This is a genomic window from Longimicrobiales bacterium (assembly GCA_029245345.1).
GTDB lineage: Bacteria > Gemmatimonadota > Gemmatimonadetes > Longimicrobiales > Gaopeijiaceae > CALFPJ01.
In genome coordinates this window covers 57,672-115,342 of sequence record JAQWPM010000007.1, presented here as the reverse complement: position 1 = coordinate 115,342, position 57,671 = coordinate 57,672, and the positions used below count along the sequence as shown (strand labels likewise).

At 61.3% G+C, this 57,671-nt stretch carries 51 protein-coding genes (2 of these 51 cut by a window edge); 35 read left to right on the top strand and 16 right to left on the bottom strand.

Going from position 1 to position 57,671, the window contains the following annotated elements:
- The 7 genes from ftsZ to P8L30_01790 form a co-directional block, all read left to right on the top strand.
- Nucleotides 1-76, top strand: the 3' portion of a protein-coding gene (ftsZ, locus tag P8L30_01820) for a cell division protein FtsZ (GenBank protein ID MDG2238937.1). The gene continues 1,130 nt to the left of window position 1, outside the view; 76 of the gene's 1,206 nt are visible here — the last part of the coding sequence; its start codon lies off the left edge, out of view; its stop codon occupies nucleotides 74-76.
- A gap of 122 nt (nucleotides 77-198) precedes the next feature.
- Entirely contained in the window at nucleotides 199-1,512 is a 1,314-nt protein-coding gene (locus P8L30_01815; protein ID MDG2238936.1) for a peptidoglycan DD-metalloendopeptidase family protein, read from the top strand.
- Nucleotides 1,509-3,410, top strand: coding sequence for a hypothetical protein (locus P8L30_01810; protein ID MDG2238935.1), 1,902 nt, complete (start codon nucleotides 1,509-1,511; stop codon nucleotides 3,408-3,410). Before P8L30_01815 ends, P8L30_01810 begins: the two co-directional genes overlap by 4 nt.
- Nucleotides 3,407-4,330, top strand: coding sequence for a signal recognition particle-docking protein FtsY (gene ftsY, locus P8L30_01805; protein ID MDG2238934.1), 924 nt, complete (start codon nucleotides 3,407-3,409; stop codon nucleotides 4,328-4,330). The genes P8L30_01810 and ftsY overlap by 4 nt, the downstream gene beginning before the upstream one ends.
- 7 nt (nucleotides 4,331-4,337) lie before the next feature.
- Nucleotides 4,338-6,419, top strand: a complete 2,082-nt coding sequence (gene recG / locus P8L30_01800) for an ATP-dependent DNA helicase RecG (GenBank protein ID MDG2238933.1) — start codon at nucleotides 4,338-4,340, stop codon at nucleotides 6,417-6,419.
- Between the two features lie 136 nt (nucleotides 6,420-6,555).
- Complete coding sequence (gene asnS / locus P8L30_01795; protein MDG2238932.1) at nucleotides 6,556-7,842, top strand: asparagine--tRNA ligase; 1,287 nt, start codon at nucleotides 6,556-6,558, stop codon at nucleotides 7,840-7,842.
- 16 nt (nucleotides 7,843-7,858) lie between these two features.
- On the top strand, nucleotides 7,859-8,932 hold the full coding sequence (locus tag P8L30_01790) for a D-2-hydroxyacid dehydrogenase (GenBank protein MDG2238931.1): 1,074 nt from the start codon (nucleotides 7,859-7,861) through the stop codon (nucleotides 8,930-8,932).
- Here P8L30_01790 and mazG read toward each other — a convergent pair.
- A complete protein-coding gene (mazG, locus tag P8L30_01785; protein ID MDG2238930.1) occupies nucleotides 8,929-9,735 on the bottom strand; it encodes a nucleoside triphosphate pyrophosphohydrolase in 807 nt (268 codons plus the stop codon). The two genes, P8L30_01790 and mazG, sit on opposite strands and share 4 nt — an antisense overlap.
- An 88-nt stretch (nucleotides 9,736-9,823) precedes the next feature.
- Between mazG and alr the strand changes: the two genes are divergently transcribed.
- The 10 genes from alr (at nucleotide 9,824) to P8L30_01735 (ending at nucleotide 23,652) form a co-directional block, all read left to right on the top strand.
- A complete protein-coding gene (gene alr, locus P8L30_01780) occupies nucleotides 9,824-10,918 on the top strand; it encodes an alanine racemase (protein MDG2238929.1) in 1,095 nt (364 codons plus the stop codon).
- Complete coding sequence (locus P8L30_01775) at nucleotides 10,911-11,318, top strand: cytidine deaminase (GenBank protein MDG2238928.1); 408 nt, start codon at nucleotides 10,911-10,913, stop codon at nucleotides 11,316-11,318. Before alr ends, P8L30_01775 begins: the two co-directional genes overlap by 8 nt.
- A complete protein-coding gene (locus P8L30_01770) occupies nucleotides 11,315-12,637 on the top strand; it encodes a hypothetical protein (protein ID MDG2238927.1) in 1,323 nt (440 codons plus the stop codon). The genes P8L30_01775 and P8L30_01770 overlap by 4 nt, the downstream gene beginning before the upstream one ends.
- Nucleotides 12,634-13,800 (top strand): hypothetical protein, encoded by a 1,167-nt coding sequence (locus P8L30_01765; protein ID MDG2238926.1) that lies wholly within the window; start codon nucleotides 12,634-12,636, stop codon nucleotides 13,798-13,800. Before P8L30_01770 ends, P8L30_01765 begins: the two co-directional genes overlap by 4 nt.
- Before the next feature lie 18 nt (nucleotides 13,801-13,818).
- The gene (locus P8L30_01760; GenBank protein ID MDG2238925.1) at nucleotides 13,819-15,132 is read left to right on the top strand and encodes a MiaB/RimO family radical SAM methylthiotransferase; all 1,314 of its coding nucleotides are present in this window, start codon (nucleotides 13,819-13,821) and stop codon (nucleotides 15,130-15,132) included.
- Nucleotides 15,129-16,520 (top strand): tRNA (N6-isopentenyl adenosine(37)-C2)-methylthiotransferase MiaB, encoded by a 1,392-nt coding sequence (gene miaB / locus P8L30_01755; GenBank protein ID MDG2238924.1) that lies wholly within the window; start codon nucleotides 15,129-15,131, stop codon nucleotides 16,518-16,520. Before P8L30_01760 ends, miaB begins: the two co-directional genes overlap by 4 nt.
- Entirely contained in the window at nucleotides 16,517-16,840 is a 324-nt protein-coding gene (locus tag P8L30_01750; protein ID MDG2238923.1) for a hypothetical protein, read from the top strand. Before miaB ends, P8L30_01750 begins: the two co-directional genes overlap by 4 nt.
- Nucleotides 16,841-16,862: 22 nt before the next feature.
- Nucleotides 16,863-19,085 (top strand): DNA internalization-related competence protein ComEC/Rec2, encoded by a 2,223-nt coding sequence (locus tag P8L30_01745; GenBank protein MDG2238922.1) that lies wholly within the window; start codon nucleotides 16,863-16,865, stop codon nucleotides 19,083-19,085.
- Between the two features lie 118 nt (nucleotides 19,086-19,203).
- On the top strand, nucleotides 19,204-20,205 hold the full coding sequence (gene fbp, locus P8L30_01740) for a class 1 fructose-bisphosphatase (GenBank protein ID MDG2238921.1): 1,002 nt from the start codon (nucleotides 19,204-19,206) through the stop codon (nucleotides 20,203-20,205).
- A gap of 168 nt (nucleotides 20,206-20,373) precedes the next feature.
- Entirely contained in the window at nucleotides 20,374-23,652 is a 3,279-nt protein-coding gene (locus P8L30_01735; protein ID MDG2238920.1) for an SdrD B-like domain-containing protein, read from the top strand.
- Nucleotides 23,653-24,201: 549 nt separating this feature from the next.
- Here the strand turns inward: P8L30_01735 and add are convergent.
- From add to truA, 12 genes are read right to left on the bottom strand one after another with little or no spacing between them, the layout of a single operon-like run.
- Nucleotides 24,202-25,233 carry an adenosine deaminase gene (gene add / locus P8L30_01730; protein ID MDG2238919.1) on the bottom strand — a complete coding sequence of 344 codons (1,032 nt, stop codon included), beginning with the start codon at nucleotides 25,231-25,233 and terminating at the stop codon, nucleotides 24,202-24,204.
- Complete coding sequence (gene purF / locus P8L30_01725; GenBank protein ID MDG2238918.1) at nucleotides 25,230-26,693, bottom strand: amidophosphoribosyltransferase; 1,464 nt, start codon at nucleotides 26,691-26,693, stop codon at nucleotides 25,230-25,232. Before purF ends, add begins: the two co-directional genes overlap by 4 nt.
- A gap of 3 nt (nucleotides 26,694-26,696) precedes the next feature.
- Complete coding sequence (gene purL / locus P8L30_01720) at nucleotides 26,697-28,997, bottom strand: phosphoribosylformylglycinamidine synthase subunit PurL (GenBank protein ID MDG2238917.1); 2,301 nt, start codon at nucleotides 28,995-28,997, stop codon at nucleotides 26,697-26,699.
- A 36-nt stretch (nucleotides 28,998-29,033) separates the two neighbouring features.
- Nucleotides 29,034-29,732, bottom strand: a complete 699-nt coding sequence (purQ, locus tag P8L30_01715) for a phosphoribosylformylglycinamidine synthase subunit PurQ (protein MDG2238916.1) — start codon at nucleotides 29,730-29,732, stop codon at nucleotides 29,034-29,036.
- Complete coding sequence (purS, locus tag P8L30_01710) at nucleotides 29,729-30,001, bottom strand: phosphoribosylformylglycinamidine synthase subunit PurS (protein ID MDG2238915.1); 273 nt, start codon at nucleotides 29,999-30,001, stop codon at nucleotides 29,729-29,731. Before purS ends, purQ begins: the two co-directional genes overlap by 4 nt.
- The gene (gene pssA, locus P8L30_01705) at nucleotides 29,998-30,894 is read right to left on the bottom strand and encodes a CDP-diacylglycerol--serine O-phosphatidyltransferase (GenBank protein MDG2238914.1); all 897 of its coding nucleotides are present in this window, start codon (nucleotides 30,892-30,894) and stop codon (nucleotides 29,998-30,000) included. Before pssA ends, purS begins: the two co-directional genes overlap by 4 nt.
- Nucleotides 30,891-31,556, bottom strand: coding sequence for a phosphatidylserine decarboxylase family protein (locus P8L30_01700; GenBank protein MDG2238913.1), 666 nt, complete (start codon nucleotides 31,554-31,556; stop codon nucleotides 30,891-30,893). The genes pssA and P8L30_01700 overlap by 4 nt, the downstream gene beginning before the upstream one ends.
- Nucleotides 31,553-32,500 (bottom strand): phosphoribosylaminoimidazolesuccinocarboxamide synthase, encoded by a 948-nt coding sequence (locus tag P8L30_01695; protein ID MDG2238912.1) that lies wholly within the window; start codon nucleotides 32,498-32,500, stop codon nucleotides 31,553-31,555. Before P8L30_01695 ends, P8L30_01700 begins: the two co-directional genes overlap by 4 nt.
- Entirely contained in the window at nucleotides 32,493-33,935 is a 1,443-nt protein-coding gene (gene purB / locus P8L30_01690; protein ID MDG2238911.1) for an adenylosuccinate lyase, read from the bottom strand. The genes P8L30_01695 and purB overlap by 8 nt, the downstream gene beginning before the upstream one ends.
- A 2-nt stretch (nucleotides 33,936-33,937) precedes the next feature.
- Nucleotides 33,938-35,410, bottom strand: coding sequence for a trypsin-like peptidase domain-containing protein (locus P8L30_01685; protein MDG2238910.1), 1,473 nt, complete (start codon nucleotides 35,408-35,410; stop codon nucleotides 33,938-33,940).
- 30 nt (nucleotides 35,411-35,440) lie between these two features.
- Nucleotides 35,441-36,097: a fructose-6-phosphate aldolase gene (gene fsa, locus P8L30_01680; protein MDG2238909.1), complete on the bottom strand. Its 657-nt coding sequence runs from the start codon at nucleotides 36,095-36,097 to the stop codon at nucleotides 35,441-35,443.
- Nucleotides 36,094-36,909, bottom strand: a complete 816-nt coding sequence (truA, locus tag P8L30_01675; protein MDG2238908.1) for a tRNA pseudouridine(38-40) synthase TruA — start codon at nucleotides 36,907-36,909, stop codon at nucleotides 36,094-36,096. Before truA ends, fsa begins: the two co-directional genes overlap by 4 nt.
- 126 nt (nucleotides 36,910-37,035) lie before the next feature.
- On the opposite strand from truA, the gene trpD reads away from it, so the two are divergent.
- Nucleotides 37,036-38,076 (top strand): anthranilate phosphoribosyltransferase, encoded by a 1,041-nt coding sequence (trpD, locus tag P8L30_01670; GenBank protein ID MDG2238907.1) that lies wholly within the window; start codon nucleotides 37,036-37,038, stop codon nucleotides 38,074-38,076.
- A 25-nt stretch (nucleotides 38,077-38,101) separates the two neighbouring features.
- On the opposite strand, the gene lexA is transcribed toward trpD, so the two are convergent.
- Nucleotides 38,102-38,710 (bottom strand): transcriptional repressor LexA, encoded by a 609-nt coding sequence (gene lexA / locus P8L30_01665; protein ID MDG2238906.1) that lies wholly within the window; start codon nucleotides 38,708-38,710, stop codon nucleotides 38,102-38,104.
- A 58-nt stretch (nucleotides 38,711-38,768) separates the two neighbouring features.
- Between lexA and trpC the strand changes: the two genes are divergently transcribed.
- The 5 genes from trpC to trpA are packed head-to-tail and all read left to right on the top strand — an operon-like array spanning nucleotide 38,769 to nucleotide 42,467.
- On the top strand, nucleotides 38,769-39,587 hold the full coding sequence (gene trpC, locus P8L30_01660; protein MDG2238905.1) for an indole-3-glycerol phosphate synthase TrpC: 819 nt from the start codon (nucleotides 38,769-38,771) through the stop codon (nucleotides 39,585-39,587).
- Nucleotides 39,588-40,256, top strand: a complete 669-nt coding sequence (locus P8L30_01655) for a phosphoribosylanthranilate isomerase (GenBank protein ID MDG2238904.1) — start codon at nucleotides 39,588-39,590, stop codon at nucleotides 40,254-40,256.
- A 2-nt stretch (nucleotides 40,257-40,258) separates the two neighbouring features.
- On the top strand, nucleotides 40,259-41,461 hold the full coding sequence (trpB, locus tag P8L30_01650) for a tryptophan synthase subunit beta (GenBank protein ID MDG2238903.1): 1,203 nt from the start codon (nucleotides 40,259-40,261) through the stop codon (nucleotides 41,459-41,461).
- Between the two features lie 20 nt (nucleotides 41,462-41,481).
- The gene (locus P8L30_01645; protein MDG2238902.1) at nucleotides 41,482-41,694 is read left to right on the top strand and encodes a hypothetical protein; all 213 of its coding nucleotides are present in this window, start codon (nucleotides 41,482-41,484) and stop codon (nucleotides 41,692-41,694) included.
- On the top strand, nucleotides 41,691-42,467 hold the full coding sequence (trpA, locus tag P8L30_01640; GenBank protein MDG2238901.1) for a tryptophan synthase subunit alpha: 777 nt from the start codon (nucleotides 41,691-41,693) through the stop codon (nucleotides 42,465-42,467). Before P8L30_01645 ends, trpA begins: the two co-directional genes overlap by 4 nt.
- A 5-nt stretch (nucleotides 42,468-42,472) precedes the next feature.
- Here trpA and P8L30_01635 read toward each other — a convergent pair whose 3' ends face one another.
- Nucleotides 42,473-44,116: an NFACT RNA binding domain-containing protein gene (locus P8L30_01635; protein MDG2238900.1), complete on the bottom strand. Its 1,644-nt coding sequence runs from the start codon at nucleotides 44,114-44,116 to the stop codon at nucleotides 42,473-42,475.
- 84 nt (nucleotides 44,117-44,200) lie between these two features.
- Here P8L30_01635 and P8L30_01630 point away from each other — a divergent pair, with 84 nt between their 5' ends.
- The 3 genes from P8L30_01630 to lepB are packed head-to-tail and all read left to right on the top strand — an operon-like array spanning nucleotide 44,201 to nucleotide 46,048.
- On the top strand, nucleotides 44,201-44,791 hold the full coding sequence (locus P8L30_01630) for a hypothetical protein (GenBank protein ID MDG2238899.1): 591 nt from the start codon (nucleotides 44,201-44,203) through the stop codon (nucleotides 44,789-44,791).
- A complete protein-coding gene (locus tag P8L30_01625) occupies nucleotides 44,781-45,260 on the top strand; it encodes a LytR C-terminal domain-containing protein (GenBank protein MDG2238898.1) in 480 nt (159 codons plus the stop codon). Before P8L30_01630 ends, P8L30_01625 begins: the two co-directional genes overlap by 11 nt.
- Entirely contained in the window at nucleotides 45,248-46,048 is an 801-nt protein-coding gene (lepB, locus tag P8L30_01620) for a signal peptidase I (protein ID MDG2238897.1), read from the top strand. Before P8L30_01625 ends, lepB begins: the two co-directional genes overlap by 13 nt.
- Here lepB and rlmN read toward each other — a convergent pair.
- Complete coding sequence (gene rlmN, locus P8L30_01615) at nucleotides 46,004-47,128, bottom strand: 23S rRNA (adenine(2503)-C(2))-methyltransferase RlmN (GenBank protein MDG2238896.1); 1,125 nt, start codon at nucleotides 47,126-47,128, stop codon at nucleotides 46,004-46,006. The two genes, lepB and rlmN, sit on opposite strands and share 45 nt — an antisense overlap.
- A 102-nt stretch (nucleotides 47,129-47,230) precedes the next feature.
- Between rlmN and P8L30_01610 the strand changes: the two genes are divergently transcribed.
- From P8L30_01610 to P8L30_01570, 9 genes are all read left to right on the top strand, one after another.
- On the top strand, nucleotides 47,231-47,605 hold the full coding sequence (locus P8L30_01610; GenBank protein MDG2238895.1) for a VanZ family protein: 375 nt from the start codon (nucleotides 47,231-47,233) through the stop codon (nucleotides 47,603-47,605).
- Nucleotides 47,606-47,613: 8 nt separating this feature from the next.
- Nucleotides 47,614-49,398, top strand: coding sequence for an aspartate--tRNA ligase (gene aspS / locus P8L30_01605; protein ID MDG2238894.1), 1,785 nt, complete (start codon nucleotides 47,614-47,616; stop codon nucleotides 49,396-49,398).
- A 17-nt stretch (nucleotides 49,399-49,415) separates the two neighbouring features.
- Complete coding sequence (locus tag P8L30_01600) at nucleotides 49,416-50,399, top strand: PhoH family protein (GenBank protein MDG2238893.1); 984 nt, start codon at nucleotides 49,416-49,418, stop codon at nucleotides 50,397-50,399.
- Nucleotides 50,396-52,705, top strand: a complete 2,310-nt coding sequence (locus tag P8L30_01595; GenBank protein MDG2238892.1) for an HDIG domain-containing protein — start codon at nucleotides 50,396-50,398, stop codon at nucleotides 52,703-52,705. Before P8L30_01600 ends, P8L30_01595 begins: the two co-directional genes overlap by 4 nt.
- Before the next feature lie 3 nt (nucleotides 52,706-52,708).
- Nucleotides 52,709-53,134 carry an rRNA maturation RNase YbeY gene (gene ybeY / locus P8L30_01590; GenBank protein ID MDG2238891.1) on the top strand — a complete coding sequence of 142 codons (426 nt, stop codon included), beginning with the start codon at nucleotides 52,709-52,711 and terminating at the stop codon, nucleotides 53,132-53,134.
- 121 nt (nucleotides 53,135-53,255) lie between these two features.
- The gene (gene mgtE / locus P8L30_01585) at nucleotides 53,256-54,608 is read left to right on the top strand and encodes a magnesium transporter (GenBank protein ID MDG2238890.1); all 1,353 of its coding nucleotides are present in this window, start codon (nucleotides 53,256-53,258) and stop codon (nucleotides 54,606-54,608) included.
- Nucleotides 54,605-56,266 (top strand): AarF/UbiB family protein, encoded by a 1,662-nt coding sequence (locus P8L30_01580; protein ID MDG2238889.1) that lies wholly within the window; start codon nucleotides 54,605-54,607, stop codon nucleotides 56,264-56,266. The genes mgtE and P8L30_01580 overlap by 4 nt, the downstream gene beginning before the upstream one ends.
- 16 nt (nucleotides 56,267-56,282) lie before the next feature.
- Nucleotides 56,283-57,323 carry a methylmalonyl Co-A mutase-associated GTPase MeaB gene (gene meaB, locus P8L30_01575; protein ID MDG2238888.1) on the top strand — a complete coding sequence of 347 codons (1,041 nt, stop codon included), beginning with the start codon at nucleotides 56,283-56,285 and terminating at the stop codon, nucleotides 57,321-57,323.
- Between the two features lie 98 nt (nucleotides 57,324-57,421).
- Nucleotides 57,422-57,671, top strand: the 5' portion of a protein-coding gene (locus P8L30_01570) for a methylmalonyl-CoA mutase family protein (GenBank protein MDG2238887.1). It continues 1,472 nt past the right edge of the window; only the first 250 of its 1,722 coding nucleotides appear in the window; its start codon is at nucleotides 57,422-57,424; the stop codon falls past the right edge of the window.

Below are 57,671 nucleotides of genomic sequence, written 5' to 3'. Positions count from 1 at the left end.
TCCAGAGCGGACCGTGTCTCGCGATCAGCTCGTTGAGCTGGACATTCCGACGTTCATCCGTCGCCAAATGGACTGACCGGATTCCCTAGCCCGGTTATGTTCTGAGGCGATGGACCGCCCGGCGGAGACGTCCGCCGGGCGGTTGTAGCGTCTTTATTTGATGAAGTCGGAAGCGCAGAGCAGGGGATAACTGATTCAGTGAGCATCCGTCACGCGACATTGAAGCGTCTCGTGATCGCGGCGATCGCCGTGGTCACGTCGTCGTGTACGGTAGATAGTGCCCCTGATGTGGGCATGATCGATCCGGTTTATGCCGAGCCTGCCGAGGACATCAGGATCTTGGCGTTGGGCCGTGGCCAAACCATCGGACAACTGCTGGACGGCGCTGTCTCTTACAACGAACAAGCGTCGCTCCTTCTGGCCTTCCGGGAGCATGCGAGCCCTAGACGCATGCGCCCTGGGACGGAGATCACACTCCGATACCGTCCTGAGGACGAGTGGCTGAGAGGCGTTGACGTCCAGATCAACCGAGATGAGTCGGTACGCCTGACCCGAGACGAGGTTGGCTGGTCGTCAGGTCTCATCACCACACCCGTGTATGTAGATACAGTGTTCGCGTCGGGCTCGATCGAGACCGTCTTGTGGACCGCCGTTGTTGGTAATCCGGCGCTGGCCAGTATGCCTGCGGGTGACAGGAATCGGCTCATCGACCATTTGGACCGTGTCTTCCAGTGGCAGATCGACTTCTCGAGTCAGATCAGGGTCGGCGACACATACCGATTCGCGTTTGAGCGAGAGGTGCGGCCGGACGGGTCCATGCGGGCGGGGCGCCTGCTGTCGGCTGAACTGGTGAACAGTGGTGAACCCTACTACGCGGTGTGGTTCGACCCCAACGGAGACGGAGACGGGTCGTACTTCGATCTCGAGGGTAACTCGGTGCGACGTGCCTTTCTGTTGAAGCCGCTCTCGTACCGTCGTATCTCGGGTCGTTTCAGCAGCTCGCGGTTGCACCCGATTCTGAAGACTTGGCGGGCCCATCGCGGGATCGACTACGCCGCCGACGCGGGTACGCCGATTATGGCCACTTCTGACGGCGTCGTTGTGCACCGGGGACCCAAGGGCTCCTTCGGAAACACGGTTGAGATCCGTCATCCCAATGGGTTTATCACCCGATACGCACATCTGAGTAATTTCCGATCTGGAGTGAGCCTCGGTACACGGGTCCACCAGACGGATATCATCGGGTACGTAGGTATGACAGGCAGTGCGACCGGGAATCATCTCCACTACGAGATGCTTCGCGGCGGACAGCAGATGGACCCCTTGTCGGTGGATCTACCCGCGGGGGATCCGGTGCCGTCTGAAGACAGAGTGCTCTGGCTTGGCCATATGGCGACGCGGGTGGCCCTTCTCGAGTCGATTCCGGGAGCGGGGCCGGTCCGTACAGCGTCGGCCGACTCCGAGGATCCCTCGGATGACGACCACGGGGGAGCATCGCCGTTCCGACAGTGATTCAGGTTCTCTCTTTCCTCGCGCTCGCGGTTGTCGTGGCGGGCTACGCCTTTTGGGTCTATAGCCGGGCCGAGCTCCCCGTTCGCGGCAGCCGGTGGATGGCGACTGTGCGTGCCTCAGTATTGGTCCTCATTCTTGCCCTGCTTTTTGACCCCCGTCTTCCCGGCACGAATCAGCCCGGGCTTTCCCCCCATTGGGTCGTGCTGGATGCCTCGCTGAGCATGTCTGCCGGCCCACAGGGCCGAACCCCGTGGGACCTGGCTCAGGTCAGAGCGCAGCAGCTGGTAGACGATGGATGGACGCTCGTTTCACTTGGCGGTGCCGCGGACCCGACCGGAGCCGGCCCGTCGGGTTCCGAGACGCGCTTGGCGCCGGTGCTCGAACGTGCGGCCGAATCGGGAGCCCGGGATGTGATCGTGCTATCCGATCTGAGGATCGAGGACGTGCCGAGCGTACGCGCGGCCCTAGAATCCCTGCCGCTGCAGGTAGAGTTCGAAGCCATGGGCGACGCGATCTCCAATGTCGGCGTATCCTCCTTCGACGTCCCGGATGCGCCGCGTCCCGGGGAAGAGGTTGTGGCCGACGTCGAGGTGCACGGCCACGGAAACGACAGCGTGACGGTTGATGTCTTCGCCAACGGAGCGCAGGTCGGATCGGAGCGCGTGATCTTGCCGGCCCCAGGGCTTCGCCGAACGGTCCCGGTTGGGATCACAGTGCCGGGAGAAGGAGGGCGCGTTCGCTACAGTGCGCGTGTGAGCGCCAGCACGGACGACTTCCAATCCGATGACGAAGCGATCGCATACGCATCTGTTGGATACGAAGAGGACGCCCTCGTCCTGGTCTCGCTCTCGCCCAACTGGGAGCCACGGTTTTTGTTGCCGGTGCTGGAGGATGTCACGGGTCTTCCTACGCTTGGTTATCTCCGCGTGGGTCCCGATCGCTTCTTGCCGCTCGGCCGAGCGTTGGAGCGCGCCGCGCCCGTAGACTCGTCTGTAGTTGCACAGGCCGTTCGCGACGCTGAGTTGGTGGTCGTGCACGGGCTCGGAGGCTCGGAGGACCCTTGGGTGACTTCGCTGGCGCAGCGTCCGGGGCGCACCGTGATTATTCCGAACGACGCCATCGCAGCTGAACTCGTAGGCGTAAGTGCTGCTGCACCAAGGTCGGGCGAGTGGTACGCGTCAGGAGATGTACCCTCGTCGCCGCTGTCCGGTGAGTTGGCGGGAGCTTCGCTCTTGGGGCTGCCCCCCCTGAGCGACGTAATAGTCCCAGACGTTCGCTCGCGTATCAGTGCACCTTTGGAGTTGCAGTTTCGCGGGACAGGTGCTCCGGAAGCTGCCCTCCATTTGATGGACCGAGTGGACGGCCGCCGCGTTGTGATGCTCGCGTCGGGCTTTTGGCGGTGGGCCATGCGTGAGGGTGATGGACATGATGCCTATCGGCGCCTTTGGTCTGGTGTCGCGGGCTGGCTTCTGGAAGATGACGACGTCGCGCCGCCGGAACCGCGTCCGACAGCCTGGGTCTTCAACAGAGGAGACGCGGTCCGCTTCAGCGTTCCAGGGGATACCGTCGCGTACCGGGTGGTCGTGCCGGAGGCGCGTGTGGACACCGTCCTTACGGGCGGAATGACCGTGTTTGGTGAGTTTCCGCCGGGCGAGTACTCCTACCGGGTGGATGACAGCGCCGGAGACGTAGTCAGCCAGGGGCGTTTCGACGTGTCGGCTGCTACGGCGGAACTGGTGCCTCCTCCTGCGACCTTCGATTCTGTTGCAGTCATGGCCGCTTCTGCGGCACCTGGTGATGTGGGCCGTCCGTTGCGGACGTTCGCCTGGCCGTATCTGCTGATCCTGATGCTCCTGTGCGGAGAATGGGTCTTTAGGCGACGGAGTGGGCTGAGGTGACCCGGCTCTTTAAGAAGAAGCTCGAGCGCAAGAAGGGCATCTGGAAGCGCGTCGTGGATTTAGCCCTCACAGATGTGCGGGTGGCAGCGGGTGGAATCGACAACGACTCCCTTGAGAGTTTGGAAGAGCGGCTCATTGCGGCCGATTTTGGTGTTCCGGCGACGCTGCGGCTCGTCGACCGCGCGGAAGAAGCCCTCCGTCGAGGGAAGGCACGTGGCTCCTCGGGCGTGAACGCCACGCTTCGCGAAGAGATCGCGGCCATTGTGGACGGCGGTGAAGACGCCCACCTAAGAGCGGCGGAGAGCGGCCCTACGGTCTACCTCATGGTCGGGGTGAACGGAGTCGGCAAGACGACCTCGGTGGCCAAGCTGGCCAACCATCTGGTGCGAGACGGCCGCTCGGTCATGGTTGCTGCAGCGGATACCTTCCGCGCCGGTGCCGTCGAACAATTGGCTATGTGGGCTGAGCGCATTGGAGCAGACTTCCTGAGGGGTCAGCACGGTGGCGACCCCGCGGCAGTTGTTTACGATGCCCTGGAAGCGGCCGAAGCTCGCGGAACGGACGTTCTCTTGATCGACACGGCGGGCCGGCTCCACACGAATCAGGGGTTGATGAAGGAGCTCGAGAAGATCGACCGCGTCGTGCGCCGTCGGATCGAAGGTGCGCCGCACGAGACACTCATGGTGCTCGACGCGACCGTTGGGCAAAACGCGGTGCGGCAGCTCGAGGCGTTCAGAAAATGCGTGGATGTGAGTGGGATCGTGCTTGCGAAGATGGATTCGTCCGCTCGCGGAGGGATCGTGGTCGCTCTGAAGCAGGAGTTCGGAGTACCGGTCAAGCTCGTGGGGACCGGAGAAGCGTTGGAGGATCTGCACAGCTTCGATCCGGATGCCTTCGTGGAGGGAGTTTTCGGCACATGACCCGGGCGTGAGTTACTCACAGCTCGATCGGCCTGCCCAGTTCTTGAAGGGCGTAGGGCCCAAGCGTACGGATGCGCTGGCCCGGATGGGCATCGGGACGGCCCGAGATCTCTTGTACCACGTGCCGAGGCGCTACGACGACGCTTCGACGGTCACACCGATCGGACAGCTCGAGGTGGGCGCCGATGCCACGGCTGTGGGGCGCGTGCGCTCCAAAGGTGTGATTCCCACGCGAAAAGGGCTCCGTATCTTCCAGGTCGTGCTCGAGGATGCTTCCGGCATGCTCACGATTGCGTGGCCCGGTCAGCCGTGGTTAGAGCGCAAGATCAAGGAAGGGGACGTACTCCTTGTCAGTGGCCCCGTGCGGTTTTTTCACGGAAAGCAGCTGCAGCCGCGTGAATACACGCTCCTGGCTCGGGCGGGGGAGGACCCCTCGGACGAGGGGAAGATCTTCGCCAGTTACCCTGCCAGCGAAGAGGTTCCACAGTGGGTTCTCCGCCGCATCTTCGAGGCCAATCTCGATGAGCTCTTGGGGTTTGCTGACGAGGACGAATATATGGACCCGGCGGAACGGGCCGCCTCGGGCTATCTAAGCCTCGAAGAGGCGCTTACCGCGCTCCACCGGCCGACCCGACTGAGCGATGCTGAGGCGGGGCGGCGCAGACTCGCCTACGATGAGTTGTTCATGCTCCAAATCGTTCAGGCACAGGCGCGGCGGAAGGCTGCGGAGGAATCTCCGGGCATTACCCACGTCCGTACGAACATTCTCATTCGCCCCCTGCACGACACGCTGCCCTTTGCCCTCACAGAAGCCCAGGCTGCGGTTCTCCGTGAGATCACGGACGACATGTGTTCGCCCCGCCGCATGAGCCGACTGCTCCAGGGTGACGTCGGTTCTGGAAAGACAGTGGTGGCGCTCTTCGCGATGCTGCTCGCGGTGGAGGGAGGATTCCAGGCGGCGCTCATGGCACCCACGGAGATCCTTGCCGAGCAGCATGCCAGAAAACTCGGAGAGATGTTGGCGCCGCTCGGGCTCGAGACAGTGCTTCTGGCGGGCAGTCTATCGGGGGCAAAGCGGAGGAGTGCCATAGAGGCGATTCAGGCTGGAGCGTCTATCGTCATCGGGACGCACGCTTTGATTCAAGACAGCGTGTCGTTCAAGAACCTCGGCCTCGTTGTCGTTGACGAACAGCATCGGTTCGGCGTTCGGCAGCGCATGGCGCTTAGTGAACAAGAAGGGCCGCGCCCGGACACGTTGGTCATGTCGGCGACGCCGATCCCTCGTTCGCTCGCAATGGCTCTCTATGGTGACGTCGATTTGAGTGTCTTGGACGAGTTGCCCCCGGGAAGGCTGCCCGTGAAGACCGCACTCCGGATGCCGGATCGCCGAGACGGCGTGTACTCCTTCATCGACGCTCAATTGGCAGAGGGCCGTCAGGCCTACATCGTTTACCCGCTGGTGACGGAGTCCGAGAAAGTGGATCTCCTCTCCGCGACGGAAGAGTTCGAACGCCTCAGCACCGAGGTGTTCCCCGGGCGGCGCCTGGGGCTCCTTCACGGCCAGCTGAAGTCTGCCGAAAAGGACCGCGTCATGCGTGCGTTTTTGGCAGGTGAGTTGGACCTCCTTGTATCCACGACGGTGATCGAGGTTGGCATCGACGTGGGGAACGCCACGGTAATGGTGATCGAACACGCTGAGCGGTTCGGCCTTTCCCAACTCCATCAGCTGCGCGGACGTGTCGGTCGCGGTGCCGATGAGAGCCACTGCATTTTGATCGCGGAACCGGGTGAAGGCTCCATGGAGCGGCTCAAGATCTTCCGGGACACGAGTGACGGTTTTGAAGTGGCGCGGGCGGATCTCCGCATTCGGGGCCAGGGTGACCTCTTCGGAGCCCAACAGCACGGCCGGGACCCGGTACTCCTCTTCGCGGACCTACTCACGGACGAAGAGCTCCTGGTTCACGCACAACGCGATGCCCGTGCGCTTATCGAGTCGGATGCGGACTTGTCGAACCCTGATCATGCCAAGCTCAGGTCGCTGGTCGAGGCCCGGTACCGAGATCGCATCGAGATGTTTGGCGTCGGCTAGGCGGCCGCACGTACATGCCTCCGGAGGCCAAGCTTGTGCCTACATCTAGACGCCTGACGCCATCGGGTGTTTTCTTCTCGGGCGATGGTCCGCGCCGGAAGTCCTCCGGCCCAATCAGATGAGTTCGAACGAATCCATGGTCGATATCAAGCGGCTCGGCGCTCACGTCGGGGAAAGTGTCACGGTACGAGGCTGGGTCGAGGCGACCCGGGGGCACGGAAAAGTGGCGTTCATCGTCCTTAGAGACGGTACGGGGACACTTCAGGGTGTGGTCGTGAAGAGTGTGGTGAACGAGTCCGAGTGGGAGTTATACGGCTCTCTTACCCAAGAGTGTGTCGTCGCCCTTACGGGGGAGGTCAAGGAAGATGCGCGCGCTCCGGGAGGGTACGAGCTAGGCATCTCCTCTATCGAGTTGATCTCGCCGTCGGATGAGTACCCGATCCAGCCTAAGGAACACGGCGTCGATTTTTTGCTCGACAACCGGCACCTGTGGCTTCGATCTTCCATGCAACGTGCGGGCCTCAAGGTTCGATCGGAGATCTCGCAGGCGGTACACGACTACTTTTACAAGAACGACTTCGTCCGAATCGACACCCCGATCCTCACCGGTGCCATCGGTGAACACGCAGGATCGCTCTTCGAGACGGACTACTTCGGAGAGAACGCCTACCTCGCACAGACCGGCCAGCTCTACGTCGAGGCTGCTTGCCCGGCGTTCCAGAAGGTTTACTGCTTCGGGCCCACATTCCGTGCGGAGAAGTCCAAGACGCGTCGGCACCTCACCGAGTTCTGGATGATCGAGCCCGAAGTCGCGTTCAACGATTCGGACGACAACATGCGCCTCCAGGAGGACTTCATCTCCTACCTGGTCGAACGCGCGCTTGAGAACTGTTCGGAAGAACTCAAGGTGCTGGAGCGGGACACGAGCAAGCTCGAACACATCAAGCCGTCCTTCCCGCGTGTGAGCTACACGGAGGCCGTGGAGATTCTCAAGGCCAAGGGCTCGGACATCGAATGGGGTGCGGACCTCGGAGCGGGGGATGAGGCCACGATCATGGAGGACTATGACCTGCCCGTCTTCGTGTACAACTACCCGAAGTCGGCGAAGGCCTTCTACATGAAGGAGAACCCGGACGACCCCCGCACGGTTCTGTGCGACGATCTGCTCGCTCCCGAGGGATACGGAGAGATCATTGGTGGGTCGCAACGCGAGGACGATCTGGATCGACTCACGGCCCGCATTCATGAGGAAGGGCTGCCTGAGGAAGCGTATAAGTGGTACCTCGACCTTCGGCGGTTCGGCTCGTTCCCTCATTCAGGCTTCGGCCTGGGGCTAGAGCGGACAGTCGGATGGATCACCGGTCGTCACCACATTCGGGAGATGATCCCGTTCCCGCGCCTCACGAACCGTTTGTACCCATAGCGTAGGAAGCCAGCCCGTGCCCCGCGCTGTTCTCGACATGATGGACCGTCGCCCCATATGGGCGATGCCCGCTTGGGTGCCTGACGAAATTCGAGACGCACTACCGAGCGGGTGGGATCTCGTCGTCAACGACGAAGAGACGGATGGTTCGGGGGACGGAGCGGCACGAGTAGCACCCAGGGTGTTGGACGCTGTCGCTGAAGCAGAGGTCTACTTCGGGTACGGGATACCTGCCCAGCTCGTGGATGCCGCGCCCCGGCTCGCGTGGGTGCATTCAGGAGCGGCCGGCGTGGGAAGCTCACTGACGCCGTCGTTGATTGATCGAGACATCGTCTTTACGAACTCGGCCGGGATTCACGCCGATCCGATGGCGGAGACGGTATTGGGGATGCTCCTCTTCTTCGGGAGGGGGCTCCACTTGGCGGTACAGAACCAACGTGCCTCGCAGTGGAATACAGAGCCGTATTACGAGGCCGGGGCCCCACTCAGCGAACTCGGAGCCTCAACCGTTGGCATCGTCGGCTATGGCGGTGTCGGTAAAGGAGTCGCTCGTCGGGTGGCTAGCCTCGGAGCGAAGGTCATCGCCCTGAAGCGGACCGAGCCCAAGCCAAGTGACAAGAAATTAGCGAGCATGGCCGGCGGGGCGCTCGATGCCGACGTGGAGTTGGTGCATGGAGAAGCTGGCCTGGCCTATCTCCTCTCGCGGAGCGACGCGGTCGTGCTGACGGTCCCGGAAACGGATCAGACCAGGGGAATGATCGACGGGGGGGCGTTTTCGCGAATGAAGGCGGGAGCTGTGTTGATCAACGTCGCGCGGGGGAAGGTCGTGGACGAAGATGCATTGAGCAGGGCGCTCCAAAGCGGACATCTCCGAGGGGCTGGGCTCGATGTGTTTTCGAAGGAGCCGCTGGTGGCCGGGAGTCCGCTCTGGGGATTACCGAACGTACTGGTCACACCGCACGTGTCCGCGGTGACTCGAGGATTCTGGAGGCGGGAGGCGGACCTCATGCTCCATAATTTGCGGTGTTATTTGAATGGTGCCGAACCGTCGCAGTGGCGCTGCGTGGTCGACCAGGACGCAGGCTACTAGTCGGTTCGGCTCGCCTCTCGTGCCTTCAGTTCGTCCCAGAGCCCGTCCAACACGGGAAGCCCCGCGGTCGGGACGTCGATCCCGCGTTCTCGAGCCAGCCGTTCCAGTGCCTCGAAGCGACCCTTGAACTTCTCATTCGCAGATGCAAGCGCCGTGGTGGGATGACGACCTACGAGCCGTGACAGGTTGACGACTGCGAAGAGGAGATCACCGATCTCTTCCTCGATCAGAGCGTCATCATCGGCTTCGATCGCCCCGCGAACCTCGAGCAGCTCTTCTTTGACTTTAGCGTAGGGTCCCTCGAAGTCGTCCCAGTCGAAGCCGACAGAGGCGACGCGTTCTTGAATGCGAAAGGATTTGGTGAGCGGGTCGAGTCCCTTAGCCAGCCCATTGAGCGCGCCATCCGTACTGCCTCGTTCTTCGGCCTTGAGAGCTTCCCAGCTGAGCTTTTCGCCGTTGCCGAAGAGGTGAGGATGCCGGCGAATCATCTTCTCTTCGAGGTGCCCGTAAACGGTGTTCGAGTCCAAGTCGCCTTTCTCCTCTGCGACGACGATCTGGAAAGCGAGGTTGAGGAGAAGGTCTCCGAGTTCACCGGCGAGTTCGTCGGGCGAGCCCTCGCGGATCGCATCGACGACTTCATGCGTCTCCTCCAGCAGGTGCGGGATGAGCGACTCAGCCGTTTGTTCGGCGTCCCATGGACAGTTCTTGCGAAGGAACTCCACGAGTCGTAAGGCTCGATCCAGCGTGCCTGGACCCGCGAAATGATGGGTATCTGCCACTGTGTCAGTCTCTGGTTCGCTCATGCCTCGCTCCGCCTCGCTTCTTCAATAGCCACAAGGTTTCTGGCATCTTTGTTCCGCCATGTCAACGCACCTTCGAGATAGAGCCTGGATGGAAGTTCAGGCCGATGCGCTAATCCGTAATGCCCAGGCTGTGCGAGCCTCGGCCGGGGATGGCGCACGCCTGATACCCATGGTCAAGGCGGACGCCTATGGGTTGGGCGTCGATGGCGCCGTACGAGCGCTCGAAACGCTTGATCCGTGGGGTTTCGGCGTGGCTACCGCCGCCGAAGGCGTCGCCCTTCGTCGGTCCGGGGTTGAGTTGCCAATCGTGGTCGTGAGTCCGTTGCCGCCTTCGGCTGTGGATTCGGCGGTACGGGCCGGGCTTCAGATAAGCGTTTCGAACGCGGAAGGGCTGGCAGCAGTAGAGGCAGCGGGGTGCCGTGCGGGACGTGAGGTCGCCGTACACGTGGAAGTCGACACCGGGATGGGGCGAGCCGGATTTGACTGGCGACAGGTCTCGGAATGGGCGCCGCTGGTCGCGGCGGCAGCAGACGGCTGCGTCGTTTGGGCCGGCTGTTATACCCACCTCCACTCGGCAGACGAGGGGCCCGAGACCGTTCGTGACCAGTGGGGCCGCCTAAGGGAGACCCTCAATGCCATGGTCGTCCCTGACGGAGTCATGATTCACGTATTGAATTCGGCTGGAGCGATGCGCTTGCCGGAGTATGCCTGCGCTGCGGTGCGGCCCGGGATCTTCCTTTATGGGGGTCGCATCGGGGCAGGTCAGCCGGAGCCTGAGACGGTTGCGTCGGTCTGTGCTCGGATCGTGCACATCCGCACTGCCGAGGCCGGGGATACGGTAGGTTACGGTGCCACCTATGCGGCGGAGGCGCGGCAGCAATGGGCTACGGTGAGCATCGGGTACGGCGACGGGTTGCCCAGGGGACTCGGAAACACGGGTGATGCGCTGGTGGCTGGACGATGCGTGCCGATCATTGGGCGGATCTCCATGGACGTGACGGTGGTAAACATCACGGGTATTGCAGGTGTCTCCGTCGGAGATGTGGCGACATTCATTGGATCGGACGGAGACGAGAGAATCACAGTCGACGAAGTGGCAGAGCACGTGAACTCGATCAGTTACGAAGTACTGACCGGATTCACCCCTCGACTCCCCCGTATTTGGGTGGACCACGGTGAATGACGATCGGCTGGTCGCTGAGGCACGGGCGGTGATGGGGAACGCTTACGCTCCGTATTCGGAGTTCCATGTTGGGGCTGCATTGCTTGGTCAAGACGGTTCCGTTTATGTGGCGTGCAACGTCGAGAACGGGTCGTACGGTCTCACTGTATGTGCAGAGCGTGCCGCGGTAGGAAATGCGGTGGCGGCGGGTGTGCGTAATTACGTCGCTGTAGCGATCGTTACAGATGGGGATGGACCCGTGGGGCCGTGTGGAGCCTGCCGGCAAGTGCTAGCGGAGTTCGCTCCGACCATGCGCGTGATATCCGAAGCAGGTGGTAGACGTAGAGAATGGACCTTGGACGAGCTTCTGCCCGAGCCCTTTGATGGGCTCCTGGGTCGACCTGGTGGGATAGAGGATTGATCAGAAAAACTATAGATAGATCGCGCCTTGCCGCGTTCTTCAGCCTCACGGTCGTGTTTGCGGTGGCGTGTGCAGAAGAGACGCCCACGTCGTTGGACCCGGATCTTCTTCCGCCGGAGCCGATCACTGTGGAACTCCACTTCCCTTGGGAGGAGTTCGCCTCGAATCTGGCAGTCTTCGGTGGCTACGGCGCTCCGGCTGAACTCGGAACCGGTGTGCTCGCGAACGTCTTCGCTGGCACGCTGAATGCGCGGACGGTAGTCCGATATGGTGCGTATCCGACTGAGGTGTCTGTCCGGGACACGCTAGGGACCACGCGTCCTGACAACAACCTCACGTTCATCGGCGGCCGAATCGTGGCATACTTCGACACGATCGCCAGCACGAACGACGGACCGGTTACGCTCGCGCTCGGGGGACTCCAGCAGGAGTGGGACGTCGGAACCGTGACGTGGGAGAGTGCGGTAGACACGATCAACGACGACCGAGTCTGGAGTGAACCGGGTGCCGGTCCCGTCCTCGATTGGGGCACCGCCATTTGGGATCCCGCAGAAGGGGACTCCGTCACGTTCCTCATCGATTCGGCCATCGTGGCGAGCATGGCGGACACGAGTGACACTGGTCGAGGCGTTCGCCTCGAGGTTCTCTCCGAGGGCGTCCGACTCCAGGTGCTACGCACCTCCCTTCAGTTGAACACCCGCCCGAGCCTCAATCCTGATTCGACCTTCTACCTGTTTACGCCCCAGAAAGAGATCAGCTTTGTCTACGATCCGATCCCGGATCCTCCGCCCGACGGCATCCGGATTGGTGGAGCTCCGGCATGGAGGACGATCCTGGATATCGCCATGCCGAAGTTGATCCACGGTCCTCCTGAGCTGTGCGCCTCGGTCGGCTGTCCCGTCAGCCTCGACGCCGGGGAAGTTAATTTTGTGGCCATCGTTCTGACGAGCCGGACAACCGAAACCGCGTTTCAACCGACGGACACGATCGGCCTTGATGTGAGGCCGGTCCTCCTCAGGGCATCGCTTCCCAAAGCTCCGTTGGGCAACTCGCTCTTGGGGACGCTGGGGAAACGGGTCAGCCCTACGGCGTTCGGTGACGCCGCAGGCGAGGAGGTCGAGGTGCCGATCACGCTCTACGCGCAGGACCTCGTCCGTGGTGTGGACGCCGATGGTGATACGCCACCGATCAGTCTCGCACTAATGTCGGTGTTCGAGCCGGTGTCGATCTCGTTCGCGTCGTTCTACGGACCCGGCAGTGGCTTGGCGCCGTATCTGAAGTTGGTGATCACGGTCGCTCGACCGGTGGAGCTCCCATGATGAAGCGTGCAATTCTGGCAGCGGTGATGTTGTTCGTCGCGTCTCCGCTGGCTGCTCAGTCGATCTTCAACGCCGCAGGACTTGGGCTCCCGTCGGAGCCTGTCGATGGAAAGTCGCGAGCACTGGGGTCATTGGGAGTCGGGCTGTGGGGTGCGTCTCTTCAGCCAGGCGACCCCGCATCGGCTGGGATGCTTGTCGCGCCCAGCGCGATCATGGTGGCCCAACCGTCTTGGGTGGAATTCGACCGAAACGCGGGTGAGACCGGCTCTTCCCAAGGAAACCGGTTTCCGCTGATCGGCATCGGATATCCAGTTTTCAGCGGTATGTTCACCCTAACGTTCAGCTCCTTTCTGGATCAGCGCTTTGAGAGCGAACGGGAAGTGTCGTACCAACTCGAAGGCGAGTCTGGCCTGGCTACGGACGTGTTCGAACAAGACGGTGCCGTGTCCCAAGTGACCTTCGGTTATTCGAAGCAGATTCTCGAGTCAGCGGCGGTTGGGTTCAATGTCGGTCGGTATGCAGGTTCGCTGACTCGCCGCTTGAGTCGTGATTTTGGCGATGTGACTGACATCGGTTCGATTATTCCCTATCAAACGGGTGGGTTCTGGTCCTACTCCGGTGCGTCGATCACGGGCGGGTTTGTTACGGATCTTGGGGCAATCGCACGTGTCTCCGGTAGTGCTACTTGGTCTGGTGGGCTGTCGGCAAGCGCCTCCGATGACTCGGATGGCACGAACAAGGAGTTCGACCTGCCGCTCCAGTATCGGATTGGTGCGAGTGCGGTCTTAGCACCGGGCCTGAGGGTGGCCGCGAGTATGATGCGCGCGGACTGGTCCGGGATTGCGGCCGATCTCGCAGGCGCCGCTGCAGTGGGTGGTACTGGTGGCATGGGCATCGGCCTCGAACTGTCGCGAGCACGCCTCCTCGGGACTCCGGCGCCGCTTCGGTTAGGCTATCGCAAGACTGACTTGCCGTTCGCGTTCGGGACGTCCGCCGGTTCGGAGTCGATTCTGTCCACAGGCTTTGGCTTGACGCTCAACGAGACTGGCGGGGTCGTGCTAGCATCGGCGGACCTCGCCCTCGAGCGGGGAACTCGGACCGATTCGTCGCTCACAGAGAAATTTTGGCGGGTGACGATCTCGCTGAATATCTCGGGCTACTAGGCCGAAGCGGGAACCTCAGTGTCCGTCTACTATCAGACGTTCGGTTGTAAGGCGAACCAGTACGATACTGAGCGCATGCGCCAAGAGGCCGAGGCGCGTGGGGCTGGAACCACGAGCGACGTGTCAGGTGCAGACGTCGTTGTGGTCAATACCTGCACCGTAACGAACCAGGCGGACGCGGACGCACGGCGATACATCCGCCGGTTGCACCGCGAGAGGCCCGGTGCGCAGATCGTTGTCGCTGGCTGCTCCGCGGCGCTCAAAGCCGATGTCTACCGTGAGATGCCTGGCGTGACCTCGGTGATCGCGGGCCATGATCCCGTCGAAGTTGCCGGTCGGGTGAGCCCCGCCACTCCGGTCCAAATCGAGCTGCGGAGCTCACTCGATCGCATCGACTCGGAACCGATCGGTGGGGAACTGTTACGCACGAGAAGAGACGCATCTCGTGGATGGTTGAAAGTCCAGGATGGGTGTGATCGGAAGTGTTCGTTCTGTGCGACCCGACTCGCGCGCGGAGAGTCTCGCTCGAGGAGCCCGGAGGGCGTAGTCGCAGAGGCGCGGCTCTTGGCACGCTCGCATCCAGAATTGGTGATCACCGGGATCCACATCGGCCACTACGGCGTCGACCTCGAACCGTCATGGTCGCTGTCTCGCTTGCTCCGACTCTTGCTCGATGAGGTGCCGGACGTGCGCTTCCGACTCGGGAGTGTGGAAGCCACGGAGGTCGATGATCTCTTGATCGACCTATTGGCCGGCGCTGGTGGACGGGTGGCGCCGCATCTCCACATGCCGCTCCAGAGCGGAGCCGACCCGGTGCTCAAACGCATGCGTCGATGGCATACGCGGGAGCAGTACCGAGTCCGTGCGCTCGAGATCGCTGAGCGCATATCGCCTTTGGGCCTCGGTGCGGATGTGATCACCGGCTTTCCGGGAGAGACCGCAGAAGATCATGAGGCCACTCGATCGCTCATCGAGGAACTGCCATTCACCTACTTGCATGTCTTTCCGTATTCACCCAGGTCGGGGACCGTGGCTGCCGAGTTGCCCAATCCTGTCGTGCAGCGGGTCTCAGGAGAACGGAGCAAGGAGCTGCGGAGTCTCGTGCACCAAAAGGGTGGCGCCTATCGCGAGACCCGCGTCGGGCAAACGGCCGAAGTGGTTGTGGAAGGCAACGGTGGAACCGCGCTCACGGGGGACTATCTCAGAGTTGGGGTCGAGGATGGGGACCGCACTCGGCCCGCTACACCGGAGCTTCGCAGGGGCACGCTTCGAGGCGATGGTGACCATCTGTATATTGCATGGCACACAGAATCATCCGTCATTTCAGTATGACTGACCCCAAGACTCCGAAGCGCGCGTACGTCGAGACGTACGGGTGTCAGATGAACATCAGCGATGGTGAGCTGATGCAAGGCGTCCTCGCAGACGGCGGCTACACCATTGTGGACAGCCCCGAGGAAGCTGACGTCGTACTCGTCAACACGTGTGCGATCCGTGAGCATGCGGAGAGACGCGTACTGGGAAGAGTCTCGCAGCTGAATGGGCTCAAGCAGGAGCGCCCCGAACTCGTCATCGGTGTCACGGGCTGTATGGCTCAACGCATGGGTCAGACCTTGCTCGAGAAGGCTCCCTATGTTGACCTCGTCATGGGACCCGACGGATATCGAGGACTGGCGGACGCCCTCTCGAAGCTGGGAGATGGGGCAGCCCAGCCCGAATCCGAACCGGAGGTTCGGCGGAAGCGGGGCCCACAGTTGGCGGTTCTCGACTTGAGTTTGGGTGAGAACTACGAGGGACTCGAACAGCGTCGAGGCGATGGCCCGACGGCTTGGGTACCGATTCAGCGCGGCTGCGACCATCGGTGCACGTTTTGCATCGTGCCCTACGTGCGCGGGCCTGAGAAGAACCGTGACCCTCTCGAAGTGCTTGCGGAGATGCGTGGGTTGGCTGAGAGCGGCGTTTCGGAGGTCACTCTTCTTGGTCAGACCGTGAACTCGTATGAGCACGGGGACTGGTCGTTTCCGAGGCTGCTGTCCGAAGTGGCCAACGTGGATGGGATCCGGCGAGTGCGTTTCACGTCGCCGCATCCCAACGATGTGACGCCGGAGCTGGTCGAGGTCATGGCAGGTGAGATCGCGGTTTGCGAGCAACTCCATCTGCCGGCTCAGTCTGGAAACAACCGCACGCTCAAGCGAATGCTCCGGCGGTATACGGTGGAGAGCTTGATCGAGAAGGTGGAATTGGTCCGCGCGGCCATCCCGGATATCGCTTTGTCGACCGATATCATCGTTGGCTTCCCGGGCGAGTCGGACGACGAGTTCCGCGATACACTCGAACTGATGAAAACGGTGCGCTTCGATGATGCCTTCACGTACAAGTACTCGCTTCGTGATGGTACGCCGGCTACGCGATTCCCGGAGGATCAGTTCATCGAGCCGGAGCTGGCCCAGGCTCGCCTCGCCGAACTCATCGAAGTCAGCCGCGCGATCCAGGCGGAAATCAACGTCAGTGAGGTAGGGCGGACCGAGAGGGTCCTGATTGAGCGGCACGGCCGAGACGAGGGCCAGATCTTGGGCCGGACTCGCCGGAACAAGGTCGTAGTATTCGACGGAGACCTCGGACGCATCGGTGAGTATGCCGACGTGACGTTGGAAGGGACCACCGGTGCCACGTTTACTGGTAGGGAAGTGAAGGCTCCGGCACTCGCGGGGACGGTGTGAGTCGGTTCTTCGGGATCGTGGGCGTTTTGTTGGTTCTCGGACTCTCCATGGGTTTCGCGTCCCTCAATGGCGGGCAGCACGTTACGCTGCGTTTGGGGGTTGCGACCTTCTACGGCGTGCCGTTGACGGTTGTCGCCTTCGGTGGACTCGTGACGGGTATGGTCATCATGCTTGCCGCCGGCATCCATTCGGACCTCAAGGTCCGCAGGGTGCTTCGAGAACGTTTGGCGGACGAAATGCGGCGCGAGCGCGACCTGTTCATGGATGAAGATCAGGAGGAACTCTTCGACGGGAGTAAGGAAGAGGCTGAAAGCACCTAGGGACTGGAGGCCTCGACCCTAAATGGGTTCGTTGCCGCCGGTCGCCAATGCGGCGCTCGCCTTTGGGGCGGGGGTCGCACTGACTCGGTTCGGCGCACTTTGGTCAATCGCGCCGCTGATTGGTTCGGTGCTCGTTTTTTTGCCCATTCACCTATCACGGCGGCCCAGCCAGTCATGGGTGTGGTTGCCTCTCCTTCTCGCCGGCTTGTTTGCCGGGTCCCGCGTCTCTGGGGAGCCGGAGTGCGTTACGGACCGGAGTGCCTTGGTCGGACGCTTCCTCGCGGACCCAGTGGGCGGTTCCGCTCCGTTTCGGGTGGAAGCTTCCAGATGTGAGGTCCGCGTCGTGCTCGGCCAGCAAAGTGCCCCCGCCGGCCATCGGGTTGTGCTGGACGGCGCCTGGCAGGAAGGACGGTTCCGGCCGTGGTTCCGAGCGGCACGCGTAGAGCTGGCGGAGGACCCATCCTCGCTCCGGTGGGCGTCCGTCCGGTGGGCCGGCGTCCGCTGGCGGGCGTCATTGGTGGACCGTCTGCGCCGACAGTACGGAGACCGAGCCCCTCTCGTGTCTGCGTTGATTCTTGCGCGACGTGAAGGACTCGATCCGGACGTGCGTGATGCATTCGCGCGCGTCGGCATCGCCCACCTCTTGGCGATCTCCGGATTCCATGTGGGCGTCTTTGGCGGAATCGTCATGGCCATCTTGCGACTGGGTCGACTCTCTAGACGTAGGGCCTCTGTCTTGAGCGCCGTCGTCACCTGGGTTTATGTGGCGGTGCTCGGCTTTCCTGACGCGGCATGTCGTGCAGCGCTGATCATGGCTTCGGTGGCGGTGTCCAACGGACATGGCAGGCCGCCGGCCCGGTGGGGCGCGCTCGGCAGCGCTTTTTTGATTCTCATTGTGCTCGATCCAACCCGATTATGGAGCCCAGGGTTTCAGCTTTCATTTGCGGGTGCCGGAGGTCTGGTGGCTTTGTCACCACTACTCACAAAGGCACTTCGTGACGCCACCGCAGGGAAGATGCCGAGACCCGTGGCAACTGCGCTTGCTGCGGGGGCGGCTGCCACGCTCGCCACTCTGCCGATCGTGTCATGGCACTTCGAGCGGATCTCGGTTGTCGGTATTCCCGTGACGCTCCTGGCGAGCCCTATCGTGAGCCTGGCGGTTCCCGGGGCACTGGTAGGGCTCTTCTTGGACATGGTGTTCGAACCGGCGGGGGACTTCATCGCAGGGGGTGTGGATCTACTCCTAGCTGTGCTGGCCACAGGAGCGGAGGGGATCGCCCGGCTCTCTTGGGCGAGCACCTGGGTGTCTCGATCGACCGTGAACGCGCTAGCCGTGGGGGCGGCACTTGGGCAGTTGGCTGCCCGTTACAGCGGGCTGCGGCTCGGCGCGCGGCGCCTGAGGGTTGTCGCATACATGGCCGCGATCGGTCTGTTGTGGCCGGTCCTGCTGTCGTGGACAGGGCGTGGTCAGGTCCAGCTCGTGTTCATCGACGTCGGCCAAGGTGATGCCGTAGCCATCAGAACGCCCCGCGCGCGGTGGTTGCTCATCGACGCAGGACCTCCTCAACGCGGAAACGGTCAACACCCTGTCGTGAAGGAACTCCAAGCGCACGGAGTCCAGAAGCTCGAAGCGTTGGTGCTCACCCATCCAGACCTAGACCACTTCGGCGGGGCTCTCGATGTGATTGGATCCTTTCCGGTCTCAGAGATCGTCGATCCCGCGCGACCCAGTCCCAAGGCCGGCTTCATCGACGTCCTTGAAGCCAGTCGGGATCGCGGCATCCGTTGGCGGAGAGCTGCCGCAGGCCAGAGTTGGAGCATCGACGGTATTACTCTCGAGGTCTTGGCGCCCGCGGACAGCCTGATGGAGGCAGACACGGAGGCGAATGCATCTTCCGTTGTACTTTGGCTCACATGGGGTGATTTCGACGCTATTTTGACCGGGGACGCTCCAGCGGAGGTCGAGCGCTCCATCTCCTCGCGGTTTAGCGGCCGGGTTGAAGTGCTGAAGGTGGGCCATCACGGGAGCACGACCTCTTCGGATTCACTCTTTCTTGCCCGGACCCGGCCCAAGGTGGCCGTCGTGTCTGCGGGGCGTAACAACCGTTTCGGGCATCCGGCGCCTGCGGTCTTGGGCCGACTCGAGCGCGTCGGGGCCCTCGTCTCCCGAACGGACCTCGACGGAACCATTAGGGTGATCGGCAGAAGGGACGGGAGTTATTCCATTATTGGCGCCCGAGACTGACAGTAGTCCGCGGTCCGGAAGACTGCCGTGGCGTTGACCTGCTTACGCAGCGTTTCTATCCTCGGTAGCCCTCGTCACGGCTTTCTATCCAAGCCAAGCGTACAGGACCCCGCTCTCGATGCTCGAAAGTCACGTTGTCACCATCTCCCGTTTCTTGGTGGATCAGGAGCGGGACGCACCTGCCGCCACCGGGGCCTTCACGAGCCTCCTTCACGATATCGCCCTAGCAGCTAAGGTGATCGGGCGAGAAGTGAACAAGGCAGGTCTCGCAGACATTCTTGGTGATGCTGGTGGTCGCAACGTCCACGGGGAGACGGTTCAGAAGCTGGATGCGTTCGCAGACCAGGTCATGTACCGTGCCTTGGACCATACCGGCCTCGTTGCCTGCATGGCATCAGAGGAGCACGAAGAATTCATCCCGATCCCGGACAAGTTCGATGCCGGTGAGTATGTGGTGATTTTTGATCCGCTCGATGGTTCGTCGAACATCGATGTGAACGTGTCGATCGGCACAATCTTCAGTATCCATTGCAAAGTCAGTACGGGTGAGCGGGGAACACTGGACGACTGTCTCCAGCCGGGAAGCCGCCAGGTAGCCGCTGGATATGTGCTTTACGGCTCCTCGACCATGCTCGTGTATACCACCGGGGCCGGTGTCCACGGCTTCACGCTGGATCCGTCCCTGGGTGAATTCGTACTGAGCCACCCCCAAATGCGCTTCCCTGACCCGCCCCGGAAGATCTATTCGATCAACGAAGCGTATTTTGCCCGGTGGTCGCAGGGTCAGCAGCGCCTGGTGAGTCATTTGAAGACGGACGGTGGATTCGGATCTCGTTATATCGGATCGCTTGTCGCAGACTTCCATCGGACGCTTTTACAGGGCGGGATCTTCATGTACCCCGGAGATTCCATCAATGGGGCCGGAAAGCTCCGGCTTCTCTATGAAGCGGCACCCATGGCGATGGTCGCTGAACAAGCTGGAGGCCGTGCCAGCACTGGATTTCAGGACATCATGGACGTCATCCCCGAGGCACTCCATCAGCGAGTCCCGCTCTACATCGGATCAGCGGAGTTTGTGGATCTGGCGGAGCGACTATTGAGAGAAGGCTCAGAAATCTGAGGGTAGGTGGTTTTCCGCTTTCCCTCAGAAAGCTGATGACTCCCTAAGGCGTTGTCTTGCAATGATTTAGGTTGAGTCAAAAAGTGGCATTGTTATTGCTCCAATCATTCTCGGTTCTATATGCCCACTCGGGGCAAGTCATCCATTCCTAAACGGAATTCAGGTGAAATGAAGTTTTTTAAGTATTTGACTCTCGCAGCGCTGGTGACAGTCGCTGCTTGTGAAGAAGGAGAAGCGCCGGTTATCGTCGCTCCTCCGGTCACAGGCACGGTGTCCGGCGTAGTCACGCTCGAAGGCTCGGCTGCTTCTGGTGTATCCGTGGGTCTGTCGTCTGGCGTTAGCGCGACGACGGACGGATCCGGCGCATACTCCTTCACTGGAGTTACAGCCGGTTCGTACACGGTAACCATTAGCGGATTCGCCTCCGACGCGAGTTTTGCCGCCACAGTCATGGCCGTCACGGTTTCGTCGGCTGGTCAGGTGGCCACTGCTAACTTCAGTGGTTCGTACATTCGGACCTCGGCCATTCTTGGTTCGGTTACCGGCGGCGGCTTAGGCCTAGCCGGGGTGACCGTTTCGCTCACCGGGGGGGCTTCGCTCAACGGGCAGGCTTCGCTCAACGCTGCGGCCACCACGACGACCGGCACCGGCGGCGACTACTCCTTCAGCGGTCTCCGCGCTGGAACCTACACGGTTGCAGTGTCCGGCTTCGACGACAGCACCTACAGCTTCGCAGCCACGTCTGAGTCGGTGACGCTGGGTGTTGGTTCTTCTGAGGTTGTGAGTTTCGGTGGTTCACTGCTCACGACGGCCATGATTACGGGCCGTATGTTCCTTGACGAGAACGACAAAGACAACTCGTTCAGCGCTGGTCTCGAGGACAACCTCTCGGTGGCAGGTGTTACCGTCACGATCGAGGGTGTTCTGGTAGACAACACGTCTACTGTTGTCACAGCTGCTGATGGTACCTTCTCGGTGTCGGATCTCGCTGCTGGTACCTACCGCGTGACGCTCACGATGGGTGCCCCAATTCCGGGCATGGTCACGTTTGGCGGCACCAACCCGCAGTTGATCACCTTGACGACGGGTTCGACCGGAACGGTCGACTTCCCGTTCGATATCACGACGCAGGCCATCAAGGTCGGTGGTTTCCTCGGTACGGATAACGACGTCTCGACGACGCCCGGGCCGAAGCAGTCGCCGGTGGTTGGCTGGACGATCAGCCTGTATGACACCCAGGCGAACGCTGTCGCAGCTACCGCGACCGGCCGCCTCGGGGCCGTCGCTACGGGTGCGGATGGCTACTCCACGTTCCGCTTCGCGCGGACTGCGGATGTGAGCCCGAACTCGGCTGAGATTGACCAGGTCATCTTTGCTTCAGTCACAGGTCCGCCGTCGGTCACACACACGTTGAGCGGTGAGCAAATCCTTGAGATCAAGTACTCGGCCAAGGATTCGATTTCCACGGCTAACGACGAGTTCGACGCTCTGTACAACTCGATCACGTTCACGGTGCACGCCGCTGAGAGCGACGCAGATACGCTGGCAAGCTGGGGCGTGATCATGCGTTCGCGGGTTGACTCGACCATCTCTGGTGCCATTGTGGGTTCGGGCGCAACGACGGATGCAAATGGTGATGCGACCTTCACCGTTACGCCGGCTACGATCATCGCCAGCGGTGACGGCGGTGACGGTGTGTTCCCGGATACGCTTTGGTTCCGGCTCCGTGATACGCAGGCGGGTGCGAATGGCCATGCGTTCACGCAGGCCCCCACGGCAAGTGGTGGCACCGCGGCAGGATCGTTCCTCAGCTACATCTGGAACGGAACTGATCCAGCTGGAACGACCATTGCTCTCGGTACACAGCATGTGACCTACACTGATATGGACATTTCGGTGGGGATCCATCACGAGCGTGATGATTCTTCGGCGGTGCCGACGTTCACCGCTTTGGACGACCGCGGTAACGTGGACGGTACCACGCTGATGGAGCTGTTCAGCACGGCGGCGACGCCGGCTTCGGTCTCTGGGCCGACAGCTCCCGCCGCCGGTGCGCTTACCATGGCGAACATCGCGACGGGCAGCTACACGCTGCATGCAAGAGCAACCGACGGCACCAACGTGGTCGTTCTTTCGGATACGACGGTTTCGATTACGCTGGATGGATCGGATCAAGTCTACACCGACCAGACCCTCACGGGTGGTGCAGGCAACTCGACGTTTGCCATCAAGACGGCCAACAACACGGTTTCAGGTGTCGCAATGGCCGCTGACGGGGTCACCGCAGCGGCAAGCGTGATCGTTACGCTTGCCCCGACGGCCCTGAACACCCAGGGCACGGCGTCCTACATGGACACCACGAGCGCAACCGGTGCCTACGCGTTCACCGGTGTGCGCGAGGGACCGTACACGGTGACGGTTGCAGACATCGCCGGTACTTGGGAGTTCTTCGATACGCTTACCGTAGCTACCAATTCCGGTAACGTGAACAACGACGACGCGAAGACTGCGTCGCGTGATGTCCAGGGCTACGGTACGGTGACCACGGTTGCGAACTATCAGGCGGTTCGCATGGACACGAAGGTTCAGGGCGTGGTGGTCAACGATCGTGACGCAGATTTCAACACGATCGATCCGGACGAAGCTCTGTCCGGTGTCGCGGTCGACCTCATTAGTGACACGGATGCTGACGGTGTCATTGATTCCGGCGAGTCCATCGTTTCCAGCACCACGACGGATATTGTCGGTGCCTATGGGTTCTCGGGTCTCCGTGAGGGTGCTTACATCGTGCAGGTAACGAGCCCGTCCAACGCCACGGTCCTCCGTGGGCTGTCGGCAACGGGTTCTGTGACGAGTACGGCTGCGGTCACCACCGTTGCTGCGGTTGGTGCGGGCGCTACGCTCAACCAGTCCGGTACGCGTCAGGCCGGTAACATGTCACCTCCGGCGCAGCTGGATGAGTTCCCGCGCTGGAACTACCTGACGGGTACAGCGGCAGCCGACGCAGGTAACGTCGGCGCTGGCCCGAACAACGCGAACGGCGCGCTCACCACGGGCGATGCCAACTTCGTACACCTGTTCCAGACCGGTACGGTCAAGGGTCAAATCACGGCGGCTGGTGTCGGCGTGACGACTGGTGTTCGCGTGACGCTCACACGGTGTCAGACGGCACCAGCAGCGCCGTCGCCACCGGCAGCGGGTGCTTGCACACTGAAGCATGGTGTGCCGTCGCCGCACATTCAGAACTTCGACACGGACGCGAGCGGTAACTACACGTTCAGCGGCCTGCTCGAAGGTGTGTACCAGCTCGACGTTGCTCCGGCAACGGGTGGGTACACGGTCAACGAGGGTCTCGACGGTGTCGCTGGCGGTGTCGACGTAAACGTCCTCGCGACGATCGTTGGCAACAACGACGTTGAGACGATCGCGGCTTACGAGATCAGCTAACGCTGAACTCCGGGTAGCTCACGCTACCTGAGCGAAAAGGCCCCCGTCGGACTTCGGTCCGGCGGGGGTTTTTTGCGTGAGTAGGCTTGTGTTCGCGTGTGGCTGTGTGAGCGCGGGCCCTTCTCGCAGCGTTTATTACACCTGGAGTACCACTTCATGGGTCACGTAGGCCCGACGGTACGAAGCGCCCCCGCCGCGCTCTCTGGCGAGGCCCCGCCGTAGTCGCGCGTAGCGCGACCTGTGCCCCAGCGAACCATGACGAGCCTCGCCGCCATCCATCTCACGAGACGGCGATTGGCCAGGTACCCGTGGAGACAACCAGCTGACCGCGAAGCGGAGGTACCCGAAACGGGATGCCGGTTGTGCCTCCAAAGCGGGGCGGGGGGACGTGTGTGACGCTGCTCTTCGCGGGGCTCGAGGGGCTATGCCTCGGAGCGAAGTGAACGAGCAAGCAAGAGCACAGGAAGACCCCCTTGAGGCCCGGAAAGACCCCAGCCAGAACGCAGCGCACCCGCGAAGAGCAGCGTCGCGCGCGTTCGCCTGCCTTCTTTAGCCCGTCAGCACCTCAACCCGCCCGTCAAAGTCCGCCAACAGCTCAGTCTTCGCGTCAGCACCCACATACGCGCTCTCAAAGCCCATCCGAGCCACCCGAAGCAGCTCAGTTTCAGTAAACCTGAGGTCATCCCGAGCGTGCTCGTACTCCTCTGTGAGCGTCACACCGCTCATCAGACGGTTGTCTGTGCCAATGCACACCGTGACGCCCTCGTCGTAGTAGTGCTTGAGGGGATGGTCCGCGTGGGTCGCGGCGACCCTGGTCTGTACGTTGGAAGTCTGACAGACCTCCAGAGCGATGCCAGCGTCCCTTACCTGGGCGAGGAGCTCTTCATCCTCCAGGAGGCGTGTGCCGTGGCCGATGCGCCCTGCACGGCCTTCGTCGACCGCTTGCCGGATCGACGATGCGCCGAAGCCCTCTCCGGCATGGATCGTAATCGGAAGGCCCGCGGCGTCCGCCGTTCTGAGGGCTTCGAGGTGGTCTCGGACTGGGTTTCCTGCCTCTGCACCCGCCACGTCGAACGCGCACACGCCCTTATCGGCATGTCCGACGGCCAATTCAGCCATTTCGGTGGACACAGATGCCGGGAGGCTCCGAAGGGCGCAGACGATGACTCCAGTGCGGATGTCGTAGTCCTGTTCCGCTCGAGAGAGCCCGCGCAGCGCCGCTTCCAGGGCTTCGTAGGGCTCCAGATCACCTTCAGCGTTGAGGATCGGGCTGAAGCGCGCCTCCATGTAGGTGACGTTCTCTTTGGCGTGATCCTCGGCCAACTCGTAGGCGATGCGTTCGATCGCTTCGGCGTCCTGCATGACGGACAACGTCAGGTGGAAGCGCGCGAGGTACTCTTCGAGGTTTTCCGCGTCCGATACGACCATGTACTCGTAGAGGCTTTCCGCGGTCGGAGCAGGCATCGTGATGCCTCGTTCGGCCGCAAGGTCGAGCATCGTGTCGGTACGTAGGCTGCCGTCTAAGTGCACATGCAACTCTGCCTTCGGCAGGCGGAAAAGGAACTCGGAGGATGGGCTCAATGCCCGGGGCCCTCCGAGGACACAAAGCCCTTGTCGACGTCGATCAGGGGGGCGGGGTACTCACCGGAGAAGCAAGCGGAGCAGTACGGCCCGCCGTCTGCCACCGCTTCAACCATTCCCTCCGGCGACAAATAGCCTAAGGAGTCCACGCCCAACGTCTCGGCGATCTCCGAAACCTCCATCGAAGAGGCGATCAACTCACCCTTTGTAGGCATGTCGATGCCGTAGAAGCATGGCCATTTCACAGGAGGGCTTCCGATTCGGAAGTGGACTTCCTTGGCGCCAGCTTGGCGGAGCATACGGACGAGGCTCTTGCTCGTTGTGCCGCGAACCAAGGAATCGTCTACGATGACAACTCTCTTTCCCTCTAGGACGTGCTTCACCGGGTTGTACTTCATGCGCGCACCGAAATCGCGGTCTTTTTGGGAAGGCTTGATGAAGGTCCGACCTACATAGTGGTGCCGAAGGATCCCGAGTTCGAACGGAATCCCGCTCTCTTCGGCGTAGCCAAGAGCCGCTGAATTGGCGCTGTCGGGAACGGCTACGACGGCATCGGCCTCGATGGGGTGTTCAATGGCGAGCCTCCTGCCGAAAGCGCGGCGTGCCGCGTCAACGCTCTGGCCCCAAATGCGTGAGTCCGGGCGAGCGAAGTAGACGAGTTCGAAGATGCACGGTGACGGACTGACTGCCGGGGGCAGGCTTCTCAGCTGCGTGACCTTGCCGTCCTCGATCTTGATGACCTCACCCGGGGCTATGTCTCTGACGTATTCCGCGTCGAGAATGTCCAGCGCACAGGATTCGCTCGCAACGACGTGCCCGCCGTCCTTTCTACCCAGTACGAGAGGCCTGAATCCGCGCGAGTCACGCGCGGCGTAGACGGTGTCGTCGATCGAGATCACGATACTGAACGCACCTTCAAGGTGCGTCAGAGCGTCATCGACCTGTGCATCGATACTGTCGTGTCGCGATTTGGCAATCAGGTGAACCAGCATCTCCGAGTCCGAGGAGCTGCGGAATATCGCTCCGTCCTCCACCAATCGTTTTCGGAGATCGTAGTGGTTCGTCAGGTTTCCGTTGTGCGCCAACGCGATCTGGCCCCGGGCATACCGGGCGATGATCGGCTGAATGTTGTCGAGGTCACTGCCCCCCGCTGTCGAGTACCGAACGTGGCCGACCGCGGTGCGGCCGGTCAGCTTCCGCACGGACCAGGTCTTGAAGATGTCACCCACCAGCCCCTCACCCTTCAGTACGTGTGGGCCCTCGTCGTCGAAGGTCACCAAGCCGGCGGCTTCTTGCCCTCGGTGCTGGAGCGCGTACATGGCTAGAAAAGCCTGCTCCGACGCCAAGTCGATGCCGCTTATCCCGACAACGCCACACTCTTCACGAGGGCCGTCGTCGTAGGGGTCGAAAATGCAGTCGTCTTCAGGATCGACAGGCAGTTTCCGGGGAGGGTTGGACACGGATCAGGTCTCCGAGGCGGTTGGACCGTTCATGATGGCAGGAATAGCACCGAAATAGACTGAGGCGGCTTCGTCGACGCCGCACTCCACAGAGCCTTCGTGGAGGGTGATCCGGAACGCGCCGCCCTGCGGGCCGACGTTCCCGATTTTCAGGGCAGGGACATCGTGGCGTTCCGCGATCCGCAAGACTTCCCCCGTCCTACTGGGGTCACATGAAATGACTACCCGGCCCTGTGACTCTGCAAAGAGCGCGGCTACGGGAGCGAGGTCGTCCTTGATCGTCACATCAGCCCCGAATGGCGCTTCGCCGTTTCCGAGGGCGCTTTCGGCGATCGCACATGCCAAGCCCCCCTCGGAGCAGTCGTGGGCCGAAGAGAGCAGGCGGTCATGAATCAATGCAAGCACGCAGTGTTGTAGCGCGCGTTCCCCGAGCAGGTCGACTGCAGGTGGGGCGCCGGCAACGAGATCTGCGGTAACGTAGAGGTACTCAGACCCGCCCATCTCCGCCGTGTTTGCTCCGAGCAAGACGATGTCGTCGCCTTCGTTCTGGAAAGCTTGGGCTGTGATCTTGGAAACGTCCTCGATGACACCCACCATCCCAATTACGGGCGTCGGATAGATCGCGGCTCCGTCGGTCTCGTTGTAGAACGAGACGTTCCCGCCCGTTACCGGTGTTTCGAACATTTCGCAGGCGTCCGACATGCCGCCCACTGCCTCACGGAATTGGTAATAAATGTGGGGTTTGAGCGGATTGCCGAAGTTGAGGTTGTTCGTGATTGCTGTAGGCGTAGCCCCGACGCAGACGAGGTTTCTCGCTGCCTCGGCCATCGCCCCCAGAGCTCCCGTTCGTGGCTCCAAGTAGACGAAACGTCCGTTGCAGTCGGTCGTCGCTGCGACCGCGCGGTTTGTGCCTCGGATCCGGATGACTCCCGAGGCTGCTCCCGGACGCACCACCGTCGAGGTGCGGACGGTCGTGTCATACTGGTGATAGACCCACTGCTTGGACGCCACGTTCGGAGAGCCCAAGAGCATAAGGAAGCTCTTCGTGAGGTCGCCACGTGGGATCAGATGCTCGGAAAGGTCCATTTCCCGAAGCGCGATGATGTCCTCACCTTCGACGCCTTCACGCTCATAGGTTGGGCACTCCTCTGTCAGCGGTAGCGCTGGGATGTCCGCGACCGTTCTGCCGCCTTCGAGCACCCTAAAGCGTCCGTCAGACGTTACCCGGCCGATCACCTTCGCTTCCAGCTCCCACTTCTCCAAAATGCGGACGACTTCGCTCTCTTTACCCTTCTCTGCCACAACGAGCATGCGCTCCTGAGATTCGGAGAGCAGAATCTCGTAGGGAGTCATGTTCGGCTCGCGTACCGGCACCAGGGCCATGTCGATCTCGACGCCGCTTCCACCCCGTCCGGCCATTTCAGAGGCGGAAGAGGTAATGCCCGCGGCGCCCATGTCCTGAATACCAGAGATGGCTCCGCTGGCGATCAATGCGAGACTCGCTTCAAGGAGCAGCTTCTCAGTAAACGGGTCTCCCACTTGAACTCGTGGGCGTGACGACTCGTCGGAATCTTCACTGAGCTCTTCACTTGCGAACGTCGCACCGTGAATGCCGTCTCGACCGGTACGTGCGCCGACCGCCATCAGAGGATTGCCGTCTCCGGACGCCGAGGCAGTAATAAGATCTTCGTGCTTCATCAGCCCCAGGCACATGGCATTCACGATGGGATTGCCTTCGTACCCGCGGTCGAAGACGACCTCTCCACCGATGTTGGGAACGCCCATACAGTTGCCGTAGTCCCCCACACCGCTGACCACGCCGCTGAACAGGTATTTGACCCGGCCAGTGTCCAGGTCACCGAAACGGAGGGAGTCCAGGATCGCGACCGGGCGCGCGCCCATCGTGAAGATGTCGCGCAGAATTCCACCCACTCCTGTGGCCGCGCCTTGGTAGGGTTCGACTGCGGACGGGTGGTTGTGCGACTCGATCTTGAACGCGAGCGCGTATCCCTCACCCACGTCGATCACGCCGGCGTTCTCACCAGGTCCCTGGATCACCCAAGGTGCTTGAGTGGGCAGGAGACTCAGGAGCGGGCGGGAGTTTTTATACCCACAGTGCTCTGACCACATGGCACTGAATACACCGAGCTCCGTGAAGGTCGGTGTTCTGCCCATGATCCTCTTTATCTGCTCGTACTCGTCTTCGGAGAGGCCGTGATCGGCTACGAGTTCGGCAGTGATCTCGGGGTCGCCCTCGCGGGGATCGACCATGTGGTCCGTAGAGCTTTCGTCGACCGTGCTCACGGTTGGTTCTATGTCCTGATGAAGTGTTTAGTGGTGTCAGCTCACGGCGGCCGAAAGGCTCGCAACGAGTGAGGTGAAAACCCCGGTTCCGTCCGTGGAGCCCAGGAGCTCCTCCATCGCACGTTCTGGGTGAGGCATCATGCCGAGCACGTTGCCCGCGCTGTTGGTGAGACCTGCGATGTCATGCCAGGAGCCGTTTGGATTCGCTATGTCCGTCCTCGCGCCTTCAGAGGTGACATATCGAAACACGACCTGGCCTTGACCTTCGATACGCTCGAGGGTCTCGCGATCTGCTTCGTAGTTCCCTTCGCCGTGGGCGATCGGAATACGGAGGACCTGGTCCTTGGCGTACGCTGTCGTGAACGGAGTGTCCGTCCGCTCAACGCCTAAGAAGACATCCTTGCTGGCGAACTTGAGCACGTTGTTGCGCATGAGCGCACCGGGCAGAAGCCCTGCCTCGCACAGGATTTGAAAACCGTTGCAGATCCCTAAGACTGGGCCGCCTCGTTCCGCGAAGGCGACGACGTCTTCCATAATAGGACTCATGCGTGCGATTGCGCCGGCTCGCAGATAGTCGCCGTAAGAGAAGCCTCCGGGCAGCAGGACTGCGTCGTAGCCATCCAACCCCCTTTCGCGGTGCCAGATGAACTCGGGGCTAGCCTCAACTTGCTGGGCCGCTTTGTAGAGATCGTAGTCGCAGTTGGAGCCGGGAAAGGTGATGACCGCTACCCTCATGCGCCGGCGACCTCGATCTCGGTCACACCAGTCACCTCGTAGTCCTCGGTCACTGGATTCGCCAAGATCTTCCGGCACATGGCCTCAGCGGCTTCGACAGCCGCTTCCGATGACTCGGCTGCGATGTCGATGTAGATGGCCTTCCCGACGCGGACGTCGGCTACGCCGTCCCAACCGAGCGAATTGAGGGCATGGTGGATCGCCTTGCCTTGGGGGTCGAGTAATCCGGGACGGGGTTTTACTCGAACTTCTAGTCTGAACTGACTCAAGCCTGGTCCTCCAAATCGTTGTTTAGTATGGAGTTGGATCGTGATATGTCCGATGGTGCCGAGTCGAAATCTGCATATGCGAGCTCTCGAACCTCTGCACGATCGTCCATGTCGTGCTCGTCCTCATCAAGCAGCGGATCGCCACCGGGGAGCCGATCGAGCAGTCCCAGAAGGACCGATTTCACAAGTCCCCAGGAGATGTAGATGAGGAACGAACTGAAGATGACGTAGCGCGGAAACGCGAACGCGGCGAAGACCGTCGTAAGCACGAAGACCGTGGTCGTGACACCCTTCACGGTTCTTAACCCGATCTTGGGGACCTTTGCATACGGAACGTGGCTCACCATCAACACGCTCAGTAGGACCATCGAAATGCCGATGATCTGGGCCCAAGGGAGATCGAAAAGGTAGGTCTCGAAGAATGGCGTCTGGCTGAACGGGTAGTACGAGGCGAGCGCCATTCCGGCGGCTGGAGACGGCAATCCGTGGAACGACCGTTTGGCTTCGCCGCCCTGTTCGATGTTGAATCGGGCCAAGCGTACGACGACCGCGGTCACCCAGACGAAGGACAGCGTCCATGCCCACTGGGCGTCGAAGAAGAAGAGCTCGTAGGCGATCATTCCGGGGGCAACGCCGAAGGAGATGGCGTCTACGAGCGAGTCCAACTCGGCTCCGAAACGCGAGCCCGTTCTCGTTAGGCGTGCAACGCTGCCGTCGAGCATGTCGAGCGTGCCCGCAAACATGATGAACCAGCCAGCCCAGACTAGGTCTCCACGGGTGGCGGCGACGATAGCATAGAGTCCGAAAAACAGGTTTCCGAGCGTGAACGCCGACGGGAGGATGATGATCCCGCGTTGAAGGGTCTCTCTGCGCGGTGCGCGAGGCGTTCTCATGCGTCAGTGTCTACCGGGTGGCGGGCGAGCACCGTCGAACCTACCCGAACGCGGTCCCCGACGGAACTGACTACCTCCCAATCCAAGGGGATGAACAGGTCGACCCGTGAGCCGAACCGGATTATACCGATCCTGTGCCCCCGCAACACTTCGTCTCCCACGGCGTGGTCCGTCACAATACGTCTCGCGATGAGGCCTGCGATCTGTCGCACGAGTACCGGACCTGAAGGGGTCCGAATACCTAGAGACGCCTGTTCGTTGTCAGAAGATGCCTTCTCTGCCCAGGCGACGAGGTATTTGCCCGGCTTGTAGACGCGGTGCTCAACGGTTCCGCTCACAGGTGAGCGCTGGACGTGAACGTCGAAGACACTCAGAAAAATCGTTATGCGGCGGGCTTTGCCGCCCATGTAGGTAGGTTCATCTTCTTCCGTAATGCTGATGATCTTCCCGTTGCCGGGTGCGATGACGAGCCCCGGTTCAGTCGGCGTACCAGGCTCCGGGTCGCGGAAGAACCACACCGTAAAGAGTGTGAGTAGGGTCAGCGTGATGGCGAGTAGGCGAACCCAATTACCGCCTATGCCACCCCAAACAGCGACCCAGCCAGCGCCCGCCAGGAGCACCCCAATGCCTATGAATGGGTACCCTTCGCGGGCGAAACTCACTGACCTGCCTCGAAGTGCGGCGGGCGGTAGTCGGCGAGCTCGATGCCGGTCAAACGGCGGAAGACGTCCTGATAGCGGTCACTGACTGCCCGCACGACCTCATCCGGGAGGTCCGGGCCAGGAGGGTTCTTGTCCCATCCCTTGAGCGTTTCGAGCCAATCACGCACCGGTTGTTTGTCCAACGACGGCTGGCCACGCCCAACCCCGTAGCTCTCTTTGGGCCAGAAGCGGGACGAGTCAGGCGTAAGGACCTCATCAATCAGTAGGAGTTCTCCGTCCGCGTCGTGACCGAACTCGAACTTGGTGTCTGCCAGGATGATATTGCACGTCTCCGCGACGTCCCGTCCGTAGGCATAGATCTCGAATGAAAGGTCACGAAGGCGGTGTGACAGTTCCTCTCCGAGGACCTCGATGGTCTGGCCGAAGGTGATGTTCTCATCGTGTGCTCCCTTCTCGGCCTTCGTGGCGGGTGAGAAAATGGGAGGAACCAATTTTTCCGACTCTTGGAGGCCCGGGCTGAGGGGTTCGTTCGCGAGCGTACCGTGCTCGTTGTACTCCTTCCACGCCGAGCCAGTGATGTAGCCACGCACCACACACTCAACCAAAACGGGCCGGGTTCGCTTAACGAGCATTGCCCGACGTTCCCACTGGGCACGCGAGGCGGCCAGTTCCGGGTGGCGTTCGATGATCACGTCGGGATCGACCGCGATGAGATGGTGTGGTATACGATCTCCAAGTTGGTCCATCCACCAAGCCGTCACCTGAGTGAGCACTTCTCCCTTATGAGGAATTGGCTGGGGCAGGATGACGTCGAAGGCGCTGATTCGGTCACTGGCGACCATGAGCAGCGTGCGGTCATCGACTTCGTAGACGTCGCGGACCTTGCCTTGATGAATGAGGCGCAGGTCGAGCTTCGATTCGAGAACAGGGCTATCGTCAGACATGGATCTCCGGGTCGTTCAAATGGTCTGCTTCACCCCGGAGTCGTTCGAGCACCGGGCGGACGGAAGCTTCCAAGAAATGTGTCACTTGTTGAGGTGCCCGACCCACAAACCGTATGGGATCTACCAGGTCGTCGAGCTCTTTTGAAGTGAGTCCGAATGCCTCATCTGCAGCGATCCGATCAAGAAGATCGGCGTCGGCACCCTCTTCTTTCATGCGTCCCGCAGCGGCCATGGAATGCACCCGAATCTTCTCGTGCAGATTCTGGCGATCGCCACCCCGCGACACGGCGTGCATCAAGATCGTCTCCGTGGCCATGAAGGGAAGGTGCTCCGCGAGATTCCTACGGACGACCTGAGGATTCACGATGAGTCCCTTGGCCACGTTCTCCGCGAGGACGAGCGAGCCGTCCAGCGCCAAGAAGGCATCCGGCACGGAGACGCGCCGGTTGGCCGAATCGTCCAGGGTACGCTCCAACCACTGAGTGGCTGCTGTGAATGCCGGATCTTGGGAAAGGACGATCACATGTCGCGTGAGCGCGCAGATCCTCTCGGCGCGCATAGGATTCCGCTTGTAGGGCATGGCGGATGAACCGATTTGCTCCGACTCAAACGGCTCCTCGACCTCACGTAGGTGGGCGAGCAGTCGCCAATCATGACCCATCTTAGAAAGAGATGCAGCCGCACCGGCGAGCGAAGCTTGGATCGCATAGTCCACTTTTCTGGGGTAGGTCTGACCGCTCACCGGGTACGTGGCCTCAAACCCCATGCGCTGACCGACCGCCAGGTCGAGCGTGTCGACCTTGTCGTGGTCACGGCTGAACAGTTCCAGGAACGAGGCCTGAGTACCTGTCGTCCCTCTGACACCACGGAAACGAAGGCTCGAGAGCCGGTGGTCGATCTCCTCGATGTCGAGCAGCAGGTCTTGAATCCAAAGCGTGGCACGCTTGCCGACCGTAGTCGGCTGGGCCGGTTGGAAATGCGTGAAGCCCAAGGTGGCGAGGGATGCGTACTTCTCCGCGAATTGAGAAAGTGCGTCCACACAGCGCACCAGTCGTGCCCGTACGAGCTGGAGTGCCTGGCGGTGCAGGATCAGGTCAGTGTTGTCACCGATGAACGCACTGGTTGCACCCAGGTGAATAATACCTCGAGCGTCCGGAGCGTCGTCGCCGTACAGGTGGACGTGGGCCATGACGTCGTGCCGGAAGCGTTTCTCGTATTCCGCGGCCCGGTCCAGGTCGATCGTATCCAGCGTCGCCCGCATCTGAGCGAGCGCGGACTCGGAAATGTCGAGTCCGAGTTCGGCTTCGGACTCTGCGAGGGCCAGCCATAGGCGGCGCCAAGTTCCGTAGCGGTTGGCTGGCGAGAAGACCTGCTGCATCTCTCGGGACGCATAACGCTCCGAGAGTGGGTGGGTGTATCGATCAGGTGCGGTCAACGTCACCGTCTCCAGTTGAATTCGCGCACGTATTGGGCGCCATTGCGTTCGAAGTAGAGCGGGACTCGTCCGGTCCCGCGGAGTGCCTCAAAGATGTTCACCACGTCTTCCGCCGTCCTGACGGGCGTACGGAGGATCCTGAGAATAACGTCTCCGGGGGCGAGGCCGAGTGAGCGCGAGAGTTCGTCCGACACAGCGGTCACCAGAGCTCCTGCCTCGCTCGCGATCTGGCGTTCTGCCCGAACCTGCGGAGTCACCGTAATCAGCTGCAGATCCCGAAGAACGATCACCCTCTCAGCCGTCTCGGACGGGAAGGAGACCGCGTCGAGCGTAACTGGGCGCGATCGGCCTTGAACTTCGAGCACTAACGCGTCTTCAGCCCGGAGGTCGAGGAGGATTCCCTCGAAGTCCAGCGTCCCCGCCAGAGACCGGCCGTTCGCAGAAAGGAGGCGGTCACCCGGCTCAAGAGCAGCGAGATCTCCGGGCGAGCTATCCGCCACCCGCGCGATCCGTACTCCCCGTGTCCTCCCCCATGCGTCAGCTTCAACGGGTTCGACATCTAGGCCGACCCACGCGCGACGTACCTCTCCGGTCCGCACCAGGTCGTCCGCGATGCGCAGGGCTCGGTCGATGGGGATCGCAAAGCCGAGGCCCTCGCTTCCTCCACTCCGAGAAATAATGGAGGCATTGATCCCGATGACCTCGCCCGCCGCATTGACCAGGGCACCGCCCGAGTTTCCGGGATTGATGGACGCATCGGTCTGGATCATCCCAAGGTAGATTCCTTGTCCATCCGCGGACGGTGTGATGTTCCGATTCATCGCCGAGATTACGCCAGCCGTGACGGTTGGTTCAGTGTCCGCCACGTAGTTGCCCAAGGGATTGCCGATCGCGAGTGCCCATTCGCCGATCATCAGGCCCTGCACGGTACCGACTGGTGCCACGGGTAGGTCTGGCCCACTGATGCGCAGGACCGCGATATCGGCGAGAGGGTCCGTCCCAACGAGTTCCGCGTCAAAGTCGCGTCCGTCCGGCAGTGTGACGCGGATTTGATCTGCATCTTGGATCACATGATCGTTCGTCAGCACAATCCCGTCGCTCCGGACGACCACCCCGGATCCAAAGCCGGCGCTCTGCCGTGTGCCCCCTCGGGGCATGAAAAAGCTTTCGTACATGGATCGAGCCTGGACCTGGCGGGTCCGGATCACGGCGATATTGACCACCGCGGGGGCGACCCGATTCGCCGCACGCACGATCGCGGTGCGGCGGCTTTGGTCGACCTGGCCTGATGTGACCACGCTCGATTCTTGTGTGTGTGGGGCCGGCTCCGGCGAGGCCTGGCGGGCGAGGGGCTCCTCAACGATCGGACCCCCGTCCGCCTGCCGTGCCTCCGCCGCGTCTGCCGTGCACGCGCTGCTCGCCGCGAGCGCGACCAACACACAGGCCTTCCAAAATGTCTTCAGCTTCCCAGTCATCCCCGCGATCGCTCCATTCACTGTCTCTTGCTAGAGATCTGCACCCAGCTTCGCCCAATCAGCCATGAATCCATCGAGCCCCTTGTCGGTGAGCGGGTGTTTGCTGAGCTGCCAAAGCACCTTCGGCGGAATCGTGCAGCAGTCGGCGCCCATCATCATCGACTCGATCACGTGGCCAGGATGGCGAATCGAAGCGACCAAAATTTGGGTCTCGAATCCGTAGTTGTCGAACACCTGACGCATCTGGTGGATCAGATCCATGCCTTCTCCTGAGATATCGTCGATGCGCCCCACGAACGGTGAGACGTAGGTCGCGCCCGCTTTGGCTGCCAGCAGCGCTTGGGAGACGGAGAAGCACAGCGTCACGTTCGTCTTGAAGCCCTCGGCGACTAGATCGCGGCAGGCTTTCAAGCCGTCTTCTGTCAGTGGGAGCTTTACGACGGCGTTCTCATGGATGGCCGCAAGTTTCCGTCCTTCCGCGACCATCGTGTCTCGGTCGAGCCCAACGACCTCGAGCGAAATCGGGCCGTCCACGATATCGCAGATCTCGCGGTAGATCTCCTTAGGATCTCGATCCCCGGCGACTTTGGCGATCAGCGACGGATTCGTAGTGATGCCGTCGATCAGGCCGGCGTCGGCGGCGCGACGGATCTCGTCGAGGTCCGCGGTATCAAGAAAGATCTTCATGCGGTGGCAGTGCTCCGTTGTGTTGAGTCAGGCGTAGGGTCAGCGAGTATGACGTGCGAAGGGTACTCCACACGGGCGAGAAAGAGGCCCTCCGCCGGAGCAGGGGGTGAAGTCGTCAATGCGGAGTCACCCGCCAATAAGAGATCGATGTCCTGGACAGGCCGCCGCCCACGAGCGATGTCGACCGAGGTGCCAACGATGTAGCGCACCATGTGATGGAGATATCGGTCTGCCGTCACGTTGAATTCGACTCCGAACTCCCATGGCGTCCATGTGGCGTCCGCGATCACGCAGTCATATCCACGCTCCGGCTGCCCCGCTTTGGCGAAGGCCTCGAATGAGTGGGCGCCCACGAATCGAGCCGCCGCGGCGTTCAGAATCTCTAAATTTAGGTCTTCACCCAGTGCCCAGCATGATCCGCGATGGAACGGTGAGGCGGTGACCCGCGGGATTCCCACTCGGTACGTGTAGCTCCGAGCTACGGCATCGTAGCGAGGGTGAAAGTCAGACGAGGCGCGCTGGACCGAGTCGATCCAGATGTCGACGGGCAACGTGGCGTTCAGTGACCGAAGGAGTTGTGCCGACGTCCACTTTGAAGGCATGTCCACCGACGCCACCTGGCCCACGGCATGGACTCCCGTATCCGTACGGCCCGAACCGAGTACGGTTCGGGGCGAATCAGCGAGCCGGCTGAGCACCGCCTGGAGCTCGCCCTGAACGGTCCGCTGATCTGGCTGGAGTTGCCATCCATGGAATTCGGACCCGTCGTAGTGGAGGGTCAGCATCATTCGGATCGTTTCGGGGGCTTCCACCGCGAAAAGGTAGATCGGATCGGGGCGATGTCAAGCGATGTTCAAGTACGCAAGATTGGCCGAAAAACGGCATTGCGATTAGGATTTCACGCTCTAGCGTCAACTCAAGACGAGCGAGACATAGGATTGTCTGACCGTACGGTGGATGTGAAGCTCACAGATCTGATCGGCGCAGTGGTCGACGGCAAAGATCTCTCGGCCAAAGAGGCCGAGGGAGCGATCGATCTGTTCATGGCCGGAGCGGCCTCCGAGGTCGAGATGGCGGGTCTTCTCGTCGGGCTTCGAGCGAAGGGGTTAACCCCGGTCGAAGTCGCAGGTGGCGTGAGGGCTCTACGGAAGGCCATGGTGCCGGTTCATTCTTCCGACCCCACTGTTCTGGTTGATACGGCTGGAACAGGCGGTGGCGGGGTGACAACGTTCAACATCTCCACGGCCGCTGCGATTGTCGCGGCTGGGGCCGGAGTTCAGATCGCAAAGCACGGGAATCGGTCGTTCACGTCGAGGAGTGGGAGCGCCGATGTTCTCGAGGCGCTCGGTGTGAAGATCGACCTTTCCGCCACGCGAATGGGCGAGGTCCTTGGCGAGGCCGGGATCGTGTTCATGTTCGCACCCTTGTTGCATCCGGCCATGCGCCATGTGGGGCCCGTCCGTAGAGGTCTCGGCATCACGACCATGATGAACATTCTGGGCCCGCTTACGAATCCGGCCGGCGCGCGTCGTCAGGTCATTGGTGTGGCCGATCCCGCGTTGATCGACCTTATTGCCGCCTCTCTACGGGAACTCGGACACACACGGGGCATGGTCGTGCACGGTGCCCCGTGTATGGATGAAATCAGCCCGTCAGGTCCGACCGAGGTGGCGCAGGTCGTGAACGGTGAGATCGTTCGATACACGGTGACCCCTGAAGAACTGGGCTTAGAGTCCGCGTCGATCGAGTCGTTGGCCGGCGGAGAACCAGCCGAAAACGCTGAGGTGATGCTGCGCGTCTTGGCCGGTGCACCGGGTGGCGCTCGCACAGCGGTGCTCGTGAACGCCGCTGCGGCCCTCTGGGTGGGGGAGGCGACGGAAACGCTTGCATCAGGCGTCGCCATGGCGGCATCTGCCGTCGATAGTGGAGCCGCTCAAGATGCGCTCAATCGACTCCGAGATGCGACGAATCGAGTCTGAACGAAGCCAGCTTTGAGAAGCGCGACTAGTACTTCCGAATGACTCCGACGACGATGCCCTGAATGCGGACGTCTCGAGCGTCTGCCATGATCGGCTCCATAGTAGGATTGGCAGGCTGAAGCCTGATCATTCCCCCCGGTTCGCGGTAGAGCTTCTTCACTGTCGCGGAATCGCCCCCGACTAACGCGACGACCATCTGCCCGTCTTCGGCCGACTCCTGAGCCTGAACCACGATGTAATCACCATCCCGGATCTGCTCCTCGATCATCGAGTTCCCTTCGACGCGCAGGACGTAGTTGTCCCTCTGCCGACGCACCATGTCCGGGGGCACTGCTAATGTCTCTGTCTCCTCGATCGCTTCGATCGGGAGACCGGCGGCCACCGCGCCCAAAAGGGGCAGTTCGATGGATGGGTGACCCTGACCGGGGTTCACCAGTTCGATGGAGCGGGACTCGTTGTAAGACTTCCTTATGTAGCCCTTGCGCTCCAGATTGGTCAGGTGCTCATGCACGGTAGCGAGCGACGAGTACCCGAAGGACTCCGCGATTTCTTCGAAGCTCGGGGCATAACCCTGATCTGCGATGAAAGAACTGATGTAGTCTAGAATTTCCTTTTGGCGCTTGGTCAGCGGCATGTCGTTCGCACTCCTCGCGTAAGACCCGAACAGGAACCGAAGTAAGGATACCCGAACGTTGCCCGAAACGCAAGTATCTGAAGCGCTTCCTGGGGTTCTGGCCTCGATCGTGGAGACCAAACACGAGGAACTCACCACACTTTTGCTGAGGAGAGAGGAACTCGAAGCCTCCCTAGCGGATGCTCCGCGCATCCGTGGCTTCGCAGAAGCTCTTTCCGTGCCGCATCACGTGTCACTGATTGCCGAGTGCAAACGCCGATCACCAGGAGCGGGGGAGATCCGACCCGATCTCGACCCTGTGTCGCTCACGCGTTCGTACGAGGACGCGGGCGCGGCTGCCCTGAGCGTTCTGACCGATCGTCAGTACTTCGGTGGATCGAACGCTGACCTCGAGACCATCCGCGAAGGGACGAGCATTCCCATTCTGCGGAAGGACTTCACTCTCGATCCGCTCCACGTGGTCGAGGCGCGCACAATCGGTGCGGATGCGGTTCTCCTCATCGTCAGAATTCTGACGGACAGCTCGCTGCGAAGCCTGTTCGACGAGGCCACGGGGCTCGGGATGGACGTTCTTGTGGAGACGCACGACGAGAGAGAGCTCGACCGCGCGATGGCCTTGGGAGCGAAGATCGTTGGAATCAACAACCGGGACTTGGCAACCTTCACCACGGACCTCCGCACGACGACTCGCCTGCTAGAACAGCTCCCTAGAGATGTCGTGGTGGTGTCGGAGAGTGGGATCAAGTCCCTACGAGACGTTGAGCGACTCGGAGCGGAAGGGGTCGATGCGATCCTAGTTGGTGAAACACTCCTGAAAGCGGAGGATCCGTCTGAGGAAGCCGCGCGTCTGTCCCGCGTGTCACGAGTGGATCGTTAGATGTCCGGCCACCCCCCAATGGTAAAAATCTGCGGCCTTCAGAGAGCGCAAGACGCAGCCCTCGCCGACGAACTCGGCACAGATTACCTCGGCGTCATTCTTTCACCGGGATTCAGCCGGAGCGTTTCCGGCCCCGTTGCTGCCCAGATCCTTTCGGGTACGTCCGCCCGCAGGGTGGCAGTGGTCGTTGACGAAAGCGCCGAAGATGCACTCGCGTTGGCCGAATCGATCGAAGCCGATGTCCTTCAGCTCCATGGTACAGAGTCTCCGGAGATGCTTACTGATTTGGCGGCGCGATGGAGTGGACTCATTTGGAAGGCGGTGCGTGCAGGGGCCTTGGCCGATCTCCAAGACGTAGTGTCCACACATAAAGATGTAGTGGATGGATTTCTCGTGGAAGGTTGGAAGGACGGCGTCGTTGGTGGGGGTGGGGTGCAATTGACGCTGCTCCCGGCGGAGGTGAGGCGCATGCTGCCGAACCACAATAGGTTTGTCCTAGCAGGGGGCCTGAACCCGGACAACGTGGCGGAAGCTGCCGCACGCTTTCTGCCCAACGTCGTAGATGTGTCCTCGGGTGTCGAAGTCGAGCCCGGGGCGAAAGACCCCGAGTGCCTGAGGCGTTTCTTCGACGAGGCTCGCAAGATCTCGTCCTTCGAGGAGCATCCATAGCTGTGACTTCAGAGACCCAGCCACACACTGGCCGTTTTGGCTCGTTCGGTGGCCGGTACGTGCCTGAGACTCTTAGGACGGCACTGGATGAACTCGTGGTGGCGTATGCCGAGGCTTCAACAGACGCGGCGTTCCAGGACCAGTTCCACGGATTGCTCGCGCAGTTCGTTGGTCGGCCGACGCCCCTCTACCATGCCACCCGACTCGGTGATGCCATCGGGCATCCTTCTGTTTATCTCAAGCGCGAAGACCTGAACCATACGGGCGCCCACAAGATCAACAACACGCTCGGGCAGGCTCTTCTCGCGATGCGTATGGGGAAGCGCCGGATCATCGCGGAGACGGGGGCTGGGCAGCACGGTGTGGCTACCGCGACCGCCTGTGCCCTGTTCGACCTCGACTGCGTGGTCTACATGGGGGAGGAAGACGTTGAGCGCCAGGCACTCAATGTCTACCGGATGGAGCTGCTGGGGGCTGAGGTTCGGCCGGTATCGTCCGGCACTCGCACCCTGAAAGACGCTACGAACGAGGCCATCCGGGATTGGGTGACCCATGTGGAGACGACGCACTACATCATTGGTTCGGTCGTGGGGCCCGATCCGTTCCCTCGCATGGTCCGTGATTTCCAGTCGATCATCAGCGTCGAGGCTCGGGCTCAGATTCTAAAGGCTGAAGGTCGGCTTCCGGGTGCGGTTGTCGCATGTGTGGGCGGAGGCTCGAACGCGATGGGCATATTCCACGCTTTCATCCCGGATGCTGAAGTAGAATTGGTTGGCGTGGAGGCCGCGGGATCCGGGATCGAATCTGGCCTGCACTCGGCCTCGTTGAGTGCGGGGAGGCCCGGTGTTTTGCACGGTTCCCTGAGCTATCTTCTCCAGGATTCGGACGGACAGGTGGCGCCGGCGCATTCGATTTCTGCCGGCCTCGATTACCCCGGCGTTGGGCCCGAACATTCACATCTGAAGGATTCGGGTCGGGCGCGTTACACTGCAGTCACTGATGACGAGGCTTTGGCGGCATTCCACCGATTGTCGGAATTGGAGGGGATCATACCGGCTTTGGAATCCGCCCACGCAATAGCTCACGTCCTCGCAGAGGGGGAGGCCTATCGCGACGGTGGTCCCCTCGTAGTATGCCTGTCTGGTCGTGGCGACAAAGACGTTGCACATGTCGCCCGCGTTGAGGGACGCGGGTCACTTCTCTAATGGGTCGGTCGGAGCGCGCGTTGAGCGAAGTAGCAGATGGACAGGGCGGCGTTCGGGCCACCGGAGACTGGGGGGACGACCTGCCGGTCGCCGAAGGTGTGTCTCTGACCGAGCCCAAGACGCTTGACTTCGCGGTTGCCGACCCTGCGACCGGGAAGCCCGCCCATTACATCATCAAGACGACCGATCCACAGAAGTATGGGATCCTCGTCAGCGACGACCTGATTGCGTGATCTCCGCCACATTCAACGCCAGACGGTCCGAGGGCAGGGCTGCGCTCGTGCCTTACATCACGGCGGGGTATCCCTCGAAGGACTCAACCGTAGAGGCGTTGGTATCACTCGCCGAGGCGGGGGCGGACGTGATCGAGTTGGGGATTCCGTTTTCCGATCCCCTCGCCGACGGCCCGACCATTCAGAAGTCGTCGTTCGAGTCGCTGGCCGGTGGCACCACGGTCCAGTCAGTCCTCTCAGACATAGCCATCTTCCGAGAGTCGCATGAGACGCCGGTAGTCATCTTCACGTATCTAAATCCAGTGTTCAGTTACGGCGTCGGTGCTTTTCTGTCAGCCGCGCATGAGGCAGGAGCGAACGGGCTACTGCTCACCGACCTCCCGACCGGAGCGGATCATGACCTCGAGCGGCAGATCATCGATTCGCCGATCGATCTGATTCGTCTCGTGGCGCCGACCACGCCCCCCGAGCGTGTCGCCGCAGTGGCGGAAGGAGGGTCTGGTTTTTTGTACTACATCTCCCGCACCGGTGTCACCGGAGCCCGGACAGAATTGAGCTCGTCGCTTGCCGACGAAGTAGCGGCCGTGCGCTCGGCGGTCCAGCTGCCGGTTGCCGTGGGCTTTGGAATCTCGACGCCCGACCAGGCGTCCGAAGTTGCACGATTGGCGGACGGAGTTGTGGTCGGTAGCGCTTTGGTTCGCATCCTCGGCGAGCATGGGGTGAAGGCAGGGGCGGACTTCGTAGCGGGCCTCCGAGCGGGGATGGACGACTAGCCGCCTTACGCGTCCGCTAGGCGCTCCGCGACCTCCGGGTCGGGACGTACGAATAAGGTCTTCACGCGATCTGGAAGGACGGCTCCTGAAGCGGCCCCTCTTGGCTTCCGCACATACTTTCGAAGCGTGTAGTCCACCGGAACGCTTCCGGATGTGCGGGCCTTTGAGTGGAGCGCTGCCAAGATCGCAGCCTCCTCCAGATCTCGACCGGGCGGGTTGCCTGGACCTGACCAACGCAGCACCACATGTGCGCCCGCGGTATGTCTCGCGTGCAACCAAACGTCGTTGGGTGCAGCGTGGTGGAATGTGAGGGCGTCATTGTGTTTGGCTCCGCGGCCGACTCTGATTTCGATGCCACCCGAACTCGTGTAGCGGCGGTACGGAAGCGACTCTTCTTCGCCTTTTGGAGCGCGGACGACTCTGGCCGCCGGTAACCGGGCTTCGATTTCCTCGGACGTCGCCAATCCAGCGCTGGCCTTGAGGAGCAGGTCGCGAAAGTCCGAAGCGTCCGACTTGGCTGCCTCTATCATCGCGGGGAGCCGTTTCAGGGCGCGGTCCGTTTTGGCCGCCCGGTCGTAGTACGCCGCTGCGTTCTTGTGAGCCGGTGCGCCCGGATCGAGCTGCACCACGACAGGGTTTCCCTCGAAGTCTTTGATGGTGGCGCTTTCTACCCCTGTCGGGATGTCGTGATAGCGCGCCAAAAGGAGGTCTCCGACGGCTCTCAGTTTCTCGGGGTCCTCCAGTGAGTCCAACTCCGCGACGAGGGAGGTGCCTCGTCGCTCTGCGCTCTCGATCTCTTTCTCCAACCGGCGGAGAACGTGTGGGTCGACGAGCGTACTTTCAGGGCTTCCAATGCCCTCATCGCCTTCGCTGAAGTGGGTGAACGCGGCGAGTAGCGATTCGACCGGATCGTATTGGACGCCTGGGAGGGCGACCGGATATGGCTGGTCTCCCCGTTCCAGGCGGAGGAGGCAGGGAGTCAATGCGCTTCCTTCAGCCAGTTGACGCCAAAGAGCGAATCCAGGATCGGTCTCCGACGGAGACTCAGAGGGTGGGAGTAACGCCTTCACGTTGAGAGGCGAGGTCCAGGCTACGCCGGAGACCAGGGACTTCGCTCGTTCTTCGGGCGGGACGTTCCCGACCCAGGCGGCCCATTCCGTGCGGGTCACTATTATGCTGTCCGCACCGAGTCGGGCGGAAGCCGCGGGCCGCTGATAGGGCTGTCCAACCCTTAGGAGGCGTTTGCCTGTGCGGGTGTGCAGCACATGCCGCAGGATACCGGCTTCTCCCTCGGCGATGAGGCAATTCCACTGGTTCCCGAGAAGTTCGACGACAAGATCTGAAGCTTGTCGTCTTCCCCGGACTGGGATGAGCTCGAACACAATGAGGCGCTCATCTGCTGGGGCGTGAATGCGCCTAACCCGAGAGGCCAGCGGGAGAGCGTCTGCCCCCGGGTCACGGGGCTCGTGAACGCTCACGGTGCCGCGGTCTGGGTGCAGTCGCCACACCACAGTTGCTTCCCGAAAAAACAAGATCGCGTCGCGCGAATTTCCGTCGAACCGCACGGCGCGCAATCGTGCACGGGCGAGCTTGTCATTCAACTCGCGCGCGACTTCGCGCACCAAGAGCGCGTCCCAACGAATTCCCATCGGCGGAAGCTAATCGAGAGAATCCTCTGGAGGGATGAAGTCGGGGTCTCCCGGAGGACCTCCAAGCACGCGATCTTCTAAGCCGTGAACACATCTCCGCATCCCATCATGGCCGCTGCCGCCCAAGGACGACTGCCTTCCTGGACCGTCGCAGGGGAGGCCCGTCGCGCGCATATGGGTAGGGTCGCCGAATTGCTTGGCCAGTGGGCCGTGATTCTCGATCTCGGGCCCCAGAGTGTGGATCGCTGGATCGCGGTGGGCCAGCTGCACGATGTGCTTCGCGAGGCGTCTCCCGTGGAACTGGCTCGAAAGGTCCCGCCCGGCGTGGCGAGTCTGCCGGCCCCACTCCTGCATGGACCCGCAGCGGCTGAGCGACTGCGGATCGAAGGTGTACTCGACGGCGAAGCCCTTTATGCGATCGCATACCACACTACAGGTCACGCGTCGCTGGGTGTCTTGGGGCGAGCCTTGTACGTGGCCGACTTTCTAGAACCTGGGCGGACCCTTGAACAGGAATGGCGAGCTAGCCTCCGGGCTCGCATGCCTCATGACCTGAAGGGTGTGACGCGGGACGTCGTGGCGGGTCGCATCAGCCACATTGTCGGGCGCGGTGTCGACCTGCTGCCCGATACGGTCCGATTTTGGAATGCGCTGGTAGCGACCGATGAAGGGTAAGAACCGTGTGGTCATGGTTGGAGTCGTACTCGCCGTAGCGGGCGTGGGCCTCCTCCTCACACGCCCCTGGGACCGGGAACCCGTAGTCGATCCGGTCGTCGACGCGACTGGCCGCCCGTTGCCAGGTGTGCGTATTCGGGTCGAAGTCCTGAACGCGAGTGATGTCTCGGGGCTCGCGGGCGGTGCCACGAGCTATCTCCGTGACCTTGGGTTGGATGTGGTCTACTACGGCAACGCTCCCGAGGTGACGGGCAACAGCTCAAGCGTTGTGGACAGGGTGGGTGACCGGCAAATGGCTGAGGCCGTTGCCAAGGCACTCGGAATCCGTAACGTCCTCAGCGAGCCGGATCCGGAACTCTTCGTAGATGTGTCCGTAATGCTCGGTAGTGAATGGCTCGCACCCGTCGATGCCCCCGCGGTGGCTCCGGGCGCGCGTGCACGGTGGGATCCCCGGAGTTGGTTTCGATAGATGACGGTCTGCTCACAGCAGCATCGTCCGAAGAGGTGCTGAAGACGGCGATGGCGAAGAACGAGGCAGGCCCGAAAAAGGACAAGGCGGACGAGGGAGGCTCCGAGGAGTCGCTGAACGCTGCGAGTGAATGGGCCAAGTCCATCATCATCGCCGCAGTTCTCTTCATCTTTCTGAGGTCATTCCTCGTTCAGACGTTCGTGATCACGTCAGGATCGATGGAAGAGACGCTTCTAGTCGGCGACATGCTCCTGGTGAACCGAGCGGCCATCGGTTCGCACATTCCGTTGACCGGGATCCGCATTCCGGGCTATTCGAAGCCCCACCGGGGCGATGTCCTCGTATTCGACCCTCCACACGAAGAAACGATCAAGCTCGTGAAGCGATTGGTGGGCATGCCTGGGGACACGGTCCGCATGCGCGACAGGGTTCTTTATGTGAACGGTGAAGCTTCAGAGGAACCCTACCTGAAGCACTCGGATGTGAGGGACGAGAGTCATCCTTGGATGGCCTGGCAGCGTGACTACCTCGTACCCGGGATGGATGCGCGTACGTATGCTCCGACTCGCGACAACTGGGGCCCTCTGGTTATTCCCGAGGATCGCTACTTCATGCTCGGTGATAACCGGGAGACCAGCCTCGATTCCAGGTATTGGGGTCTTCTCGAGGGATGGCGCCTGGAGGGGAGGGCGGTCTTCACATACTTCTCGTACAACAAAGGGTCCTATCGACCCTTCCCGTGGTTACGCGAGGTTCGGCTTGACCGAGTCGGGCGCGGCATCAGGTAGCTCCGCGGTCCCGTGCTTCTCGATTTGAACCAGGGTGTGAGCCCTGAGCTGGCCGCACGCGGCGTCGATGTCTTGGCCGCGAGTCTCACGGACCGCGACTGAAACGCCCCGGTCTTCGAGTCCTCGCGCAAATTCGGCAATACGCTCTGGCTCGGACGCTTCCCAATCCTGATATGGGATCGGGTTGAACGGGATCAGGTTTACGAAAGCACGCACCTGAGAGGCGAGGTCCGCGAGGGCGGGCAGGAGCACCAGGTCGTCGTTTATCCCTCGGATCATCGTGTATTCGAAAGTGATCCGCTTACCTCCGGCGGCATCGAATTTTCTCAGTGCTTCGATAACCTCCGGAAGGGGATGCCGCTTCTCCAACGGGATCAGCTCGCGCCGAAGGTCGGACTGTGGTGCGTGGAGAGAGAGAGCCAACCGGAACTGCTCTGGGCGCTGCGCTAACTCGTCGATTCCAGGCACGACACCGACCGTGGAAACTGTGATGCGACGCGCGCCCACACCGTAGCCCTGGTTCAGGATCGTCAGAGAAGGGTGGACGGCCTTCCGGTTCGACAACGGCTCGCCCATCCCCATGTACACGATATTGCTGATCGGCCCGAGGCCCTTTTCTTTGGCCCAGCGACGGGAGGCTCGATACTGCGTCACGATCTCACCCGCAGTGAGTTGTCGGTCAAAGCCACCCCAACCCGTCGCGCAGAATGTGCACCCCATTGCACAGCCTGCCTGTGATGAGATGCACAGCGTCAGGCGCTTCTTTGTCGGAATGAGCACGGATTCGACCAGTTCGCCGTCCGCCAAACGCCACAGGTGTTTGACTGTCCCGTCCTTGCTGATCTCGACCCGGGCGACTTCAGGCTCCGCTACCGTGAACGACTCTGAAAGGGTATCACGCTCCGTCACAGAGAGGTCGGTCATTTCATCGATCGACCCGGCGAGCCGCTCATAGAGCCACTTCGTCACCTGACCGACCCTGTACTCAGGCTGGCCGCGCTGAGCGAAATGGTCCTCTAACGCCGAACGGAGGTCGTCTGGCGTCAATGAGAGGAGGTCAATGCGGGCTTCTGTCGTCATTCCCGGTGGGGTCGGTGGGGGCCGTTTTCTTGAATCACCTGTGGGGCGGGCTTAACTTAGCCGTCAACCGGAACCCGCTGAAGACGAGGGAGATCACCCCCGGTGACCAATCAAATGTTTGCGTGGGGACCCGCTGTTCTTTGGGCAGTGGTCCTTTTTTTGTTGAGTTCGATTCCGGGGTCGGCCATTGAAGGCATCTCGGTTAGCGATTTATTCATCCACACCTGCGTTTATTCGGTCCTGGGAGCTGCCCTCGTTTACGGACGGTGGAAGGGATCGGTCGGATGGTCCCACGGACTACTGATCGCGGCTGGGGTCTTGTACGGTGCCAGCGATGAGTGGCATCAGTCGTTCGTACCGGGGCGGTATCCCGCCGTGAGTGATTGGCTCGCTGACGCAGCGGGGATTGTGATCGGCTATATGGCGCTGTACTGGTGGATCGAGACACGCAGAACTGCAACAGAAACGACACTCTGATGGCGAACATGGAAATCGAACGGACACAGCTTCGCACGCGGATGGTAGGCGGCCTACGAGGGTCGGATGCCGATTCCAGGATGCATCTCGCAGGTTGGGTACACCGCCGTCGTGACCTCGGCGGCCTGCTCTTTGTGGATCTTCGCGACCGAAGTGGCCTCGTTCAGGTGTCGTTCGGGCCGGATTGGACGGATGCCGCTTCGCTTGAACTCGCTCATAAGATCGGACATGAGGATGTGATCCGAGTCGAAGGTGTTGTGACGACCCGCCCCCAAGGGGCCGAAAACACCGATATGGCGACGGGCGACATCGAAGTCCGCGCGAGTTCATTGCAGATCCTCTCCGATGCGCGCACGCCGGCGATCCCGGTGTATCGCAGTGCGGATGACGAGCTGCCGGCGGAAGAACTCCGACTGCAACACCGAGTCCTGGATCTGCGGCGCCCGGAGCTGCAGCAGGCGCTGGTACTGCGGCACAAGCTCATCTTGGAAACCCGGAATTACATGGATCAGCACGGCTTCATCGAAGTCGAAACCCCGATCCTGACGAAAGCGACTCCCGAAGGAGCTCGCGACTACCTGGTCCCGAGTCGTGTGCACAAAGGGGAGTTCTATGCCCTTCCGCAGAGCCCGCAGATCTACAAGCAGATCCTGATGGTTGCCGGCTTCGACAGGTACTTCCAGATCGCTCGATGCTTCCGCGATGAAGACCTTCGTGCGGATCGCCAGCCCGAATTCACGCAGATCGACGTCGAGGCCTCGTTCGTCGAACCAGAGGACATTCTGGTTTGGATTGAAGGCCTGATGGCGAGCCTCGCCAACGTAGCAGACATCCCTGCGGAACGGCCGTTCCCGAGACTCTCGTGGCACGAGTCTATGGAGCGGTACGGCTCGGATCGACCCGACCTACGGTACGAGTTGGAGATCAGTGACTGGACCGATGCGACGCGTGACGTGGAGATGGGAATCGTGCGCTCCGCCGTCGACGCGGGCGGTCGGCTCCGCGGTCTGCACCTCGTGGGTGGGGCACGCCTGTCGCGGAAACAAATCGAAGGGATTGAAGCGAAGGCGAAGGAAGCTGGCGCTCCGGGGTTGTTCTGGGCGAAGGTGAAAGACGAGGGGACTTCGGGTCCGCTCGGCAAGTTCTTAGGGCCCGCCAATGTTGAAGCCATGGGGCTCTCAGTTGGTGACTTGATCTTGGCATCTGCCGGGCAAGACTCCGTCACGTCTCCGGCGCTGTCGGCGGCCAGGGCTGCAGCTGCGGTGGCGATGGAACTGCCACTCACGACTGAGCACTCCTGGCTCTGGGTCACCGAATTCCCGGTCTTCGAAGAATTCGATGGCGTGATCGTGGCCAGCCATCACCCTTTCGTAATGCCACACGCGGACGACATTGATCGAATTGAGACGGATCCGGTCTCCGTACGAGGCACAGCGTACGACTTGGTGTATAATGGCACCGAGTTGGGATCAGGCAGTATCCGGAATCACCAGCCTGAGGTTCAGCGCAGTATTCTGAGGGCACTAGGCCTCAATGAGGCAGAGATCGACGAAAAGTTTGGCTTTCTTCTCGATGCGCTTGCTGCCGGAGCGCCGCCTCATGGAGGCATCGCGCTGGGAGTGGACCGAATCGTGCAGCGTTTTACCGGATCGGGTAGTCTGAGGGATGTAATTGCATTCCCGAAGACGACGGCGGCCCGAGCTCTTTTCGAAGGGGCTCCGACCGCACTGGGTGACTCCGAACTCGAAGAGCTCGGCCTGATCGTGAAGAGACGGGAGACAGAGGAGGGCTAGCCCTCCTAGGAGACCATTTGGCGAACGGCGACACGATTATAGCACACCGCCTTGACGCGGACGGGGTCGATCCCCTCATGCTCGCGGGGGTCAACGATCGAAACATGCAAGAACTCACGCGGCTCTTTGGCATCAGGGTCGTTATGCGCGGAGATCACTTGATCCTCTCCGGGGGCCTGAGTTCGGTGGAGCGGTCGGTGCCTGTGGTGCAGCACATGATCGAACTCTCTCGTTTGCGGGTGCCGTTCGACGTGCCGGACATCGGACGCTTCGCGGATGGAGTTGATGCGCTAGGACCCGACGGCATAGTCCACCCTGACGACCAGATCCGTATTGCCATCCCGGGATCTCGCAAAGTCATCGTACCCAAGTCGGATGGGCAGCGGAGTTACGTCCAAGCGATCACTGCGAACGACATCGTGATCGGTGTTGGCCCTGCCGGGACAGGGAAGACCTATCTAGCGGTAGCGTGCGCGGTCGAAGCGCTCTATAAGAAGAGAGTTAAGCGGATCGTCCTGGCTCGGCCGGCGGTCGAAGCCGGCGAGCACCTTGGTTTCCTCCCGGGCGATCTTCAGGAGAAAGTGGATCCATATCTTCGTCCGCTTTACGATGCGCTCGAGGACATGATGCCTCAGGAGCGTGTCCAGAAAGCACTCGAGGAACGAACGATCGAGATTGCCCCGCTGGCCTACATGCGAGGGCGTACACTGTCGGATGCTTTTGTCATTCTCGACGAAGCTCAGAATGCGACTACGGCGCAGATGAAAATGTTTCTGACGCGCCTCGGCCTGAACTCGCAGGTGGTGATAACCGGTGACAAGACGCAGATCGATCTTCCTCGGAAGGAAAACTCTGGCTTGCTCGAGGTCGAGCGGATTCTCGGCGGAATTCAGGGGATCTCGGTCGTGTATCTCGACGCTAAAGACGTGCTCCGACATCGCCTAGTGAAGGACATTATCAAGGCGTACGAGCGGGCTTCGGATGAAGGGGCCGAGGCGTGAGTCGCCGTTCCGAGAAGAAGGAGCGGACATCTGTGCTCCACCAACTCTCCGGAGCACCGGGCGGGGCGTGGGGTGACCGCATCACGCATCACGGGGCCCGAGTCTTCCTCGTGCTTGCCTTGGCTGCGCTGGTGTCGGTCTTCTTCCCGCCGATTCGCGGCACTGACGTGGCTCCGTATCAAGAGGGAAGGGTCGCTCAGGAGGACGTGATTGCGGCGATACCGTTCAGTATCCCGAAGGCGCCTGCTGAGCTCGAGGCCGAACGGCGCACTGTAATGGACGCGGTTCCGCCCACTTTTGATCTGCTTCCCGAGTCCGCTGACACCATGTCTGCCCGGCTCATGCGGTTCTTTGATCAGATCGATTCTGCAGCGGAGTCTCGAGACAGCAGCCGATTAGAGGCGGTGCTGCGCGGAGGCAGAATCGTAGCTACCGCTTCTCAGATGGCTTTCTTGATCGACGACGAAGCTCGCCTAGACCTTCGGACCGCCGCAGTGCTCGCAATGCAGATCGTGCATGACGGGGTTGTGGACGCTTCACGCATTGCGGATCTCACGGCGACCCGGGTTACGATCAGAGAGCCCCAGCAAGAAGAACGCAGTGTTCTGGTTGAGGATCTTGCGACTTCACGGGTCTTCTTGGACGAAGCGACACGCTTGTTGCCAAGCGAGACCACGCCGGAGCAGGCGGGCCTTTTCAGCATGATGCTCATCGGCCATATGCAATACAGCCTGTCGCTCAACGTGATTGCCACGGAGGGTGACCGTAGCGCTGCGGCGGGCTCGATTTCGCCGACCAAGGGTGAAGTACTCGAGAACCAAGCGATCGTCCGACAGGCGGACCCGATCGGACCGGAGGCATTAGAGCGGCTCGCGGCGTATGAGGCGGCACTCAGAGCTCAGGGAATGCGTCAAGCGGAACAGCTGGGGTGGGGCGCGCTGATCGGATCCGGCATCGTCAATGCGATGATGCTGTCGCTCTTTGGCTTGCTCTTGTTCTTCAACCGCCCTGAGGTGTATGCGAACTATCGGTGGTTGGTGCTCATCGCGGTTCTCGTCGCGACCTACTTTGGTGCCGCAGTGGCGATCGATCGCAGTGGGCTGGCTACGGAGTGGCTCCCGATCGCGTTCGTCGCGTTGCCAGTTGCAGTTCTTTGGGACTCGAGGATGTCGCTCTTCCTTGTGCTGGTTCTTGTCGCGATCACTGGAACGCTCACACCGTTCTCCGACTATGGAAGCGTGCTGGCCTTGATGGCTGCGGGTGCCGCTGCCGCGATGAGTGTGCGAGCCGTCCGGCGCCGGTCGGAGACGTGGGTGTCCATCGCGATCATCGCGGCGGCAGGAGGGGTCATGCTGGCGGCGCACGGACTCGCGACAGCGGCCGATTTCGGCGGTGTCGCCCGTGGCACCGTAGCGCTCGCTGGGAACGCGACAATCTCTGCGCTCCTTGCGATGGGCTTTCTGTTCGTCTTCGAGTTGTTCACAGGTATCACGACGGACCAGACGCTCCTCGAATGGGCAGATCCAACGCGGCCACTGTTGCGTAGGCTCTCTCTGGAGGCGCCGGGCACATACGCTCACACGATCAATGTCGCGAACCTGAGTGAGGCGGCTGCGGCCGAAGTCGGAGCGAACGGGCTACTGAGCCGAGTGGGTGTCTACTATCACGACGTGGGCAAGATGCTGAAGCCGCACTACTTCGTGGAGAACCAGCCGGCCGGCCGGAACCCGCACGATAAGCTCAAACCGGAGACGTCTGCCGCCATCGTGAGGGAACACGTCACGGAAGGAGTGCGGCTCGCGAAAGAGGAGAAAGTCCCCGACATCGTTCTCGATTTCATCCTAGAGCACCACGGTACACAACGGATCGGCTTCTTCTACGAGAAGGCTTGCGAGGAGGCCTCCGGCGAGGTCCATGCGGAGCGTTTCTCCTACCCCGGGCCGAAGCCTCAATCCAAAGAGACAGCGATCGCGATGCTTGCCGACTCGTGTGAGTCTGCGACTCGGGCGATGCAAGAGCCGACCCCGGAGCGTATGCGCGATCTGATCAACAACGTCGTCGACGGCAAGATCGCCGACGGTCAGCTTGATGAGTCTCCGCTGACGCTCGGAGAGATCGCACGGGTCAAGGAACAGTTCGTGAAGATCCTCGCGGGTGTCATGCACCGGCGTATCGAATACCCCTCGACGAAGCACCTCACGGATGCCGAGGGTGAAAATGGGGAGAGCCCGAAGAACGGGACTGCGGAAGAGGGTGCGGACCAAGCGCCCGGTTCCGGGGCATCCGAACCCCATGCATCTGCCTAACGAATGAGGGTTCAGGTCAATACGAATGGGTTCGAAGATGCACCTTTGAAGTTGCTCCGGTGCGCTGTCGAGCGTGTGCTTCGGGGCGCGGCAGACCAGGCGGAGGTCTCTCTGACTCTCGTGTCCGACGAGGAGATCACCTCGCTGAATCGGGAATACTTAGGGAAAGATTGCCCTACCGATGTCATCGCTTTCAATCTTGGCGACGAACATGTGCCCTTAGGTGATGTCTATGTGTGCGTGAGCCAGGCAGAACGCCAAGCGGTCGAACTCAATGTCTCGGTGAAGGAGGAACTCACCCGACTTGCCATCCACGGCGCACTTCACGTGATGGGCGAAGACCATCCCGATGGGCTGGACCGATTGGAAAGCCCGATGTTTGTGCTTCAAGAGAGACTCTTGAGCGAGGTTCTCGCCGGCGGCTGTTAGTTAGCCTCATGCCCGCCTTGCGGGGTCTCCGCACCTCCGGGATCTTCCAGCCTCGCGCTCTCCGTGACCGTTTCATGTCGCAGATCGGCTCACGGCGCCCCCCGATTTCGACCGACTGGCCATGAGCAACTCCGAGCATGACCTCCAGCGAAGCAAAGAACGCCTCGAGGCTCTCGTCGCCTCGGGTGATTTGTTTGCGCTAAGAGCCGTAGTCGAGGGACTGCATGCCTCGGATATTGCGGACGTCGTAGAGCTTCTCGACGAGGGTCAGCAGGTAGAATTCCTCAGTGCGTTGTCGGCTGATGTGGCCTCTGAGACACTCTCGGAGATGGAAGAAGGCGAGGAGCGCGGCGACCTCCTCGCGGCGTTTACTCCGGAGAAGGGTGCGGAGCTCCTCCACGAGCTTCCGGATGATGACGCTGCGGACCTCATCGCAGAACTCGAGCCCGACGAACAAGAAGCGATTCTCGGCGCGCTCTCAGATGAAGAAGCTTTGGAACTCCGAGATCTCCTCGAGTACGACGAGGAGACGGCTGGCGGACTCATGACCACGGAATTGGTCAAAGTGTATGGAACGCTGACTGCGGGGCAGGCGATCGATCAGGTGCGAATCCAAGGACAGGAAGTCGAGGACTTCTATACCGTCTTTGTTATCGATGCGGACGACAGGCTTCTAGGCACGCTTCGACTCGACGATCTCGTCATTGCGAATCCGGAAGAGACGTTCGCTGGGCTGGTGCAAGAACCTGTTGCGACAGCCCTCCCGGATCTCGATCAGGAAGAGGTTGGCCGACTCATATCGCGATACAACTTGGCGTCCGTTCCAGTTGTTTCGGAGGACAACAAACTCCTGGGTCGGATCACCTTCGATGATGTGATCGACGTGCTCGAAGCGGAACAGACAGAGGATATCCTTCGCCTCGCCGGGGTCACGAATGAAGACGAGCTGAGGCACACATGGACGGAGTCGGTCCGGGTCCGTCTTCCGTGGCTCATACTCAACTTGATCACCGCTTCACTCGCAGCTTCGGTGATTCTGATTTTCGAAGATGTGATCGCTCAGATGACAGTGCTCGCCTTCATCGCACCGATCATCGCTGCCATGGGCGGGAGTTCCGGGACTCAGTCACTCGCCATCACCATTCGACGGATGACGATCGCGGGACCGGATGGTGTCCAAGGGTTTGTGGGGAAGGAAGTCCTGATCGGGCTCGTCAACGGAGCCGTGCTCGGTGTGGGGCTGGCGGGCCTCGCTATGCTCATTCCCGGAGCAGATCCGCGATTGGGGTTGGTCGTCATGCTCGCGATGTGGGGCAATCAGATCGCCGCCGGCTTCGCGGGGGCGTTCATCCCAACCATGCTCGAGCGGGCAGGCGTCGATCCTTCCGTCGCCTCTTCGGTGTTTGTTCACACGCTCACCGACCTAATCGGTTTCTTCCTGCTACTGGGACTGGCGTCTAGACTCCTGTTATGAAGCGAATCTCACGCACCTTCTCTGTGCTCTTCCGACTGAGCCCGTTCGTCGTGGCGTTCCTGAGGGACCGGAGAGCGTGGATTTTGTTCGGCCGCCCGGCTTCTCGCACGGACGCGCACCACCAACTTAGAGCCGAACGCCTGACAGCCCGCTTGGCCAAGCTCGGACCTACGTTCATCAAGTTGTCTCAGCTGTTGAGCTCGCGCGCGGACATCCTGCCGGAGCCCTATCTGTCACAGGTGTCTCGGCTGCAGGACCAGGTCCCCCCAGACCCTGCTGATGAGATCCGACGAGTCATCGAATCGGAAGTCGGTGCGCCGATTGCAGAGATCTTCGAAGAATTCGAGGACGAGCCCATGGCAGCGGCCTCCCTCGGACAGGTTCACCGCGCCCGCGTGAATGGGCGGGAGGTCGTGGTGAAGGTGCTGCGACCCGGTGTGGAAGCGGCTATCGCCCTGGATCTCGATATCTCGTTCCGACTTCTGTTCTGGCTCAACATCATCTTCCCGACCCACCATGTTCGGGCGCTGACGAATGTCGTTCGGGAGTTCTCCGTGGGTGTGCGAGCGGAGATGGACTTCCGGTCCGAGGCGCAGAATGTCGCACGGTTCCATGCGGTGTTCTCGGGAGACCGGCGCGTACGTGCTCCGGAGGTCTTAGAGGACTTCACGCATCGCCGTGTCCTGGTCATGGAGTACTGTCCCGGCACGAAGGTCGACAGCCTACACGAATTGTTCCGGTCAGGCCGTCTGTCTTTCCGGGCGGTGATGGAGTCGCTCACCGGCGTATACCTCCGGATGATGATGGTGGACGGCTTCATGCACGCCGACCCTCATCCGGGGAACCTCCTGGTGCAGGACGATGGGACGATCGTGGTCCTGGATTGGGGCGCCGTCCTCGAGGTGCCCCGTTGGACGCGAGAGTCGATTCTGGGCGTTGCGCTCGCAGTGGGGCGAGAAGACATCGACGGCGTGATCAACGAGATGTATCGCTTGGGCATGATCAGCCCAGACGTCTCACGGGGTGAGATCCGTGAGGCGGCCACGGAGATCCTGCGAATTGTCCAGCGCGCGAAGACCAAAAATCGCCAGCGCATTGTACAAGAGCTCGTCGCCGAGCTCCTCGACACGTTCTATACCTGGCCGATCCAACTGCCCCAAGAGCTCGTCTACTTCTTCCGCACGGGCGCCCTCATTGAGGGCTTGGCCTTACACTACGACTCGAATTTCGACGGCCTGACCTTTATTCAGGGTGTGATTCGGGAGAATCAGGTCGAGCTTCTGAAGTCGGCGGGTCAACAGCCGGCACAGATTGCGAAGAATTTTGTGGACGAGGCTCAATCGGCGATCCGGTCCGTGAGGGACTTGGTGATGCGCGCGGAGAAGGAAGAGCTCCGAGTGCGAATCCATCCCCGGGACGTTCAAGCCGCTGAGCGAGTGGTTCACCTCCAGGCCCGCCGCCTGTTGTTGAGCATATTCGCGAGTGCCACAGCAGTAATCACGTCGATTTTGTTTATCGCCCTGCGCAGTTGGTGGCTGCTTGGGCTCGGACTCTTCGCGGCTCTCACCATGTTCGTCGTAGTTCTCTTCATTCCTACTCACCTGTTGGAAAACCCGCTTCGCCATGCGCGGGGGGTCCGGCCGGACAATCGGAAATAGAGATGAGGCTCTGTCTATGACTTTTCACCAAGATCTTCTGAAACGGTTCAGAGCCGGGAACATCCCAGCTTTGGCCCGCGCGATTTCGATCGTCGAAGACGAGCGGGCCGGCTTTCAAGAGCTGCTGCACGAGGCTCTTCAGGAGGGTCCGTCCGTTCGAAGGATCGGATTCACGGGGCCTCCCGGGGCCGGCAAATCGAGTCTGGTCGCGGCAGCGGCGAAGACGTTCCTGGGTCAGGGAGAGCGAATCGGTGTGGTCGCGGTAGACCCCACATCTCCCTATTCGGGGGGGGCGCTCCTTGGAGATCGGATCCGGATGAACGATCTCGCGACGGATCCGGGGATCTTTATTCGCTCGATGGCCACGCGCGGGTCGCTGGGTGGCCTCGCGACCACGACAAAGGAAGTTCTCGACTTGGTAGACGTGTTCGGCTTCGATGTCCTCCTCGTCGAGACGGTCGGCGTGGGCCAAACTGAGCTAGAGATCACCGCGGCGGCGGATACGGTCGTGGTGGTCCTAGTGCCCGAATCTGGCGACGCCATTCAGGCCATGAAGGCCGGCCTGATGGAAATCGCCGACATCTTCGTGGTGAACAAATCGGACCGTCCCGGTGCGGATCGCCTGGTCAAGGACTTGCGCCAAGCTCTCCACCTGAAAGCGGGCAATGCCATGAAGGACATGCCGGCCCACCATGGGGTGGATCTGGCCCGTATCGCGAAAGAGGAGCGGACGACCGACGCTCCTCCCATACAAGAGGGGGGGTGGCAGATTCCCGTCTTGTCCACCGTAGCGCTCACCGGTGAAGGCGTGGGGGATCTGCTCGCAGCCATCGACGCTCACCGAGAATGGTTGGGAACCAGCGGTCAGATCGAGGTGCGCCGGAGGGCCCGTGCGCGTGTGCGAGTCCAGGACGTGGTCGATCGCGAGCTAAGGAGAGTCGCGAGGCGTTCCGAGGCTACAGGGGGGGGCTTAGAGCCGTACTTGGACCAGATGAGGGACGGGACAGAGACCGCTTATTCGGTTGCCGCGGAGTTGCTGAAGCGCCTGCTGCGTTGACCTTGTCTCCCGCCCAGCGTCATCTTTCAGTGCTATTCCGGAATCGCAGGGCCTGATCCGACGGTATACGCGGAATCAGTATCAATACAGGAGTCTGAATGTCGACGGTTGAAAAAGACGCTCTGAACCCCGCCGAGTTGGCTGATTTGGTCCGTGTACGCGAGGAGGAACTCTCCCAGCTGAAGGCCCGACTCGCCGGTTGGGAAGAGACCTACGAAGGCATGCCAAAGCGCGACTCTCTATTCGAGTCGATCTCTGGGCGAGAGGTGCGTCCGCTGTATACGCCGTTGGATCGGACGAGTGAGGATCCCGAGGAAGATGTCGGATTCCCGGGAGAGTTCCCGTTCA

Coding starts and splice junctions, on each gene's coding strand:
- fbp (MDG2238921.1), top strand. CDS start 19,204: ATGCTCGAAAGTCACGTTGTCACCATCTCCCGTTTCTTGGTGGATCAG.
- miaB (MDG2238924.1), top strand. CDS start 15,129: ATGACTGACCCCAAGACTCCGAAGCGCGCGTACGTCGAGACGTACGGG.
- asnS (MDG2238932.1), top strand. CDS start 6,556: ATGGTCGATATCAAGCGGCTCGGCGCTCACGTCGGGGAAAGTGTCACG.
- P8L30_01745 (MDG2238922.1), top strand. CDS start 16,863: ATGGGTTCGTTGCCGCCGGTCGCCAATGCGGCGCTCGCCTTTGGGGCG.
- purQ (MDG2238916.1), bottom strand. CDS start 29,732: ATGAGGGTAGCGGTCATCACCTTTCCCGGCTCCAACTGCGACTACGAT.
- pssA (MDG2238914.1), bottom strand. CDS start 30,894: ATGAGAACGCCTCGCGCACCGCGCAGAGAGACCCTTCAACGCGGGATC.
- P8L30_01580 (MDG2238889.1), top strand. CDS start 54,605: ATGAAGCGAATCTCACGCACCTTCTCTGTGCTCTTCCGACTGAGCCCG.
- alr (MDG2238929.1), top strand. CDS start 9,824: ATGGAAGTTCAGGCCGATGCGCTAATCCGTAATGCCCAGGCTGTGCGA.
- P8L30_01765 (MDG2238926.1), top strand. CDS start 12,634: ATGATGAAGCGTGCAATTCTGGCAGCGGTGATGTTGTTCGTCGCGTCT.
- ybeY (MDG2238891.1), top strand. CDS start 52,709: ATGAGGGTTCAGGTCAATACGAATGGGTTCGAAGATGCACCTTTGAAG.
- lexA (MDG2238906.1), bottom strand. CDS start 38,710: ATGCCGCTGACCAAGCGCCAAAAGGAAATTCTAGACTACATCAGTTCT.
- P8L30_01655 (MDG2238904.1), top strand. CDS start 39,588: ATGTCCGGCCACCCCCCAATGGTAAAAATCTGCGGCCTTCAGAGAGCG.
- aspS (MDG2238894.1), top strand. CDS start 47,614: ATGGAAATCGAACGGACACAGCTTCGCACGCGGATGGTAGGCGGCCTA.
- fsa (MDG2238909.1), bottom strand. CDS start 36,097: ATGAAGATCTTTCTTGATACCGCGGACCTCGACGAGATCCGTCGCGCC.
- rlmN (MDG2238896.1), bottom strand. CDS start 47,128: ATGACGACAGAAGCCCGCATTGACCTCCTCTCATTGACGCCAGACGAC.
- P8L30_01685 (MDG2238910.1), bottom strand. CDS start 35,410: ATGACTGGGAAGCTGAAGACATTTTGGAAGGCCTGTGTGTTGGTCGCG.
- P8L30_01735 (MDG2238920.1), top strand. CDS start 20,374: ATGAAGTTTTTTAAGTATTTGACTCTCGCAGCGCTGGTGACAGTCGCT.
- mgtE (MDG2238890.1), top strand. CDS start 53,256: ATGAGCAACTCCGAGCATGACCTCCAGCGAAGCAAAGAACGCCTCGAG.
- P8L30_01635 (MDG2238900.1), bottom strand. CDS start 44,116: ATGGGAATTCGTTGGGACGCGCTCTTGGTGCGCGAAGTCGCGCGCGAG.
- meaB (MDG2238888.1), top strand. CDS start 56,283: ATGACTTTTCACCAAGATCTTCTGAAACGGTTCAGAGCCGGGAACATC.
- P8L30_01695 (MDG2238912.1), bottom strand. CDS start 32,500: ATGTCTGACGATAGCCCTGTTCTCGAATCGAAGCTCGACCTGCGCCTC.
- P8L30_01625 (MDG2238898.1), top strand. CDS start 44,781: ATGAAGGGTAAGAACCGTGTGGTCATGGTTGGAGTCGTACTCGCCGTA.
- mazG (MDG2238930.1), bottom strand. CDS start 9,735: ATGAGCGAACCAGAGACTGACACAGTGGCAGATACCCATCATTTCGCG.